The organism is Chitinispirillales bacterium (assembly GCA_031254455.1).
Taxonomy (GTDB): domain Bacteria; phylum Fibrobacterota; class Chitinivibrionia; order Chitinivibrionales; family Chitinivibrionaceae; genus WRFX01.
In genome coordinates this window covers 1-49,319 of the sequence record JAIRUI010000103.1, presented here as the reverse complement: position 1 = coordinate 49,319, position 49,319 = coordinate 1, and the positions used below count along the sequence as shown (strand labels likewise).

Here is a 49,319-nt window from a genome sequence, read left to right as displayed (position 1 = left end):
AAAAAACCGGCTTGGGATGATTTACAGAAATTTGAACGGCTGCTTAAGGAGATAAGAAATGGCTGAAAATAAGCATAATGGCATACTGAACGATTTAGTACGCGTTTTACAACGCGCCGCCGTTACTGAAATCAGACAGGGTAGCGTATTGAACGATGTCAGAATGTTGCCACAGTCAATAGAATTGGAAAAATGTATATTGGCTTCCGCTTTGCAAGACGAAGAAGTTCATAATGACGTGATGGAAGATATAAAAGAGGAATATTTTTATGATGAACGTAACAAAATAATTTTTGAAGCGTTAAAAAAACTTCAGGAAAATCATAAAGCGTTGGATCACGGATTGCTTGTCGAGCAATTGAAAGAAATGGGAAAATATGAGCATTCCGGCGGAGAAGCGTATTTGTCGGAACTTCTTACGACGGCAGCGACGGTAAGTAACGTTTTTGAGTATTCCGACGCGGTTAAAGATAAATGGATTTTGCGTACGCTTATTCGTACTGTTACGCAAATATCCGACGCTTGTTATGAAATCGGCGCAGATGCAAAAAAAACGCTTTTAGATGCAGAGCAGAAAATTTTTGATATAGCAAAAGGCGAAAGCGAGAAAAACGCTCCTATCCTTTTGAAAAAAATCATGAAAAAAGTTTATGATAATTTTAAGGTAAATACGAGTTCGGATGGGGTAACCGGCGTAAGAACTGGTTTTGAAGAACTTGACAAAACAACGACCGGATTTCATGAAGGCGATTTTATTGTAGCCGGAGGAAGACCTGGAATGGGAAAAACCGCTTTTGGAATTTCAATGGCGCTCAATATGGCAAAAGCCGAAATGGAAAAATTTGAAAAGAAAGAAATCAAAAATGTTAAACCCATAGTGATTTTTTCTCTTGAAATGCCGTCAGAACAAGTGGTTCATAGATTTTTGTCTATAGAATCGGGCATAAATCTAAAAAATATACGCGGCGGAATCAGCGGGGGAGAATATAACCGTGTTTTTGAAGCGGGCGGCAGAATAAGTAATTTAGAGATATTCATTAACGATTCCGCTGTCGGAGTTTCCGACGTAAATAGCAAATGTCGAAGAATTGCCAAAGAATACGGCGGACTCGGATGTGTTATGATAGACTATTTGCAGTTAATGCTTCCCAAAGACAGCAGAAATTATAATCGAGAGCAAGAGGTCGCGTTAATTTCACGTTCTTTGAAATATTTGGCGAAAGAATTAAGTGTTCCGATTGTTGCTTTGGCGCAGGTAAATCGTGATGTTGAAAAACATAAGTCTATCTGGAAAAGCGGTGACGGCGGGGATGATTTCGGTTCAAAACCGAATTTGTCGGATTTGAGAGAATCCGGGGCTATTGAACAAGACGCTGACATGGTTTTGTTTATTCACCGTCCGAGTTACTATTTTGATAAAGTTAACGAAAAGGATATGAATGATGATCAGCGTAAAAAATACAAAAGTATTAAAAATAAAGCGGAAATAATTATTGCCAAACAAAGAAACGGTCCTACCGGAACTATAAATTTGGGTTATATTCCAGAATGCGCCAAATTTGACAATTTTATAACTAAGGATGATTTTTCCCAAGAAAGAGAAGATGTTTTTTGATGGTAAAGAGCGTTGTGAATATTATATATAAGTTTTTGTATTCGTTAAGCCAAATAGTAAAGCTTACGGGAAGTGTTATTTATCGCTTTCCTCTTATTTTTAAAAATCCCGATTTAACTATTCGACAGATACAAATTATAGGAATAGGTTCAATCCCTCTCGTTTTGATAACTGGAGCGTTCATAGGCGCTGAAACAATTATGCAAGCGAATTTTCAAATGCGCGGACTCGCTCCAATGAGGTATTTGGGATATGCGGTCAGCAAGGCGCTTATTACCGAACTTGCGCCGGTGATTACCTGTTTTGTAGTTTCAAGCAGAATTTCTACGGCGATTGCCGCCGAAATAGGGAGTATGAAAACTACGGAACAATTAGACGCTATGTATTGTTTGTCGCTTGACCATATACGATACGTTATTCTTCCGAAAGTTGCCGCGGCTGCCGTTATGATGCCGGTTTTGGTTATATTCTCCGAACTTGTAGGATATTTAGCTTCCGTTTTTATAGCGTATGCTTTTATTGATATTACAATGTTTACTTATCTTGAAGGACTTCGACTGTTTTTTTATGCGCCCGACATGCTTATAGGTATTTTTAAAACGTCGGTTTTCGGGGTTATAATAGCGATTTCCGGTTCATATTTTGGGCTTGAATGTGTGAAGGGAGCTGAGGGTATAGGGGCTGCGACTACGCTTTCCGTTATGCTTTCGGCAATTTTAATTTTAGTGTTTGATTTTATCATGGCGTTAATTTTTCTTTAATAAAAGGAGTAAAGATGACACAAGTAGAGGATACGCCTATTTTGGAAATAAAGCATTTGGTAAAAAATTTCGGATCGAATAGGGTGTTGAAAAATGTAAATTTCAAAATTTGTGCAGGGCAGATAGTATGCGTTATAGGTCAATCAGGACACGGGAAAAGCGTTTTGATGAAAAATATCATGGGGCTTATGAGACCTGACGGAGGAAGTATTTTATTCAAAGGTGATGTTATCACGTCACCTCAAACACCTATTTCAAAATATGACGATGTTCGTCATAAATTCGGTTTTTTGTTTCAAGGAGCGGCGTTATTTGACTCTATGACAATTGAAGAGAATATTGCGTTTGCGCTTAGAGAAAGAACTGATTTTTCTCAAGAAGAAATTCATAAAAAAGTTCTAAAAAGTATTGCTATGGTAGGGCTTGATCGTGTTGAACATCTTATGCCTGCAGATTTGTCGGGCGGTATGCGCAGTAGGGTAGGGCTTGCAAGAGCGGTGGTTATGGAACCGGAAATCATGATTTATGACGAGCCGACTTCAGCGCTTGATCCTATTATGACCGATATGATTAACAATTTGATTTTGGATTTACGTAACCGTTTAAATATGACTTCTATTATAATAACTCACGATATTTCTTCTGCATATCAAATTGCCGACAAGATTGTGATGATTTATGAAGGGAATGTGATTTTTGAAGGCACTCCGGCGGAAATTCGCTCTAGCCGCGATAACTACGTTCAGAAATTTATAAGAGGGAACAGAAAGATATATTATGCTTTAGACAAAGACAATGAAAGCGAGAAAAGTATTGATATGAACGAGTTGCTAAATGCGAGAAAAGATAAAAAATTCGGAAGTGTAAAAGAGTTAAATGTTGTTTCCAAGATGCAATTCATTCCCAAAACATAAAATTAGAAGCGATGAGGATTATAACCAGGAAAGTTAAAGTGAAAAGGAAAATAAGCATAATAGGCGCCGGTATAAGCGGAATCGGAGCGGCAAAATCGGCTCTGTTTATGGGATATAAAGTGTTTTTATCGGATACCTGTCCAAAAGAAAAGTTGGAAGAAGAATTGAAAACAGCAGGAATTTTTGGCAAAATTGATTTTGAAGCCGAAAAAAACGGCGATGAAATTTATAATGCGGATTTAATAGTTGTTTCACCTTCAGTGCCAAAATTTTCTCCGATATTTTTCGAAGCGCAAAAACATAATGTGGAAGTTGTAGGAGAATTGGAATTCGCGTATCAATATAGCAAATGCAGATGGATCGCAATCACTGGAAGTACCGGAAAAAGCACTACAACCGCTCTGATAAATGCAATTTTCGATAGAACAAATATTCCGCATTATTTGTGCGGGAACATAGGAATTTCTGCGGCGGAATTCGCCGTAAAACTTCCGAAAGATGGCGTGGCGATTTGTGAAGTCAGCAGCTTTCAATTGGAAACTATAAAAAAATTTAAACCGGATGCGGCAATTCTTTTGAATTTATATCCCAATCACTTGGACAGGCATTCGTCGCTTGAAGAATATTATTCAATGAAAATGCGAATTTTTGAAAATATGAAAAACGGACTGATTATTATTAACGGCGACGATGAAAATGTTGAAAAATATAGCAAAGAAGTCGCGAATTTATCGCAAAACTCGGTCGTAAAATTCACACAAGATTTAAATTTGACAGGTATTGATTTTGAAAACATGAAACTTGTCGGAAATCACAATAAATTGAACGCGGCGGCGGCCGTAATTACTGCGGAATTTTTCGGAATTGACAAAAAAATTATTCAAAATGCGGTGAATGGTTTTTGCGGACTTGAGCATAGAATGGAGTTTTGCGGCGATGTTAACGGCGTAAAATTTTACAACGACAGTAAATCCACGACTGGTGAATCTATGCTTGCCGCTGTTAGAGGATTTAACGAGAAATCCGTTCATTTGATTGTCGGTGGAAAAGATAAAGGCGTTCCGTTCGGCGATTACGGAGGTACGATAAAAGAATACTGTAAAAATGTGTATGCAATCGGCGAAGCGGCAAAAAGAATCGGCGATTGTTGGGGAGAAATCGTTATTCAATGTCATACATTGCAAAATGCTGTAAAATCCGTACTGGAAACCGCAAAATTCGGCGATGTAGTTGTTTTGTCTCCGGCGTGCGCTTCGTTTGATCAATTTAAGAATTTTGAAGATAGAGGCGAACAGTTTAAAAAAATAGTGAAAAACGCGGGGACGGCATGAAAACGGAACAAAGCGCTTTTTTTAATGCGGACGGGTTTAACAAGTGTAATAAAATTATGCTGTCATGCGCTATTGTACTTATCGTCGTCGGCATAGTTTTTGTTTTTTCTGCGGACAATTCAAATATTTCATTTTCAAGTAAAGGTATAAAACAGATAATTTTTTCATTATTAGCCGTAATTCCCGCGGTATTTTTTACAATACTTGATCATCGCAAAACCGCTTCCGAAAATTTTTTGAAAGCGGCGCTTATTTTTTTTCTGGTTTTACTTATCCCTCTTGCATTTTGCGGAGCGTACTATAAAATTACCGAAAAATTTCGTCCGACGTATGTTACTTTAAAAAACGGTACACAAAAAGCGGTCGGCAAAGAAATACCGCTTAAGGTAAAAATCGCCGGACAAAATTTTGGTATATGGAGAATTAACGGTGCATACAGATGGATAATTTTAGGTCCTGTAAATTTTCAGCCTTCGGTCTTTATAAAAATCATTTTGATTCTTTTTACGGCATTAAAATTATCACAATCCGCCGGACGAGAAAGAACTGTTGACAAGTTACGCAGAATAAAAACGGAATCTGTAGGCGTTGTTTCACCATTTGCAGGCGTTGTATCAAAAAATAAAGATATTATAATATTTTCGCTTCTTACGATTATTTTGATTGTTGCGCAGCCAAGTAATTCTGTTGCGGTTTCAATCCTTTTGGTACTAATCGCAATGTTTGCACTGAAAAGTACAAAAAAGTTGACTAAAGCGCTTCCTTTGCTTTTACTCGGTACAATACTTTTATTTGTTGCAGTTTGGGGAATAAATTCTAATTTCCGAGAAAGAATAATAAAGCGCGGAGATAATTATCAAAGCCGCCAAGCCTTATTGGCAATAGGGAGCGGGGGAGTTTTCGGGTTAGGTATAGGGAACGGTGAGGCGAAATATAATCGTCTTCCTGAAATTGAAAACGATTATATTTTTGCGATTATTGCAGAGGAAACAGGATTTGTCGGCGCATTAATTTTCTTGTTGGTTTATATAAGTTTTATATTAGCGGGATTTAAAACGGCGATTGAAGCTGATGATGGCTTTTCAAAATTAACGGCGTTTGGGTTTACGATAAATTATGCATTTTCTTTCTTGTTTCATCTTTTCGTAAATCTCGGATTTGTAAGTACGGGCGCATCTCTTCCGTTTGTTAGTTACGGTGGAACGGCGGTAATAGCCGACGCTGTCGCTTTAGGGATTTTACTTAATATTTCTTCTTCAAAATACGGAAGGATTAAGGTTTGAAAATTTTTTTGGTCGCCGGCGGCACTGGCGGGCATATTTTTCCGGCTATGGCGGTCGCGCAAGAGATAAAAGTGAGAAATCCCAATTGTCGATTGCTGTGGATTACAACCGACCGTGCAAACGAAAAAGAAATAGCCGAACGTTTTGATATAGAAATGTTTTCGCTTGAAGTTGAAGGAATTCAACGGAAAGTTTCATTACAGTTGATTAGAGCGGTTATAAAACTTTTGAAATCTGTAATATTTATGAACAAGTATTTAAAAAAAAATAGACCGGACGCTGTTGTAGCTTTTGGGGGATATGTATGTGCGGCGGTTTTATTTGCGGCGAAATCGAATAAGATTCCTTATTTTATTCAAGAACAAAACACTGTTGCCGGTGCGGTTAATACTTTTTTTGCTAAAAAAGCAAACAAAATATTTTTGGGTATGCCGTTGATAAAAAATTTTAATGCGGACAAAAACTTAATGCAAATTACTGGAACACCGACAAGAAAAAGACAAAATTATAATAATTTTACCTTTCATGTTTCCGTTAATAAAAATAAGCGAACAATTTTAATTTGCGGTGGAAGCCAAGGGGCGATGTCGATGAATAAATTGTTGGTTAAAGCGGTAAAATGGTTCTCGCAAAATGATTTTCAGGTAATATGGCAAACCGGAACTGCAGGAGAAGACGAAATTAAGAAGTTATTTTCCGGCGACAAAAATGTAGCGGTATTCGCTTCGATTCAAGATTTGTATCCGTATTATTCGATAGCGTATCTTCTTATTGGGCGGGCGGGCGCATCTACAATAAGCGAAGCGCAATTATTCGCCTTGCCGTCAATTTTAATTCCGTTACCCTGGTCGGCAGAAAACCATCAATGGCACAATGCGCAATTCGCACAAAATTCCGGATGGGCGCTTTGCTTGGAGCAAAATGAAAAAACTTCTGAAAAAATTATTGATTTTGTGAAAAGTTACGAAAAAGACGGTGAAATTCACATAAAAATGAAAAATAATGCTTCAAAAAATATGATAAATGCCGCTGAAATTATTGCTGAAACCGTGTTGAATGTAGAATAATAATTTTTTATTTTCGGCATTTATTATATTTCAAAAAAGTAAAAAGGTGATTTGTTATGAAAAACAGTATAAGAATTGGTCTCGCAGGAGCCGGGACGGTTGGCGGCGGAGTGATTAAAATTTTGGCTCAGGAGATGTCGTTTTTTAGAAATAAACTGCAACTTCCGCTTGAACTAAAAAAAATTGCGACTCTTGAGCCGTCACGGTTGAAAAATTTTCCTGTCGGTACCGCCGAAATAGTCGGCGACGGGCTTGAAGTAGCGTCCGACCCCGAAATAGATATTGTTATAGAGCTTATCGGCGGAACGACTGTCGCAAAAGAAATAGTTTTAACAGCCATCGAAAACGGAAAACACGTTATTACGGCAAACAAAAAACTTATTGCGGAATGTGGTCCTGAAATATTTTCGGCGGCGGATAAAAAAAACGTATCTGTTTATTTTGAGGCGGCTGTAGGCGGCGGAATGCCTACAATCAAAACCGCGCGCGAGTCGCTTATAGGCAATAATACGGTGTCGTTTTACGGAATTATTAACGGAACTTGCAATTATATTCTCACAAAAATGACGGAAGAGGGGAGCGATTTTTCCGAAACGTTGAAAAACGCGCAAAAATTAGGATACGCAGAAGCTGACCCTACGCTTGATATCGACGGCGGCGATACCGGACATAAAATAGCTATTATGGCGTCGCTTTTGTTTGACGGATTTGTAGATGTTAATAAGATGCAAATCGACGGTATCCGAAATATTACTTCAGACGATATTAAATTTGCAAAAGATTTGGGTTACACGATAAAACTTTTGGGAATCGCCAAGAAAAACGCGAAAGATAAATCAATTATCGTGCGTGTAAATCCTGTTATGCTGCCGCAAAATCACATTTTGGCAAACGTTCGCGACGTATTTAACGCGGCGTTATTTACGGGAGACGCTGTCGGCGATATTATGCTTTATGGAAAAGGCGCGGGAGAACTTCCTACGGCAAGCGCTGTAATAAGCGACGTCGTCGATGTTGCGCGAAACATAGTGTCTGGAGATACTAAAAGAATTCCAATGCGGCTTTATTCTCGTGAAAACGAAATTGTATTGAAAACCGCTGCCGAAATAGCCAGCAGGTTTTATCTTCGTTTTACGGTTAAAGATCAGCCCGGCGTAATCGGCGTCATTGCGACAACGTTCGGGAAAAACAATATTTCTATCGCTTCGGTTGACCAAAGTGAAAGTCATGACGATGACTTTGTTCCGATAATTTTTACCACTGACGAGGCGAACGAGGCGGATGTTATAAATTCCGTGAGGGAAATTGAAAAAAATTCGTTTATTAAGGCGGCAACGCAGTATATTAGAATAGAAGAAAAGTAAAGTTTTAAAAATTTGGAGGTGTCAAGATGAGTAATGACGAACTTGAATTTGATGTTGGTATTTCAACGGCGGCAGGTAACAAGCCGACTGCAGCCCAGAAAAAAAATGAAGTAACAAAGACAAAAGAAAGCGGCTCAGAAGCGGCAAAAGAACCTAAGCCGGAATCTGTTAAACGTGAAGAAAAAGCAGAAACGGTTGATTTGTCGGCTAAACCTAAGCCGGAATCTGTTAAACGTGAAGAAAAAATAGAAATGTCTTCGTTAAATTTAGATGACGATTGTAAAGTTCGTTCCGTAAATGTGATTGATAAATTGGAAAAATGGCTTAAAGACAGCAACGGTATAAGATTTTGGTTAAAAGTTAAGGCTATTTGTATTCTTCCGTTTTTGCTGATTTTGATTGTTTTCATAATCGTTTACTCGACTTCTTTATCGGCGGCTAACAAGAAAACGGAAGAAGCGATAATAGCTAAAGAAGCGATAGAAACACAATTGGCGGAAAGTAATGGAAAAATTGAAGCATTGGATAAAACTATTGAAAAATTGCAAGGTCAAAATAGAAGGTTGACAAATGAAAATAATAAACTGAAGAAGCAGATAAAACCTGCGGCAAAACCGGTTACAAAACCTGCCGCTAACACAAAAAACAAAAAGTAAAAAATGGGAATTATACGTGCGTTTGCGTACGTATAATTCCCCTGATATTTAATTGCAATTATGTACTACTTGACATCCTTCTATAATGTAATTATGAGTGTCTTTGACTTCTATGTCGTAAACTTCTTTCAAACCGACTTTTGTAAGTTCGCATTCGAACGTATAACCTTTTCCTTTATGCTCTCTTATCAGTATTTCCTGTCCAGAGTTGTAAATTGCTTGTATATCAATAATTTTATTCAATTCTTTTTGAGTCACTGAAATCACGTATATATATTGAAAACGGTAAATTCGGCACGAAATACCAGCCAATGATGCCGCAAAATAAGCATATTCCGCATCTTCTTTCTTATAAAATTCAAAATAGACTTTGTCTTCTTTACTGACATAATTTGAACGTAACGCTGTTGAAATCAAACCGGCTAAAAACGACTTGGCGTTTTCTGGATTTAATATACTGTAATTATTGGATAACGCTACAATTCTTAAACGTTTTGTCTCTCTGTACGTTGACATGTTAAACGATGAATCCCTTAATGGAATACTGTAAAGTTCTAATCTTAGCGATTGAATTTCTAAAGCGTCTTTCATACCTTCCGTAGTAAGAAATTTGTGATCGGGTGTACATGTGTATATCATTCCGTCCGTTCTAAGAAATTCATACACGTCTTTTTTACCGTTTTTCAAAACTTTCAATACGTTTTTGAAAACAATTTTATTGTCTTGTAAAGAAGCGATTTCTTCACCTACTCTTAAATTTCCTATAGATTTATAACCGTTTCTTGTCATAACCCTTGTATCGGATGTAAAACAATTTCGTTTATCGTTATCGTAATTTTTCAAAATATCGTCCGTATAATGATTAATTAAATAATGTCCATAATATACCATAATTTGCGGCAAATACGGGTTTGTTCTTATAAATTTTCACAAAGATTTTTCGTTTAAAATCGGCTTGTGTTTTGCGATAAGTTTTCGTTCGATTTCAAGTGCTGTTTTCTCGTCGGTGCAGGTAGAAACAATATAAGAAACCGCCGATTTGCGGAGTTTTTTAATGTCTTCGCAAATGTTATCGCCGTACTCGCAAAAAGAGAGCAATTTTTCCCGTACGTTTGTTGCGTTTCCCACAAAAATTATCTTTTTATTTTCATCGTAAAATCCGAAAACGCCGAAAGTTTGCGGTTCTTTTCCAAAGTTTTCAGCGCTAAATTCCGCCTTTTCCCAATTTGCCGAAAATTCTTTTATGCACCACTTTTCATCGTCGAAATAAAATTCTTGATAATTCTTAAAAATTTTTTCAACAATTTTTTGATTTAACGGCGACGCGTTTTTTACGCCCAAAAATTTACCCGCTATTTCGTTTGTCGTTTGTCCACCGTTAAGCAGAATTTCATCTTTTATTTTGTCTATTAGCGTTTTATTTTCATTTTCCACCATAATTCTCCGAAAAATAAACGTTTCAATAATAAAAATACCATTAAATTGATTATCACAGTCGAGAATAAATTATTTTTGCGATGAAAATTAAATAATTAACAAAATGAAAGGTTATTTTTATGGCAAAGTCATACAATATTGCGTTGCTTCCCGGTGACGGAACAGGTCCTGAAGTCGCAACTGAAGCGAAAAAAGTGCTTGATGCGGCATGTGCCAAACACGGAGTAAAAATCAATTATCAATCGTTTGATTTCGGCGGCGAACGCTATATGAGAACCGGTGAAACACTGCCCGACAGCGCAATTGAGGAATTTAAAAAATTTGATGCGATTTTTCTGGGGGCGATCGGACATCCTGACGTAAAACCTGGTATTTTGGAACTGGGAATTTTACTCAAAGCCAGATTTTCTCTCGACCAATACATTAATCTGCGTCCCGTGAAACTTTACGACGGTGTTGAGACGCCGCTTCGCGACAAAGGTCCAAACGATATCGACTTTGTCGTTGTTCGCGAAAACACTGGTGGAATTTATACCGGAATGGGTGGAGTTGTGCGCGAAAACACTTCCGAAGAAACAGCGACTCAACTTATGCTTTACGATCGCAGAACGGTTGACAGATGCCTGAAATATGCGTTTGAATATAAGCGCCGCCGTAATAAGAAAAATATGAAATACGCCGAAAAACCGCTTACTCTTATCCACAAAAGAAATGTACTTACCTACACGGGCGATTTATGGTGGCGCGCTTTCAACGAGATGGGTGATGCGCAGTTTACAGACATCAAGCGTGATTATAATCACATTGATGCGGCTAATATGTGGTTTGTGAAGAATCCGGAATGGTTCGATGTTTGCGTGACCGAAAATTTGTTCGGCGACATTATTACGGATTTGGGCGCTATGATTCAAGGCGGACTTGGAATTGCGGCTGGCGGGAATATAAATCCGCAGGGGGTTTCAATGTTTGAACCGATGGGAGGTTCCGCTCCGAAATATACGGGTAAAAACGTGATAAATCCTCTTGCGGCGATTTGCGCCGCAGGGCTTATGATGGACACTGTAGGTGAGACGGCGCTTGCCGAAAATATCGAAAAAGCGGTTTCTGACGTGCTTGCTTCGGGAAAAGTTAAATCGCTTGCGGCTGGGAAAATGGGAATGGGGACGAAAGAACTTGGCGACTTGATTGCAAATTCTCTGTAAGGTTTGATAAAAAAAGAGCCGTAGAAATGCGGCTTTTTTATTCTTTTACGCTATTGTGTCGTTTCATCGTCATTATCTTTATCCAAACTTACCATGCCGATTGATTGCAGTTCGATTCCACTCACGATTTCATTGTAAGAAAGTACTGTCATGCCGGGTATATCGCTTTCGGTTAGGCGTTTCATTTGCAATCTGATTACCGGGGAAGTAACCATAATAGGCATTTCGCCAATTTGTTTCACGTCTTGCGCCGTCTTTTTAACTGTATCAATTATCGCACCGGCGTCGCTTGGAGACAAATTAAGTTTTACAGTCCCGTCGTATTCGGTAAGAGAGCCTTCCAATTTCGCTTCCAAATTAGGGTCAAGCGTTATTACACGAATTGTGTTGTCGGCATTTTTTATTCTTTCACAAATTTGTGCGGAAAGTCCGTTTCTGGTGTATTCCGTAAGCACGTCAATGTTTTTGTTTTGACGCCCGACTTCTCCTAAAATTTCCAAAATTCGCGGCAAGTCACGAATTGAGACTTGTTCATGAACAAGATTTTGCAGAACCTTATGTACTTCTCCAAGCGATAAAATAGATGGAATAACTTCATCTACAACCGCTTTATGACTGTCTTTAATATTGTTGATGAGTTCTTGCGTATCCTGACGAGTCAGCAAATCTTCGGCGTTGTTTTTAATCACTTCGGTTAAATGCGTCGCCAAAACCGCAGGAAGTTCCACAACAGTATATCCCGACATTTCGGCAAAATCTTTTTGGCTTTCGGTAATCCATACCGCAGGCAGCCCAAACGCCGGCTCAATCGTTTGTATTCCTCTTATCGCTTCTAAATTTCCGGTAGGATTCATAGCCAAATAACTTCCGCTCATCAATTCTCCGGACGCTACTTTAACTGTTCTGATTTTAATTACATATTGATTAGGTTCAAGCTGCATGTTGTCACGAATTCTCACGGGAGGAATAACAATTCCAAGTTGCGACGCCAATTGATTACGGATTTGTTTTATTCTGTCAAGCAAATCGCCGCCCTGCGAAACATCCACAAGCATAATAAGCGCGTAGCCAATTTCAATTTCAAGCGGATCTACTATTAAATAATCCTCGACTTTTTCTTCGGCGTCCGCCGCAAGATTTTTTTTCATCGTTCCGGCTTTGGCGACAATCTGTTCTTCTTGTTCCCTTACTTTGTTGGAATGCCAGACCATAAACCCTATTCCGCCCAAAAACAAAGCGATAAAAACAAATAAATGAGTGGGAAGCCCTGGAATAAATCCGAGGAAAAACATTGTTGCGCCCGCTACGAACAGCGCTCTAAAATTTGAAAATAACTGCGAAGCGATTTCGCCGCCTAAACTGTCTTCGCTTCCGGCGCGGCTTACCAAAATACCGGTTCCGACTGAAATCATAAGGGCGGGCATCTGCGAAACCAAACCGTCGCCGATTGTGAGCGTAGTAAATTTTACGAGCGATGCTTCAAACGTAAGCCCCATCTGTGTCATTCCAATAATGAAACCGCCTATAATGTCTATGATTGTTATTAAAATTCCTGCTATGGCGTCGCCTTTTACGAATTTTGACGCACCGTCCATCGCACCGTAAAAATCCGCTTCTCTGGAAACGTCAGTTCGGCGCTGTTTTGCGATGTCCTCGGTAATAAGTCCGGCGTTCAAATCAGCGTCGATCGCCATTTGTTTACCGGGCATGGCGTCCAAAGTGAATCTTGCCGCAACTTCAGCGATTCTTCCTGCGCCTTTTGTTATTACCAAAAAATTTATTAAAACTATGATTACGAATATTATGAAACCGACGATCATATTTCCGCCGGTCACAAAATTTCCGAATACGTTTATGACTTCACCGGCGTATCCCCGTGACAAAATCAGACGCGTCGTAGCTACGTTAAGCGAAAGTCGAAACATTGTCACCGCAAGAAGAAGAGCGGGAAATACCGAAAAATCAAGCGGGCGGCGATTATACATAGAAATCAAAAGTATCATCAACGCAAGGGCTATGTTTGCCGCTAAAAATAAGTCCATAAACGCGGTAGGAAGCGGAATTACCATAAGAATTATGACGAAAACGACAGACGCGACGATAAGTAATTCTCGTTGCTTTGCAAACGAATTCATCAATTTATTGTTTTGAAGCGACGCTCCTATGTTTGCAATATTCATCATTTCTCCGCTATAGTTTTGCTAAAAATAATATTTGCACAATAAAAATATTTTTTTTAATTTTCCAATTCCGCTTGAGCTTTTCTAAACATTTCTTCCATAATCAATTTGTATTCAACGTCTTGTTTTTCACCGATTTTGCCGTCGAGGCATTCAAGCGGGATATCATTCAAAAAACGACAGGGTTTGACTTCCATTGCTCTTTTTCGAACTTGCTTAAATCTCGGGAATGACAAAAAAAGCTGTTTTTTCGCCCGCGTCATCGAAACGTAAAAAAGCCGCCGTTCTTCTTCGATTTTTCCTTCTTCTATCGACTTTTTACTTGGCATAATCACATCGTCTAAAACCGGAATGAAAACAACCGGAAATTCCAAACCTTTAGATTTGTGCATAGTCATCATAACCACCGCTTTTACATTGAAATCCGAGTTGTTTTCACCGGAATTAAGCGAAATATTTTGCAAAAAATCTCCCAAATTCATATCGTTGGGATGTCTGCTTTCATATTTCTCAAGCATATTCAAAATTTCGTTTACGTTTTCAATTCTATTTTCTAATTTTTTTTCATCTTCTTCAATTTTTTTCAATATTTCAATATATTTCAATTCCTCAAGTAATTCCCGTAAAACTTTGCTGGGAAATTCGTCACCCGCAAATTTTTGTATATATTTTTGCATAAACAGAACAAATTTTTTCAAAATTGCGTATTGCGAATCGCTTATTTCTCCTTCAAGGTTTTCATATAGTTCATAGCTGTCCCAAAGTGAAATTTTTTTGAGTCCGGCCTGCTCATCGACCGCAGAAATCGCAGATGCCGTAAATCCTTTATTCGGCACGTCCAAAATTCGCGATAAACTCAATTCGTCAAATTTATTTGCAAAAAAATTAAGATACGCAAACACGTCTTTCACTTCCCGCTTGTCGTAAAAACTCATACCGCCATGAATAATGTAAGGTATTTTTTTCTTGCGAAACGCGTCTTCAAATTCCCGCATAAGTAAATTCGTTCTCAAAAGCAGCGCAAAATCGTTGTAATCGTATGTTTTTTTATCGACAAAATCGCAAATTTTATCGACGATAAACCTAATTTCGTCTTCTTCGTCGTGTCCTTTGTATGTCGAAATCGGTTCGCCAGCGTCCAAAACCGAAACGATATCTTTGGCTTTTCGGCGAGTATTCTTTGAAATAACGGCGTTTGCCGCTTCTACGATTTGCCGAGCCGAGCGGTAATTTCTGTTCAAAATAACGGTTTTTGCGTTAGCGAATAAATGGAAATTAAGAATATTTTGAATTTGAGCGCCGCGCCATGAATAAATTCCTTGATCGTCATCGCCTACAACCATTAAATTATTATGCGGACTGCTAATGAGCCGTACAAATTTTAACTGTGCGGAATTAGTGTCCTGAAATTCGTCAACCGACACAAATTTGTATTTTTCACGAAATTCTTCAAGAATTTTCGGTTTTTCCTGAAATAATTTTAACGGCAGCAAAAGCAAATCGTCAAAATCGACACTTTGGCGTTTATTCAAAATTTTGCAATATTGCTCATATATTTTGCCTATCGCTCTTTTTTCGACGTTATTTTTCAGATCTTCAGGGAAAATTCCCGCATTTTTAGTAAGAGAAATTTCATTTAACAAATCTTGCGGCGGAATTTGTGCAATTTTTTTACTTCCCAAGTCGCGGATCGCCGTTTTCACTGTAGAAATCTGGTCGTTTTCCGACAAAATCGTAAAATTAGTGTGTAAATTCAGATATTGCCCGTAATTTCGCAGGATTTTTACTCCCAGCGAGTGAAAAGTTCCTATGGTCATCCTGTTTGCAAGTCCGCTTCCAACGGCGTTTGCGATTCGTTTCCGCATTTCTTTTGCGGCTTTGTTGGTAAAAGTCAAGGCAAGAATTTCTTCCGGTTTTGCGATATTCTCGCAAATTAAACGCTGTGTTCTTGCCGTCAAAACGCGCGTTTTCCCAGAACCTGCCCCTGCAAGAATAAGCAGTGCTCCGTTTGTATGATTTACCGCTTCCGTTTGTCTATCGTCAAGATGAATTTTTGACATTTCTATTTTCCGTATTAAAATGACAACAATATTATTGAATTTACTGTGTGTTTTATTATGTAAGTCCTGTAAAATGAAAATAATTTATAGCGACAAATGATGTCAAGAATTGTACGAAAAGAATGTAATTAGATTTCGTTCAGACAAACTTTCTTAATCGATTTGAATTTCCCATTAATTGAAATTTCTATAAAATTTACAAATATCGCAAAAAATTATGAAAACTGCGCTTATTTACTATATATTTCTTAGTGAGAATATATTGATATTAATTTTGAAAAGCAATTACTATATTTAAGGAGGAAGTATTATGTTACAAAAATTGCAAAATAAATTAGAATTTGCTGGGGGGGGGGGCCTTACTCTTACTCTTATTATCTTTTGCGCTTTTGCGGCTAATGTTTGGGCTGTGTCTTGCGGAGAAGCGCCAAAAGAGCCCGGCGCTGCATTAATTATATACAATGGCGCGGGTATGGGTTTAGAATTTTCCAACCCGGCAATGCAGACGTTTAGAGCGGCTCTTTCTGGTGACGAGAGGCACATCACTTATTCTACTCACGAAAATGGTAACCTTGTTTATGACAAAACAGACGGGATACCAAAAATAGATCCGCCGTTGACGTTAGTCGATACCCTCAATGTCACGGTGCAGGGAATGGACAGCGACTTAAAAAAAACTTTCTACGGGAAAGATCCTTTGTTTGATTCTTTATACGATGCAGGTAATCCGCTCACTTATTGGTCTCAAGTATATGATTTAAGGTTTAGAAACATACTTGCCGGCGGCGCAGAAGCTTCTATTACCACTAACCTAAATCAGAAGACAAGCGACGCTTCCTATTTTAGGGTGTTTTTGCAGTCCGGCGGCGCCTTATACCTGCAAACGGTTCGTGGAGAATTTACAACCAGAAATGCCGGTGTCGAATTTGTTATAAAGAATTTCACTTTGGATAAGAATTATACGAATACTAAAAATCCAATATCTTCTCCTGACGGCGGCAATTTTTCTTTCACGGATAATTATGATTTCAAATGTAATTTTAACGATTTAAAAGACGAAAACGATAAACACCCTATGAATTGGGCTATGCCGGGGGGGTATCCGAGCGGTGAGATAGTTCATGGAAAGCCTTTAGCGAAAAATCTAACGGCAAATTCGGACGTAATCGTAGCATGGAAAACCGGTGAGATGGATCCGATAATAGGCAATGGAATTTTAATCGTGGGCTGGGCTATAACTGCGTGGGGACCACAATCCAGCGGAGGAAATTCAAGCGTAATCTCCAGAGCTACTTTCGCCACGATTCAAAATATTTACGCCTTAATGACTCAAACGGCTATGTATTCAATAAACAAATCGTTCAGTCAGGATGGGTCCATTATTGAAAAAGAAGACGGAGAAACCGGAACTTGTTATATTACGCTTAAAAATAATGCGATTTACAAGGTTGGGCCTATAGTAGTTAGAGATACGTTGTCAAAATGTTTGGAGTACATTGATAAAAGTGATGACAAATATGATCCTAAGCCGTATGTAACTTATTTGCCTAGTGGAAAAACCGAGCTTATATGGACAGATCTTGTACTGCCGAATAATAGGGGTGTGTTGCCACTTCAATTTGACTATAAAGTAAAATTTACGCCGCCGTGTAGCGATTAATTGCGAATGAATAGGAGGAAAATATGAAAAAGTTTTTATTATCTTTTTTGATTTTAACTGGAATATTGGCGGTTTCGGCATCGGCTGCGCAAAGTATGAGCGCCCAAATAGTTTCAGTCAGTCCGGGAAGAATAACAAAACCCGGAACAGATGTGACCGTGACTGTTTCGTTCAGCGCTACGGGAACCAATCAATGGGAAAAAGAATTATTTTATTATACCGCTTATCTCTCGACAAATCCTGTTTGGGGGGGGGGCAATGAAGGCGTACAAGTCAAATCTGTGACTAATTTTACTTCTACTCAGGGATCTAACGGTTTTTCAAACAACACCCAAACTTTTACGTTTAAGATGGCGGATATTGATATAAGCAACAACGGGAAATGGGATGGAGATTTGGGAATATGGAATAATGCATATATTATCATAATGTACAGCGGCGGGCTAGGTTACGTGAACGCCGGAATGACTAATACGAATAATTGGGATAAAAACAATATTATCACTCAACAGCTCATACTTGAACCCAAAATTATTATATACAATACCGCTTTAGTCGGCGATAAATCCTCACATACGGGGTTAATTGTCGCACAGCCGGTTCCTACTTTAAAAGTTACTGCCACTCCGTCAAATGGATATGACGCGGTTTATACGTTTACAACTAAAGAACTTAATATAACACTTGACGCATTTTTTGGAGACATTCGGATCCCAAGCGCGGATATTTATTACACAATTGATGGAACCGCTCCTACTGCGTTATCGACGGTTTGTAAACCGGGCGCAAGCGTAACTTTAGGTAAAAATTTATTTGCGAATTCTGATACAGTCAGGCTTAAAGCGTTTGCAGACGAAAGCAGCTATGAGTCGTCTCCACCCAAAGAATGGATTTATGTTCGTAAACTACCTAAACTTAATATTGAGGTTGCAAATTATTCTATAGACGCTCTAACGCAAGAAGGAGTCATACCTTTTGACACTAAAGTATTCGGAACCGGTACTTCGGAATTGGGAATTCCTGAAAGAGGGAATATTAAATTCAAAATAACCGATGAAGCGGGAAATCCGGTTAACGGAAATTACACGATTTATTATACTTTGAACGGCGGAAACCCTACAACCGGTTCCAAAGTTTACGACAGCAATAAAGGAGTCGAAATAGAATCCTCCGTTACGCTTAAGGCGATCGTCGTGTCGGAAGATTATTCAACCGGTTCGAACGAATGGACGTTCGTGCAGGAATTAAAGGGCGCATGGCTGAATCTTCTTCTTCTTCCGCAAGGAAAATCGGCTTATGAAAATCCGCAAGTCAATAAATTCGGACAAAAGCAGGCGGTTCAAATACAATACGACGCCAGCGACGGACAATTGCTTAAATATCGTATAGACGATTATCCTTATACTGTTGAGGAATTATTGAATTACGGAATTGACGGGGGAAATATAGTAATAGACACTGTTTCCAATAAATGGGATGAAAAAGATATTGTTTATGTCAGCGCTTACGTGTATAACGGCGACTACGACCCGAGTTATAAGTTCTGGAAATTTATTCAGGAACATTTGCCGAACGTCATATTAACTCCGTCGGAAAAATCGCCGAAAGAAATGAAATTTACGGGCGTTATTGAAGTTACGGCGTCAGTACCGGGAATAATTCCAAGTGAATATATGAATTTTGAAATTTGGTATACGATCGATGGAACCACTCCGAGTCCGAATAACGGACATAAAATAGACAATAACGGGAAAATTCGCATAGACAAGAATACCACTATTAAAATAGCGGCGTTTAGTGACGACCGTTTACCGTCCGATGTTGAAGAATATAAATATCGTCTAACCGCAGATGCAAAAGATGCATGGTTCTACGATACGGAAGGTAAGGGCGTTATTAATAAAGTCGTCATTAATACTACAATTCCGGTAAACGACGCTCCCGATAATGTGAGATTAGTTTCTCCGTGGGATCAAGGACATACAAATTCTGCAGGAATAACGGTTTATGACACGATTGTAGTCGAGAAAAACGGAATTATACGTTATCCTGACGGTAATACCGGAACATGTGCGGTTGACGTTATAAATAAAAATATGATTGTTATTGTCGCGGACAAATGGATATTCTCGACTTATAGCGAACTGGATACTAACAGAGAGACCGGATTTGAACCGGATCCTAAAATGCTGGGAAAACTCACGGGCGCCGAATACAGCGATACGGGTGCGGTTTGGATAGGCGATTCTATAGCGCCTGTTCCGCTTACCGCTACGTATGCACCGGGAAGTATTGTTGAAAGTGTTTATGAGCAAACCGGGAAGATTGAAAGGTATTCCGATACTTTGATAGTTAAATTCAGTGAGGCGACAAATATAATTTCAGGTAACGATGAAATATTTGAGTTTTATACTCCCAATGGTTCGTATGCTATGAAACTCAAAGTTGTTGACGGCTACAACGGCGGCAATATAGTTAAGTTTGAGGTGGTTGAGATAATCGGCGACGGTCCTTTTGACGGCGATTCTTTGCGTACGCGTCCATATACGATTCAGGATAAAAATAATTACGTAACGCAAGAAAACACTACGAATTATGTCCTTCTTAATGTTAAAGATATACCGTATAAGTTGATAATAAAGAAAGTGTCGCCGATAGTTCCCGGAGAATCGAATAATCCCGTTATCGTTGCGGATTTCTTGACTAATATAAAACAGCAAAACCGCAGCAAAATTGATATTAAAGGGAGAATTATGGACGCAACCGGAAACGTTGTTGCGAGTTTGGACGGATTGAACGGCGGGAAAGGCAATATCTCCGCAGAGATTATCGACCAAAACGGTACTACAAAAATATACGTAAAATGGAACGGTAAAAATCGTGCGGATAGAAATGTAGGAGTAGGTTCTTATTTAACGATTCTCTCAATTACCGGTCCTGATGGTGCGACGCAGAACAGTAATCATACGATTGGCGTAGGTACGAAGAAATAAGTAAACGTATTAAAGATGCGTAACATAAAGAGGCGGAAATAAATTTATTTCCGCCTCTTTATGTTAATTCGCAGATATTTTTATATTTTACACTATATTTCATGCATGAAATATAGTATTTTCCCCGCATATTCTTTGTATTTATTCAGTTGGAAGGTTGAATGTCAAAACAAATACTGCAAAAAGTCGCCGATAACGTGCGAATCTTATCACTTTCTATGGTTGAAAAAGCGAAATCCGGACATCCCGGCGGCGCAATGGGCGGTTCGGATTTCATATCGGTTTTATATTCGGAATTTCTTAATTTTGATCCCGATGATCCGGAATGGATTTTTAGAGATAGATTTTTTCTTGATCCCGGGCACATGTCGCCTATGCTGTATTCCATTTTACATTTGATAGGCAAATATTCTATTCAGGAAATACAGAATTTTCGTCAGTGGAAAAGCCCCACGCACGGGCATCCTGAAGTAGATGTTTCACGCGGGATAGAAAACACGTCAGGACCGCTTGGCTTAGGCGCGGCTATGGGCGTCGGCGCTGCAATCGCAGAAAGATTTTACGCTCATAGATTCGGCGAATGGACTTCTCATAAAACCTACGTTTTTGTTTCGGACGGCGGAATGCAGGAAGAAATCGCTTTCGGTGTCGGAAGAATTTCCGGGCTTTTAGGACTTTCAAACTTGATAATGTTTTTTGACTCAAACGATATTCAATTGTCGCACACAACCGACAAAACTACAAGTGAAGATACTCCGTCCAAGTATAAATCTTGGGGTTGGCGCGTTGAAACGGTTGACGGAAATAATGTTGATGAAATTCGCGCCGCGCTCAAGAGAGCGGTCGAAGAAAAAGAAAAACCGACATTAATTATCGGAAAAACGATTATGGGGAAAGGCGCGTTGACGGTTGACGGAAAATCGTTTGAAAGACAGGTTTCTACGCACGGACAGCCTTTATCAAACGCAGGGGTCGATATTGCAAAAACTATAAAAAACTTGGGTGGAAATCCCGACGAGCCGTTTACGGTTTTTGAGGAAGTGAAAGATTTCTTCGTAAAAACTCTTGAAGAAAAGCGCAAAATCGCAAAAAAAGCAAAAGAAATTCAGTGGAAATGGGAAAAAGAAAATGTCGAACTTGCAAAAAAATTATTCGAGATGTTTTCAAAAATTCCTCAAAATGTTGATTTCTCAAAAGTGACTTCACCTGTAAATTCTGCTACACGTAACGCAAGCGGAGCGGTTTTATCATATTTTGCACAAAACATCGGTAATATGGTTGTTTCATCGGCTGATTTGTCAAACAGCGACCAAACCGGTAAATTTTTGGAAAAAAGCAAAGAATTTTCGTATCACGATTTTTCCGGCGGTTTTTTGCAAGCCGGTGTCGCCGAACTTACGATGGCGAGCATTATGAACGGCTTGTGTTTACATGGTGGAATTGTGCCGGTTTGCGCGACGTTTTTTGTATTTTCGGATTATATGAAACCTGCGATTCGCATTGCGGCGTTACAGGAAATTCCCGTGAAATATGTATTTACGCACGATTCTTTCAGAGTCGGCGAGGACGGACCGACACACCAGCCGGTCGAGCAGGAAATTCAACTACGCCTTTTGGAAAGAGTAAAAAACTCCAAAAATGAGCCGTCGCTTTTAGTTTTACGCCCTGCGGATTGTCCCGAAACAATAGCGGCTTGGGAAATTGCGTACAATAATACAAATTCTCCGACCGCGCTTATTTTGACACGGCAAAACGTGGATGACTTACCGGCTCAAAACAGCGACCGTAGAAAGGAAGCCGAATGTGCGAAAAACGGTTGTTATATAGTGCTTAAAGAAAAATCGGAGAAACCGGATATTATTTTGCTTGCAAACGGTTCGGAAGTCAGTTTGCTTTACGGCGTAGCAAAGGAGTTGGAAAAAGAAAATATGTCTGTTCGCGTCGTTTCTGCTGTATGCGAAGGACTTTTCAGAATGCAATCTGAGGAATATCAAAATAGAATTTTACCAAAATTCGGAGTGCCGATTTTCGGACTTACTGCCGGACTTCCCGACTCGCTTTTGTCGCTTTCGGGGGTGTTTGGAAAAGTTGTAGGACACGAAAAATTCGGTGCGTCAGCCCCAGCAAAAGTACTTGACGAAAAATTCGGATACACAATTTCTACGGTTAAGGAAAAAGTGAAAGATTATCTTGAAGAATACAAAAGAATGCTTTCGGCAATTAAATAACGGTTTAAATTAGTTTTAATACAGACATTCATATCTCACGTTTTCTAAAACCAACCCTTTGGCTGGAGCGTTAATTCCTGCAAGTTTTCTGTCGTTTTTGTCGATAATTTCAAGTAATGTAGAATTTATTTTTCCACGAGAAATATCGATAAGTGTTCCGACTATTGTCCTGACCATATTGTAAAGGAATCTGTTGGCGGATATTTTTATGTAAAATAAATCTTTGCTTATGTTTATCAATTCCGCTGAGTTTACCGTGCAAAAAAAGCGGTCTAACTGATTATTTGACGAGCAAAACGCCTTAAAATAGTGTGTTCCGATTATACCTTGTAACTCTTGCTCAATTTTTCTCAAGTCTAATTTATATCCGAAAAATACGACAGAATTTGCGGAAAGCGGATTTTTTTTTAGTGAAATATAGTAATGGTAAGTTCGTTCGACAGCACTGAATCTCGCATGAAAATCATCTTTAACTTTTTGCATTTCAAAAACTGCTATTGTTTGCGGCAAAACAGAATTTATTTGATAGGAAAATTTTTTTAAATCCAAAAATTTCCCGCAAATTTCATCGGGAATATCAAAATGAATTCCTTGATTTCTCGCGTGGACGCCTGCGTCCGTTCTGCCAGATCCAGTAATCGAAATTTGTCTGCCGACAATTTGTAAAACGGCTTTTTCTAATTCACCCTGAACTGAAATATTGTTAGGCTGAATTTGCCATCCCGAAAAGTTTGTTCCGTCATATTCCACACGTGAAAAAAGGCGCATATTATTTTCCGATTCTCGCGATTTTTCGGCATAAATCTTTGATTGTTTCTTTTTGAGAATCCGATTTTATTTCACCGTTTTTAATTTCTTTATCATATCGGGTTATCGTTTTTATTATTTCGTAAAACTGCGATTTTGAGTAATTCTTCGCCTGCTCAATTAGTTGTGGCTTTATAACAATCGGGAATACCGCTTTTTTCTGTGATTCGCTCAAAATTCCGGCGGCGACGCCTATTTCAAACGCAATTTGATTTTTAGTTTCTCTATCATAACTTTTAAAATAAGCGTTTGCTTTTGTCGAGTTTTCTTCGCAGTACAGACGAATTTTTAATAAAATCCAAAATTTTCTAAACAATTCCGATATAAAAGGTATGGCAAAACTATTGTTTTTGTTTGCATAGTTTTCAAACGCTGCAAGTGCTTCTTTATTCCATTTGCGAAATCCGATAAAAGCTATCGCTTCTTCCGCCGAAACTTGTCTGTTATCTCCTACAAGTTCTTTTATATCATTTAGGGATATTTCTTTTCTCGACGGAAGCGTCGAGTCGATTTTTCGCAGTTCCCCGTTCAAAACTCCCAAATCCGCACCGCAATATTTTACAAACAATTCCGCATCTTGTTCGCTTATTTCTCTATTAAAAAGTTCATTTGTTTTTTTAACGACCCATTTAGGAATTTCATATTCTTTCATCGCCTTGTATTGCAAAAACGAACCGTTGAATTTTAGCGTCGTCTGTTTTAATTTTTCGGATAATTCGTTTATCGAAAAGCAATTTTTCACCGTTTTTTCATCGGAATTTTCGTCTAATTCTACAAAAACAAAAACTTCACCGACACAGTGTTCCATGTTTTTCTCAAAAATTTCAAAATTAGATTTTAAAAGCAGTGCATTTTTACTTTCGGCGTGGTTTATGAATAAAAATCTCGCCTCGCCAAACATTGATACGGTTATCATTTCCAACGCAAATTCATCGAATGAAATTCCATCGGCGCCGTTAAAATACTCACTTCTGTTGTTGGGATATAATTTTTCGGCTTTTGCAATGAAATTCGCTTTCGCGTTTCGCATCTCAAATTGATTGCCGCCGACAATTACGGAGATTTTGGGAATATTATCTTCCATAAAACAAAACTTTTATTTAAATTCGCTTTGAGGGTTCGCTTTATTGGTTTTTTCATCAAAATAGTAAACGCAATTTCTGCCGTTTTGTTTTGCGGCGTACATTGCAACGTCGGAATTTTTGATTAATGTCTCAGATACTTTGGAAACCGCATGCAAATTTGTCGTTGTAATATCGTTAACGTCACCGTAAAAACACGAAACACCAATACTTACTGTAAATTTTACAACACTGTCTTCAACTTTAATAGAATAGTTTTCGATGGCTTTGCGAATTTTTTCCGAAAAGTCAACTGCACCGCCTATATCGGAATCAGTATAAATAATTGTAAATTCTTCACCGCCGAATCTAGCCAGATTATCGCGTTTGCGGATTATTTTGGAAATTATTTCAGCCATCTTCTTCAGAACGTCGTCGCCGACAAGATGTCCGTAAGTATCATTAATTTTTTTGAAAAAGTCAATGTCTATCATTAAAAGCGATAATGGCATTTTATTTTGTATAGCCGCCGTAATTTCTTTTATCATAATCTCGTTAAACACTCTTCGGTTTGTAACGCCGGTAAGACCATCGGTTTGCGCTAAATATCGCGTTTTTTTCTCCAAGTATCCGCGATATAACGCCGGAGCGATAAGAGGAGTTATAATATAAAACGATGTTTCTTCGTTTTCGTCAATTTCGGCATCAATGTTATTATATACCGAAATGAATCCGATTTCTTCTCCGAAAATTGATATGGAAGAAGTAAGTGTACAAGAAATTTTATGAGGAGAAAAAGTATCATTACTATTACCGTTAAATATTACTAACGGATATGTTCCATCACGAATATGTAAAAGTGAAAGTCCGGAATTAATCATTTCCCGTCTCCAGAAACTTGTAAGAAGATTTACTACATCTTCACGTTTTAAGGCGCTTTGAGATGAATAAGCGTAAATATCTAAATAACCTAATACATTTATTCCCATTATAAGCGCTTTGGAATCGGTTATTTTGGAAATTTCTGTAAGAAGCATATTCGCCGTATCGTTGATATCTATTGCCTGATTCATTTTTTGCAGTAGTTTGTGAATGGAAATAACTTGATCTACGTGCTTCCCCAATTCTAATACTTCTTTTTTAATTGATTGTGAAAAAGTTATTGCTTTCATATTAAATTTACGCATATGAAGCGTTTTTTCTACCGTTGAAAATAATTCTCCTATATCTATCGGTTTTGTCATATATTCGACAATACCTAAATCAAGCGCTATTTTTGCATTTTCAAAAGAAGCGAATCCCGTTATAAAAATTATTTCAATGTTGGGATCATATTTTCTGGCGATTTTGGCGAGCGTAATTCCAGATTCGTCCCCTAAATTCAAGTCGGTTATAAGAATATCAACATATTTTTCTTCAAATATTTTTACTGCATCGGAGATATTATCAACTATCTCAGTGCTGTATAATCTTTTAAGTGATTTAGCGAGAAGGTTTGCGACAAATTCATCGTCATCGACTACTAAAATTTGCAGATTTTCTTTATCGTCGTCAATGTTATACAATGGTTCCTCCTAACATCATGTTTCGAAAAATACGTTATTGTAAACTGTAAAAAATTAAAAAGGTGTTTTTTCATAAACATATCTGATCCATTGAGTAAAAAATTCTAAATTTTGCGTACGCCAACGGTTTACCGGATTTTTTAGATCCACGTTTTTAGGCGCTTTAACATTTGTTTTGCCCCTTGCAACGTCTCTTTTGTATTCCATGACTAATCGGTCGGCATCATATTCAAAATGTCCTAAATGCATAAGAAATCTTTTATCGCTGGATTCAAAAATGACGTACCCTGCTTCTGCGGAACGAGCGAGTAGATTTATAATCCCATCTTCTTGTGCGGTTTCAAGTTCTTTATCGCAAATTCCTGCATGACGGCTGTTGGGGCACCAATAAATATCATCCATTTCACCGGTTATCACATGGCTTTTACATATATTTTCCGTTTCAAAAATACCAAATAATTTTTCTTTATAATCAATTTTTGGAATCCCCAAATATTTTGCGAGTGCGAGTCCACCCCAGCAAATTCCTAACGTTGAAACGATATTTTTTCTTGCATATGTGACGATTTCGAGTAATTCCTGCCAATATTTTACCTGTTCAAACGGCAAATGTTCTACGGGAGCGCCGCTTATTATCAACCCGTCTAAGTGCTTTTGTTTGACAGCATCTTTAAAAAAAACGTAATTTCTTTCTAAATGGTCTTGATCGGAACTGAAGTATTCATGATTGTTTAGTTTTATCCAAATCGGTTCAATTTGTAAAATGCTTCTTCCAAGTGAAAACAAAAGATTAAATTCGTAGTTTTCTACTTCCGGCATAATATTCAAAATCCCAATTCTTAACGGTCTGATGTCTTGCTTGCTTGCCGCCGCTTCGTGAATACAATGAATCCTGCGTTGTTCAAGCGATTCTTTGGCATGGTAATCATTTGGTATTATTATCGTCATAATTTAATTTCCTTTTTTTACGAGGAAAATACTATTTGTTCTAATTAAAAAATGCTTTCATCTTTTTCAATGCAATTTTAAGTAGATCTGTTTCGGCGGCAAAGGAAATTCTTATATATTTATCTCCGTTAATTCCAAAAGCAATACCGGGAATCGTTAAAATATCGCAAGTTTCCAGTAATTTTACCGCAACCTCTTTTGAGTTTCCAAAATATGAAACGTCAGGCATACAATAAAACGCTCCTTGCGGCTTAACTGCTGAAATCTTAGGAATGCTGTTAAGCGTTTCATAAATCAAATTTGCGTTATGCCCTAAGTCATCTCGAATTTTCTTGCAGAACTTTAAACAATCATCGCTAAATGCCTCAATCCCAATAAGTTGTGATATTGAATTTGCGCAAGTACAAGTGTATTGATTCGCTATGATCAATCGCTTTATTATTTCTTCTTTTGTAATCGCCCAACCGATTCGCAACCCTGTTGCCGCACAACGTTTAGAAATTGCATTTATGATAATGAAATTTTTCGCAAACATGGCAGGGGAGTGCGGTTTTTCACCGAAATATAATTTGTTGTAAACTTCGTCGCTGATAACACAGCAATCGTATTCATTGACAATTTCGCAAAATTCTTTGATTTTTTCTTTTTCAAAAACGCTTCCGCAAGGGTTCGACGGAGAATTTATCAAGACGAATTTTGTGTCCGGATTAAGTTTTAATTGTTTTTGTAAATCCAAGAGATCAATTTGAAAATCATCGGTTAATTTGTAAAAAATCACTGTTCCGCCGTGAATCTTTACCACAGTTTCATAGGCAGAAAAACAAATATTCGGTAAAAGTACTTTGTCGCCTAAATCTATATATGCACTGAAAACGTTCCATATAGATCCTTGTGAACCGTTTGTGATAATTACGTTATTTTCCGTGAAGTTAAGCGCGTTTTCCTCGTTGAATTCTTTAATGATCGCTTTTCGTAAATTTTCATCGCCTATGTTTGAAGTGTATCCCGCTTTGCCGTCAATAAACGCCTTGCCGCCTGCTTCACGTAGAAAATTTGGAAGTAAGTTCGGCAGTTGTCCGATCCCCAAATTTATGGTGGTTTTCTTTGCTAAAGCGTTCATTTTTCGAATTTCGGAAATCTCAATTCCGTTATATCGTTCGGCGATTTTCATAGCAGTGATTCGCAAATGTAATAAATTCCACTCTTATGAAAACCGGAAAATAGATTTTTAATCGGGGTTTTCAGAAAAAACTCTTCCATAAAATCGTATTTTTCTTTTTTGCTTTTCTCCAGAAAAACCGTTGTTTCTGGAAGTTCACAAGTCTCCAAAATATAATTTTTTGCGTCATCAAATGTCCCAAGAGTATCGATAAGTCCGTTTGAATGCGCTTGGTTTCCGGTGAATATCTGTCCTTCTGCGAGTAATTTTACATTTTCGAATTCCATACTTCGACCGTCGCAAACATCATCAATAAACTGCTTGTGCGTATCTTTTAAAAGGTTGTCGAAATATTCGCGCTCGTTCTGATTCAATTCTCGAAACGGACTTCCCGCGTCTTTGAGTTTTCCGGCGGCGAGAATCTCTATTGAAACGCCTATCTTTTCCAAAAGTTTATTATATCGTGGAAATTCCATAATGACTCCGATACTTCCGGTGAGTGTTCCGCCGTTGGCAAAAATCCGTGTTGCACCGCTTGCTATATAATATCCTCCGCTTGCGGCAACGGCTCCCATACTTACGATTGTAGGTTTTTTCACCGCACAATTTTTTACCGCCTGATAAATTTCCTGCGACGGTGCAACCGCCCCGCCCGGGCTGTCGATTCTCAAAAGAACAGCCGCTATGTTGTCGTCGTCGCGAAATCCGTTTATTTTTTTGACGATATGATTCGATTCGTTAATGATTCCTTCGATTTTTACCAAACCTACTTGTTTTGAAAAGCTGCTAGGGAACTGAAAGTTTGAACTTTCAACACCTGCCATTGAAATGCCTATTATAATCGAAAGTAACGCAAATGACGCAAACACCGCCAAAAATATTTTCGTTTTTGTTTTCATTTAACTCCTACTTCACCGGAATTTTGATAGTTTCACCTGCAATGAGTTGGCGATTTTGAGAAAAATTATTTGTCAAACAAATTTCCTGAACCGAAACATTAAATTTATTTGCTAATTTATACAAATAATCGCCGTTTTGAACCTTGTAATTGATTGTTTGAATTGAAGGAAAAGAAGTGTTTTGTTTTGATGCGATTGAAGCGTTGCCTTCGGAAATTTTTATTGTTTGCCCCGCTTTTAAATCGTTCGCTTTCATATTGTTTAATGCTTGTAATTTTTCCGTTGTGGTTGAAAACATTCTTGCTATACTGTAAAAGGTGTCGCCGCTTCTAACACGGTATGTCGTAGTTTCTTCCGACGAGGCGCTGTAATTGGATTTCGGATTAACGGAAAAGTTAGGCGTATTGTCGAGAATTTTTATTGTTTGCCCCGCTTTCAAGTTACCGGCTTTAATGTTGTTTAGCGTTTCTAATTCCGCTACCGAAGACGAAAACATTTTTGCTATACTATAAAAAGTGTCACCGTTTTTAACGAGATATTCAACAACATTGGAATTTCCGGAGACTGACGGTTTTATTACCTTTATATTACCAGATGTACCGACTGGGGAATTTTTCGACGGGTAATAAACAAGTGTTTCGCCCGGATAGATAATCGGAGAATCGTTGTCTTTTTTGTTCCAAGAAATCAAATCCGAAAGTGAAACTTTTAGTTTATTTGAAATTTGAAATAAATTATCGCCGTTTTGAACCACATATTTATGCGGATTTTCAGATTGTGGCGGCATTTTTTGTAAGTTTTCCGTATTTTTACCCATTGCAGTATTTTGTTTATTCATATAAATAACTACAATATCACCTTCACGAAGATATTTTGGTTTTATGTTAGGATTCCATTTCAAAATATTATCAACTGAAATTCCGTATAGTTTTGCAATCGAATAAAGCGTTTCGCCGGAAGCTATCACATAATTTATTTTTCCATCTTCACTTGTAGGCTTTTGTATCTGGCGGATAGGGACGTTTTTTTTCGCCGCTTCATCGGCTTTTATAATGTTTTTTGCCGTCGTTTCGTTTTCAGGTAAAGGCAACAGTATGTATCTTCCCGCGACAAGAGTATTGTTTTTCATTCTGTTCATGTCTTTAATCGCTTGAATAGTTGTTCCGAATTTATTTGCAATAGAGCCTAAATTGTCGCCGGAAGCTATTTTGTATCTATACCACTTTACTTTATCTTCCGGTTTAAGTGTTGCATAAAATGTTTTATATGCGTTCTGTTTACCTGCCGGGATATAAAGAGTTACGTTGTTAACGTCAGGAGGAGTACAGAATTGTTTTATATGCGGATTTATTTCACGTAATTCATCGACAGGCATTCCCAACCCTTTCGCTATTTTCCCCATATCTATACAATCGGAAATTTTTACGGTATCATAAGGGAAAGGTACAATGGAAGAATCTATGACATATCCGAAACATTTGGGATTTTTTGCTATAATTTGATAACCGATATAAAGAGGAACATAATTCATGGTTTCTGTAGGAAGTTTTAAGTCCCAATAATTGGCATCCGATTTTTTTTCTTTTGCTTCACGAAGCAATCTGTTGATTTTACCTTCACCGCAATTATACGACGCCAACGCTAAATACCAATCGTCAAATAACGAATAAAGCCGTTTGAAATATGCAATCGCCGCTACGGTGGATTTTATAGGATCGCGTCTTTCGTCAAGCCAATAACTGTTACGAAGTCCAAAAATTTTGCCTGTTGACGGAATAAACTGCCAAAGTCCCGATGCATGCGCTCTTGAATACGCTTTTGGATTGAACGCACTTTCCAGCAGCGGTAAATAAGTAATATCTTTTGGTAATTCAGCTTCTTCAAACATTTTTTCCATAAAAGGACGATAAAACATACTTCTGTTAAGCAAGCGTGTCATTCTATCGCTTTTTTCTGCGGATAGCAACGCTAAAAGCGCTTTTTGAACTCGTTTGTTGTAAATTATAGGAACATCATAAGACAAGCCTTTAGCGCAATTTATCGGGATTTGAAACATATCAAGATTTGCAGTGTCAATTTCCATCATTATCATTTGGAATTGGTAACGAGTAACAAACGCCGTAAATGATTGAGGAACAGAATCCAAATACGCCGGGGGCATTTTTTCCGAATAAAGCTTTGCAATCCTATTCAAAATCTTGTCGAAATCCGTACTCTCGCTTTCGTCGGACAAAGGAAGAATTTCAAACAATATTTTCACAATTCTTTGCGCACCGTCAAAATCGCCGTTTATCGAAAAATCTTCGACAATTGATAACATAGAATCCGCCAATATTGCTAATTCGAAATTGTCGTTTATTATGTGCGGGAATAGAGAAATTTCACTAAGAGCGTCCATTGTCGAATCAGCTTCTTCAAAATCTTCCTGCGGAGACAAATGTTTTTTATTATTTCCGCACGAAACAAAAAACACGACAGACAAAAAAACAATCAAATATTTACGCATTATTACACTCAAATAATTATACTCAATAATTAAAAAACTACGGTAAAATATTATTTGCCGCCGGTAAAGCGTACCGTACTTATCTCTTAACTCCAATTTTCATTGAATACTTATATGTCTTTACGCTAATTCCTCTCAGTCTCAAATGCCACATTGCCGATATTGTCATAAACGATTATATTCATATGCGAAATTTTCTCGCCATGAGGAAATGAGTTAATCGTTTTGGTGATTTTCATCTACTTGGGAATACGAAAAATTAACTTCCTCTTTTATTTTTGAAATGGAATACCTTGTCGAGAATGTGGGTAATTCTTTTGTACAAATAGTATTTTTGTAATTAAAGACAAAATTGTTGTAATTGGAGGCGATGTGGAATTAAAACGTAAAAATGGGATTTGTAAGTCTGATAAAAACACATGGCTTGCAAAAGGTAACACTACTGTATCGGAAAGTATCATTCATCCAGATTGTCCAGTTTTGGATTGCTTGGCGATAAAGTTGACCCACATAGTAAACCAACATGTATATATTTAGGTATTCACGATAAATGCGATCATAAATAGGCTTGAGGAATTAGGTTATTTATGATCTTGGTCACGGATGTATATAATTCCCAATGTTTTCAATGTATGCTTGTTTTTTAAAGGAAATTTGTAATGGCTTTTGATTTTTTGGGTAAAATGAAGAAAAAAGAACGGCTTTTAGTCGAACATCACCTATTTCTCAGTATTTTGGATTATGCTAAACAAAATTTTTTTTTAATTATATTCTCGACATTGTGTGTATTTGTTGCATTTTCGGCAAAGATATTCCTTTTTACAATAGGTCTTGATACGGAAGGATTTATTGCAAACAAGAACGAAAGTATTATCCATTGGTTAGGTATAAGCAGAACTGCTCTTGTGGCGCTCAAAACTCTTTGTAACATAAATTTATTTAATCCTTTCTATTCCACGTTTATATCTATGCTTTTTCTTGTATTTTCGGCAGTTTCATGGGCTTTTTTCTTATCATATTTTGATAAAAAAAACGACAAGAAAATACCTGTATTTGCATTTGTAAGTATCGCAGTAACGTCACCGATTTGGGCTGAGAATTTACAATTTGCACTTCAATCGGCGGAAGTATTTTTTGGCATTTTTATCACACCGTTTGTGATAATTCTATTGTTTGAAGGTTTCACGAACAGGATTAAAAAAACAATAATTTTTGCTATTATTTTGATGGCTTTTATTATATGTATTTATCAAAGTTTTGCGATTTTGTTTATTTTCGGATTTGCGGTTGCAATTTTATTCATGTGTCAAAGAAGTGATTTCGATAAAAAATTACCATTAAAAATATTTATCGCGCTTATTGTTTCTCTAACAATTTATTGGCTTGTCGGGAAATTAATTATTTTAGCCCTTGGAATTGAAAAATATTTATATTTAATGAATACTTGGAATCTTGAAACAGTAAAGAGTAATTTACTTAATGTTTTCGCTTTTATATATATCCTGACTTTCGCAAAAATAGAGTTGATCCATTCAATAATTTCATCTTTATTTATAACAAATTCACAGACTACGATAACAACGGGGTTATCAATAAGTGACAGAATTTTTGAATTATCTACGGTTTTCGGTTCAATAATTCTACTGCCGCTCTCAATTATATTTCTAATATATATTTTTCGAGAAAAAATTAAGATTAATAATTTAGTTTATTTTTCAGCGGCGATCCTTATTTTGTTGTCGGTTTTGTTGATAGGTATATTTCTTGGTAACAAACCGCCGCTTCGGACGTTGTTTACGCTCCCGTTTGTATTTGGCTTCCTTTTTTATTTTATAATTTCTAGAAGTGAAAAGATATATGCCTGTATTTTTACGGTTTTAGCGTTTGTGGTTGCCTTAAATTCATCACAAATTTCATCGGCTTTATTTTATAGCGATAGTGAAAGATTTCGACAGGATGTTTTCTTAGCGCAACAAATACATTTTAAAATCCAAAAAATCGCCAACCAAAACGAAATCAATGCAATCGCCTTTATAGGAAAGCGTGAGCCGCAGAAAACTGCAAATTACATTCGTGGTGAAGTGATAGGTTTTTCGCAGTTTGAGTTTGGCGCAGACGGTTATTTTGAAAGTTCCATACGTGCGATAATGTTTATGAAAATGCTTGGAATGACTTATGAATTTCCCGACAGCAGTCAAATGACGCGTGCGAGAATTATTTCGGAAGAAATGCCGGTTTTCCCCCAAGAAAATTCCGTAAAAGATTGCGTGAGTTTTATCCTTGTAAAACTATCCGAAAGTAGTTTTTACGAATGAAAAAATATAATTCTTTTTATTATTGATCACAAAGTTTTGTCAATAGAAAATTTATAGAAAATCAGTAATTGCCGAATTTATCGTCGTCAAACGAAATCAATGTTCGTGAATCCGAAAATTTCTCCGGTAAATTACGATCGGTTGATATTTTCTTTATATGCCGCGTTTTTCTTTCCATTACCATTGTATTATGACGTTTCAACCTTTCGGTTTTCGCCGTTTCACCGCCGACGACACCAACCAAATCGCCCACCAAGCCGTTCATCGTAAGCGACTGTGAATTTAATTCCTGCGAACCTTCGGCCAATTCCTGTGAACCCGAAGTGTTTGACTGCGTTATCTGGTCCATACTTCTAATAGCGGAATTAACTTGCGAAACTCCACGCGCCTGCTCTTGAGCGGAGATTGTAATATCATTAACTATCATGGCGATTTTGTTTGACGCTTCCGTAATTTTACCAATCGCCTCCGTCGTTTCTTTTGCCAAATTTACTCCGTGTGAACTGCTTGCCTGCGAACCTTCAATAAGCTGCGCTGTTCTTTTCGCACTTTCCGCACTTCGTTGAGCAAGATTTCTAACTTCTTCGGCGACAACCGCAAATCCTTTCCCGAATTCGCCGGCTCGAGCCGCTTCAACCGCAGCATTCAGCGCCAAAAGATTTGTCTGGAAAGCAATTTCGTCAATATCTTTTAGTATTTTAGCCGTTTCGTTGCTTGAGCGCTGAATTTCCACTACCGCGTTTTGAAGGCGATTCATTACGTCTTGACTCGCTTTTGCTTTATCGACACTATCCTTAACCAAAATGTCCACATTTTTGACGTTGTCGGCGGTTTGCTTGGTCGTAGATGTAATTTCGTTAAGCGATGATGAAATTTCTTCTAAATTCGCTGCCTGCTCGTTCGCTCCGTTTGCCATTTCCTGCGATGTATTTGAAATTTCCCCTGCCGCCAGCGTAAGGTAACTTGAACTTTCCGAAAGTCCGTTGATAGCCGCCTTTATAGGTTTAACGATCGAACTGGTAATAATAATGCACAAAACGGTTCCTAAAACAATTGATAGTATCGCACCTGTCAGTAAAATTAAAATTGAAATATGCAACGAATCCGAAACAAATTTTGCGTTTTCTCCGCCGGTTTCGCTGTCTGCATAATATATGTCGTTAAGTTCTTCCAAAACTGATTGGCTTAATAAAAAATCCTGAAAAAGCGTTTCCGATTTCAGATGTTCGACAGTCAGTAAATCCATTTCCGAAGTATAACTATCTACAATTTTGAATATATTTACCAAGTTAATTTTTGAATCGGAAGGAATATTATAATTTTCGAGAGTTTTCAAATTTTCAAGCAACAGAGCCTTGTATTCCGCAGCTTTTTTGCCTGCTTCCCGATTAGTTTTGAAAATCAAATGGTTAAACTGCATTGAAACGGCGCAATTTTCGGCATTTGAAACAGCAGTCCATTCTTTCGTTTCCGTTTGGAATTTTGATTTCAAAACTTTAATCCGCTCAATCATACTTTCTCCGTTATTTGTCAATGACTCATTGAGTCGTTTCTTTTCATTCAAACTTTCGTTAAGAGAATGAAAGTATTTTTTTGAAGCGTTAATTCCTTTGTAAAGTCCGTCAACGCCGTCTTGCAATAGTACTAAATGTTTTGACGTTTTAAGCAATTCGTAAATTTTTACAAATATATCGTCCATAGTTTTCTCAAGTTGTACCGATTCAAGATAAAAACTGTCTTCCTGCGATATATAGTAGTAATTTCCGCAATAAAAGAATTCTGACAGTCCATCGTACATCTCACTCAAAACTTCGACGCCCGGGTTAAACTCTTTCGCCACAATGTCTGAATTATCGGCTACATTTTTGAGAGAAATTGAAACGGCGAACGACAACAGAACCATAACCGATATTACAAAAAGATAACCAAGGGCGATCTTTTTGCTTAAACTGAGTTTACCAAACACAGAAACCTCCAAATTTTAATATAAAAACAATCAATAATTTTGACTATTTATCTCCGGTTATGGAGTAATCAAATAAGCAAAATTGTTAATTGTTTCTTTTTTTATTTGAACGATAATCTGACATTGAAGTGTGTAAGTTCTTGAGAAATAATGATTTATAACGTGTATATGCGGGGATGAAAAGAGTAAATTCCAATTCGGTGCAATCATCGCGTCTAACCCTATTCTGAAATCTGTAGTCATTTTTTCAATGAGAAAATAATATTTGGCTTCGTACGGTTGTCAACGGGGCTATGTAATTTCTTCATTTTCTTATGTATTTTCTTTTGTAGGTTTTGTTTTGACTATATTCTTGCTGCAATAAATCCATAACCGACCAATAATAAATTAAGTGAAATACAGCTCAAAATTCCCGCCGCAACATCGTCCGTCATAATTCCGACGCCATCGTCCAATTGTTCGAAAAGATGAACGGGGTATGGCTTTACTATGTCGAAAAAACGAAATAAAATAAACCCGGTCAAAAGTACGGGCGCTGAAAGCGGTGTAAATAAAAACGTTATGATTTGTCCTGCGACTTCGTCAACAATAACGACTTTCGGATCGTCTTTCCCAAAATTGTTTAACGTGTCGGCGCAAAGCCAAAACCCTGCGAAAACAAAAATTGTAAATCCCAAAAGAAACAGATGCGCATTCTGATTTATGAACCAAAATTGCGTTATATCTATAAAATGATACAATAAAGCGACAGTCAAAAACGAACCGTACGTTCCCGCAGGACCGGGAATATAACCGACGTAAAAGCATGTCGAGAAAATTCTTCGTACAATAGAAATAAATTTTTCTTTCATAATTAACCTCTTGAAATGATTTTTCTGTTATCGATCGCCTGAACGAGCGTGTTTTGATCGGCGTGAACTATTTCAAGTCCCGACGACAAACCCTGTGCAAGTTTTGAGACGGTAATCGGCAACCCAGTCAGTGTTTTTTGTATGTAAAAAGTCGTCGTTTCCGCCTCGCCGGTGAATCCTAATGCGATAATTATTTCGGAGATTCCGCCGCTTTCAATACGTTTTTTGAGTAGATTTAACGATAATTTATCCGGCGTAATTCCGGCAATTGGAGAAATCAACCCGCCCAAAACATGATATACTCCTTTAAATCGCCTATTTTTTTCTATTGCAAACATATCGGAAGGGCGCTCAACGACGCAAATAATGGAACTATTGCGGTCAGGGTCGCTGCAAATCGGACAAATAGACGTTTCGCAAAGTCCGTTACAAATTTCGCAGTGAATAACGTTCTTTTTCGCATTTATTATTGCATTCGCCAATTTCAGCGGATTTTCATTTTGCAATTCCAATAAATACAAAGCCATCCTAAACGCACTTTTTTCACCTACCGAGGGCAAAATCCGTATAGCGTCCACCAATTCCTGCAAATGTTTGGGAATCATCAAAAACCCGACAATCCAAGTCCGCCGGTAATTGCTCCGAGCGAATCGTCGGATAATTTTTTAATTTGATCGTTTGCGTTTTTGAACGCCGCCGCTACCAAATCCTCAAGCATTTCGACATCATTCGGGTCAACCGCTTCCTTGTTGATTTTTACCGACTGCAAAACCCCGTTTCCGTCCATAGTGATTTTTACCATACCGCCGCCTGCGGTTCCTTCAATCTGTTTTTGCGCCAATTCTTCCTGCGTTTTTTGAAACTCCGCTTGCATTTTTTGCGCCTGCTTCATCATTTTTTGCATTACACCGGACATCTTTAACCTCTCAATCTATAAATTTCCCATCAAATTTCTCAATAATACGACCTATAATAGGTTGTTTTTGCATAATCGTTTCAATGTTTTCGTTTACTTTCGGTTCCAAATTTTTTACAATTTCTTTTGTTTCGGTTTTTTTTATATGAAAATCCCGCTCGTTTGTAACTATTTGCGGTTGTTTTTCAACAATCTTAGATTCTATGGGTTTAACGTCGTTTTCAAATTTTGCCGTTTCAAGCCTTTCAGGTTGTTGAACGCCGCTGTTTTCACTTTTCTTAAAAAAATCCAGCAGTTGAGAAATAGTAACGGTTTTATCGATATTTGCTATTTTTACAAGAAGCCGCTCAGCCGCGAACCGCCGAAAAGATGAATAATACAATTCCTTTTGAGTCATAGCCGCCATTTCACTTATTCGTATAATATCGCCTTCTGAGTATTTTTCCAAAAGCGATTTGCAGGAATTTGCCAAATCGTCTTCGGGCATATTTCCCTTTATCGAAAAAAACAAAAGCGAACGTAAAAATTCCGTGAGTCCGTCTATAAACTCCGAAATGTCATAACCGTCGTTAAGCGAATTGTCAAAAATTTCCAAAATTTCGGGAATTTTGCGTTGGTCGGCAAATTCTAAAATTTTTACATATGTATCAACAGAAATAAGCCCGAGAACTTCACGGGCTTGCCGCTCTTTTAAATCGCCTTCGCAGTAGGAACGCACTTGTTCCAAAAGCGAAAGAGAATCCCGCATGCTTCCGTTCGCTTTTCGCGCTATCAAACGCAACGTATTTTCTTCAAATTTAATAAGTTCCGTGTCGCATATTTTTGCCAGCTGCTTAAAAATCGCCTCTTCGCCAATCGGGCGAAAATCAAATCTTATTGAGCGTGAAAGAATTGTTTGCGGTATTTTCTCCGGCTCGGTTGTCGCAAAAATGAAAACGACGTTTGACGGCGGTTCTTCAAGCGTTTTCAATAACGAATTCCATGCCTGTTTGGACAGAGAGTGCGCTTCGTCAATCAAAAAAACGCGGGAATTCCCTGTGTTTCCTACTGGAACGTAATTTACGGATTCCATCAATTCTTTGACATCGTTTACGCCGCTGTTCGACGCTGCGTCAAATTCTACGACATTAAAATTTGAGCCGCTTATAGCCGCTTTGCAGCTGCCGCATTCTCCGCAAGGTTCTGGAGTCGGACCTTTTTCACAATTAAGCGCTCTCGCTAAAATTCGCGCCGTAGTGGTCTTTCCGACTCCGCGTGTTCCGGTGAAAATGTAAGAGTGCGCTACTTTATCCGCCGAAATAGACCTTTTTATCGTATTCGTAATGTGTTCTTGTCCGACGACATCGTCAAACGACATTGGTCGCCATTTTCTTGCAAAAACAAGATAAGCCATAATTTATTGCCGTCCGTTTCTGTTTTTTTTTGAAAAAATAATTTATTTTGCGGTGTTTTGCGGCAAAAATTATATTCGGTTTATGAAAAAAGTTATAATAATAACTATGATTACGATTTTTTGCTTGGCGATGTTTGCGGCAGGCGGATATTTTTTAGGACAAATTTTTGCTTATCGTTACGTTAGTAAGTGGGCGGATAAACTTATAGATTTGGATAACCGCGGATTACTTTCAAATTCGTTTGGTGCGGCATGGAAAGATATTTTAACGGACGACGAAATGCAAAAGCAGGTAAACAAAGTCGCCGGAGCGAATCAAAACAATTCAATAAAAGTTGAGATAATCAACGGGATTGCACTTGAAAATTATCCGTCGCTGAAAATTGTCGAGGAACTCAACAAGATTCCCGCATATTCAAACAAAATTGAAATAAGAGACAGAAACGGATTGGAAATAGCCAAAATTTTAACCGACCATAGCAGGGTTTCGTTTGATTCGTTTCCGAACAACTTAATTACGGCGGTAGTTGCGGCGGAAGATAAAACATTTTTTACCAACAACTATGGATTTGATTACAGCAGTTTCATAAGAGCGCTTTTGAAAGCGGGGGTGGATTTTGTAAAAACAAGAAAATTCCGTCCAGCCGGAACGTCCACGATTACGCAGCAAGTCGCGAAAATGTTCGTGTCACAATTAGACAACGGCGGGCAAAGGTTTGTTTCGCGCAGCGCCGACAGAAAATTACAGGAAGTCCGTATCGCCGGCGCGCTTAGAAAAAAGTATTCTCCAAAAGAGATTATGGAAGTTTATTTTAATCACTGCATAACCTCGTCGTACGGACTTGTGGGGATTCAAGATATTACGACGCAACTTTGGGGAAAATCGGTAAACGATTTGTCTGACGCTGAAGCTGTTTACATTTCACGGATGGTGAAATGGGGAATGAATTATCCGAACAAAATAATAAATCAATGCAGAATCGACATGCCCAGAATTAAAAAAGCGTTTGGCTGGGATGATGAAAAAGCGGCGCAAGTTCTTAAAGAAATTGATGTGTTGTCGTTTGCAAAAACGAAACAAATTGTATCCCAAAACGAACATTTGATAGATTTAGCTAATATTTATTGGTTAAAATTTTTACATCAAATAGGGTATTCAAAAGACTCGCTTTCGCATTTTGACATATTAAATTCAAATTCACTTATTCGTCAAAAAGGAAATTTGACTATTACGATGACGATAGATTTGCCGCTTCAAAGAGCGCTTGACAGTTTGGTTTCAACGCGCGGTTTCGGAAAAGACACAGTAAACGGCGTTGAAAAAAAACAATATTATGCTTATGGGATTATCGATAGCAAAACCGGAAAATTGCTTGCATATTCATCTCATGATGAAATAGGTTCACGGGCGGTTTCTTTGCTTTCTCGACCGATTCCTAACGGTTCGTCCACGGCAAAACCTATACTAAACGCGCTTATGTTTGATTTGGATATATTTATGCCGAACGAAATGTTTGACGATACTAAAGACGTTTCGGACGATGTCGCATGGGCGCGAGAAGTTAAAGATAATTTTGCATATTTCAAAAATTCGGCGGTCAAAAATGTGCCGTATAAAATAAAAAATTCCGGCGGGAAACTGGCGGGAGAAAATTTCGTATTTGATTTATTGACGTCGTCAAATAACGTATTGGCTCTTGAAACGCTTTATCGGCTGAATTCACGGGAAGTTTTTGATAAAAACGGGAATGTTACCGAAAACGGTTTTTTGTTAGGGCAGTTGTTTTATCGTTTGGGAATTTTGGATAGAATGAAAACCGAATTTGCCGGAAAAACTATTACGGGGGTACGCGTTTACAAAGAAATCGCCGGAGTTGTCGGAGCAAATACGGGCAATTTCTCAGATTTGACATATTCGGTCGCATTGGGAACTTTAGAACTTACACTATTGGAACAAATACACTTATATAACATCTTCCAAAATAACGAGATAATTCAAAATCCAAAAGAACATCCGTCGCTTTTTATTGATGAGATTATTATGTATGACGAGGTTTTGAAGCTCAAAAATTTTGACACTGTTACGAAAGTTCGTCCTTTTTCGGATTTGAGCAAAATTACTCCGTCCGCTTTAGGAATGCACAATCGACTTTGCGGACTTTATGACGGACTTTCTGATTTTGACATTTTGGAAACTGATGAAACGACGTTTTCAAATATTGCCAAAAGCGGTACAAGCGACGATATTTTACATCCGTTTGACGCGGGAAACGATTTCGAGAAAACAAATTATTGCCTTTGGAACGCTATTCTGCGGATAGATTTGAAGAAATTCGGATCTTCAAATGGAATTACCGACGTTACTATCGCTTGCGTAGGCGAAGGAAGTAAAAAATATACCGGCGCGGCAGATGGAAAATCAATGCACAAATATATCACTTCAGGGCTTTTGAAAAAAGCCGGGATTGCCGTTAAAGAAAACGGCTTTTATAAAAACTATGAGAATTATATTACGTCAGACCGGTTTGAAACACGTTCTTTGGAAGATTTGTTTAACGAAAACGATTAAATTTTTAATTATAAATACGAAAACTCAAAATGTACGTCTTTAAAAAAACTATTTTTGAAATAATTGCCTTATAGCGTTTCCGGTATTTGGTTCTACAAACATAGAGGACGATGAAACGATATACAAACATAGAGGACGATGAAACGATAATTGAAATAATAAAAGGCGCAAAAGGGCGTTCGCATTAAGAAAATAATTAGTATTGACAAATGATGCGTATGAAGAATAATTCAGGAGAAGGAAAAATGGATAAACAAAATTCAAAAATGATAAATATAACTCCCTTAATAATAATTGCAGTTATTTTATTTTGTTTTTCTGCGGCGTTTTTTATAATGACAATCGCGGCAGTTTTATTAAATACATACAAAATGCTGCCGGAACCGCATGAATTGGCGGATATTCAACCGGCGCTTGTGAGCAAAGTTTATGCTAACGACGGTTCATTAATTAACGAATTCAGCATTGAGCGTAGATTCTGGGTTTCTTTAGACAGTATTCCCGATGTATTAAAAAATGCGATTATATCAATTGAAGACAAAAGATTTAATTCACATTGGGGTGTCGATTCGAAACGAATTATTTCCGCCGCCTTAGTTAACCTGGTAAAACATGATTACGGACAGGGCGCGTCAACGCTTACGCAGCAGTTGGTGCGAAATATTTATTTTACGCAAGAAAAAAAAATTGTACGCAAAATCCGCGAAATTTTGACCTCAGTTCAAATAGAAAAATATTACACTAAAGATGAAATTATCGAATTGTATATTAATACTATATATTTGGGCGGCGGAACGTACGGCTTTTCCGCCGCGGCTCAAAAATATTTCAGTAAAAGCGTTTATACCCTTAACTTAAACGAAGCGTCTGTTTTGGCCGGTATAATACAACTTCCGGAATATTATCGTCCGGACAAAGAAAAAAATATTGAAAGAATAACCGTACGTCGGCGTTCCGTTTTGAAAGGAATGCTTAAAAAAGGATATATTGACAAAAGTGAATTTACCGAAACGGACGCAATGCCTATTCCTTCCAATCCGTTTTCTACCGTTACCGGGAAAGCTCCGTACTTTATAGAACAAGTTCGCAGGGAATTGGAAAATAAATTCGGCGCGGATATGCTTTACAATAGCGGTCTCTCAATATATACTACGTTGGATCCGTTAGCGCAATTTGCCTCGGAAGTCGCCGTAGAAGAGCATTTAAACGGGTTTCAACAAATGCAAAACGATCGTTTTTTGTTAAATAACGCCGCGTTGTTTAAATCGATAGGCGTAAACAGGAACGATACTGTAAGTAATTTTGATTCGCTTTATTCGGAAAATGAAAAATTATTTGACGAACTTCCTGATTCTTTACGGCTTCGTAAAATTGAAGCGAGCGTTTTGGCTATGGACGTAAATACGGGAGCGGTAAGAGTTATGATAGGAGGACGAGATTTTGAGAAATCGAAATTTAACCGAGCGTTACAGGGAGTTCGGCATCCCGGTTCGGCGTTTAAGCCGTTTGTTTATGCTGCGGCGATGAATAACGGTTATACTCCGGCGAGCGTAATTGCCGACAGACCGATCACAATTATTGACGAAACTCGCGGCGATGTTTGGCGTCCGGAAAATATTGATAAAAAATTTTACGGCGATATGACAATCCGCGAAGCGCTGCGAAGATCTGTAAATTTGGTAGCGGTTCAAGTAATTCAGGACGTAGGACCGAAAAAAGTCGTAGAATTGGCAAAAAACATGGGATTTTCGCATAATCTTCCGGCTGTTCCGGCATTAGCTTTGGGAACTTGCGAGGCGACTAATTTTGAGATTACACGCGCGTATTGCGCTTTTGCAAATCAAGGGCTTATGCCTGATCCGTATTTTGTGGAAAAGGTTGTCGATAAGAACGGAAAAATTATAAGCCGACACGAGAATTCCGCACAACAGGTTATTGAGCCGATACTCGCAGAACTTATGACGATTTTAATGCAGGACGTTATTCTACGTGGGACGGGAGCAAGCATTCGTGATAACGGGTTTACACGTCCCGCCGCCGGAAAAACGGGGACAACGAACAACTACACAGATGCATGGTTTGTAGGATATACTCCTCAAATTGCTTGCGGGGTTTGGATTGGGACCGACCGAAACCTGCCGATGGGAATGGGAATCACGGGTTCCCGCGGTGCAATTCCGATTTGGACTCCGGTAATGAAATCGTTGCATAGGGATTTGCAAGTTAAAAATTTTGAATCCGATAGTTTGGAAATCCAAGAAATTTGTCCGATTTCTCACGAATTGGCAAATAATTATTGCCCTAATCCTTACAAGGAAGTTTTCTTACCGGGAATTTTTCCTAATAAGTGCAGCATACATACTGTCGGCGAAAACCGCGACACTTCAAACGCTTTGAAATATTTTGGAACGCCGCCGCCTCAAAATACTCCTGCAAACACGGGACTAATATTTTAACAAAAAGGGTAAAATGAGAGAACATAAACATTCTGAGAGTTACGGATGCAAACATTACAAAAGTAATAAGTTGACAAAAAAATCTTTGTTTAACTTATCCAAATGGATGAACTGCGAAATAGGAGACGCCGATGGAATTTTAGAGTTTAACAATGTTTGGATGGATAGCAGAAAATTGCAAAAAGGCGATATCTTTATAGCGCTTAAAGGTGAAAATCAAGACGGACACGATTATATAAATTCCGCATTTGAAAACGGGGCTGTCGCCGCCGTAGTAGAAAAAGAATGGTTTTGTAAAAATCGTAGAAATTTTGGAGATTTTAATTTATTGCTTGTCGATAACGTCCTTTCGTCAATTCAAAAAGCGGCGAAAGAGTATCGTAAAATTTTAGGAATTCCTATAGTTGCCGTAACCGGTTCTAACGGCAAAACCACTACCGCCGACATGCTGAAAGAATTGTTGAGTAAAGGACTAAAAATCGGCGGGACGAAAGGAAATTTCAATAACCACATAGGGGTTCCGTTATCTATTTTGTCGCTTGAAGGCGACGAAGAAATCGCCGTTTTTGAAATCGGTGCGAATCATGCCGGGGAAATTGCCGATTTGGCGCAGATAATTAAGCCTGATATGGGAATTATCACAAATATCGGATACGCTCACGTAGGACTATTCGGCAGCATTGAAAAAACCGCTGAAGCGAAATTTGAACTGGCAAGGGTTATTTCAATTCATGATGGAATTTTGCTTCTAAACGGCGATGACGAAAGAAGCGTTAAACAAAACGAAATCGACAAAATTCCTGCGTTTTATTTTGGTTTGAAAGAAGGAAATCAAATTCGCGGCGAAAATACGATTTGTGACGAAAACGGCTGTTATTCGTTTGAATTCAATCAAAACAAATATGAACTTTCAATGCCTGGAATACATGCGGTTTACAGCGTCTTACCGGCAATTTATTTAGCGCTTTCCATGGGAATAGAAAGACAAATCGTGCAAAAAGCGGTAAAGGAATTAAAACCTTCAAATATGCGCGGGGAAATTAAGGTTATCGGCAATAGAAAAATAATAGTCGATTGTTACAATGCAAATCCGAGTTCAATGCAGACGTCTCTTAAAATGTTCAACGATATTCCCGCTTGCGCCAAACGGATAGCTGTTTTGGGAAGTATGGGCGAGTTGGGAGATTATGAAAAAGAACTTCATGAAAAATTAGGTAAGTCGCTTGTAAATTACAATATAGACTGTCTTATTACTGTCGGAAAATGTGCAAAAATAATAGCAGACGCAGCGCTGCGGGCAGGATTTGACGATAAAAGCGTTTTTGTGGCGGAAAATGCCGAATCTGCAGGTGATATTCTGCAGAAAATATCAAAAAACGACGACGTTATTCTTCTTAAAGGTTCACGAAGCGTCGGCTTGGAAAACGCTATAGAAATTTTAAAGAATTAGAAAGTAAACGTAAAAAACAACTTACTCTTTCATTATTATTTCCAAATATACGCTTCCTACAGCGCCGCCTTTACCCGGTTCAAGACGGTTTTGCGACGTCAACGTATTTGACGACGTAAGTGTCAATATGTTTCTTTTGTCGTTAACAAAATCCGTTATATCAACTCTATACGGAGGAAAAATCATCATATGCGACAAAGGCGTTTTTTTAACGCTTTCTTCAGGCAAGTCTTCTTCTTCGCCGTAATCTTTATCATTAAGCGTAATATTGGTAGCGCCCGACAAATCGTCAAACGCTAAAACGATCCGGCGATAATTTTTCGGCGCTTCAAAGTAATACACAGAAGAACCGCGTCCTATCAAATATGGGTATCCTTTTGTATCCCATGCGCATTGTTTGGCCGCCGCAACGTCAAGAATTTTCCAATTGTTTTGTCCTTTTTCAACCGCGGACGAAACCAGGACAAACGGCGGATACTTTATCGGATCCGGCAAATCCGCATCGCTTGATTTCCGTATTGAAACGAAATTTGTCTTATCTTTTATTATCGCATAAGAAATATCGTACGCCAAAAGATTCGGATCTTCAACGTACTGCGGATAAGAATTCGGATTCATCCTTTGAACTTCAATGCCGTTAATTTTTACTTTGAATCTGTCGTCAAGTATTTTTTCCCAGTCGGGAATATTATCATAAAATACCAATATTGCGGTTTCGGGATTGCAATCGGACTCAAACACCGCTTCATAATTGTAATGTATGATATTTCTGTCTCTATTTACGCTTACCATAGATTTCCATCGGGAAAGCGGAAATCTGTTCAGCGATTCTGTTTCAAAAATTCCACGTTCTTTTCCGATATTAGAAGAATATTCCGGTAATATCACGTCAAGTTTTTGAACCGTAAGAGATTCTAAAGTTTTAACGTTAGTTATAGTTGTTTCCAAAAGAATAATCTGCTCTCTGGGGTGAATCAAAAAATTAAAAAAACTTCCTTTATCTTCTGCGCTGTCAACATTAACGAACTGTCCGTTCTCAACGTCTACTTTCAAAAAATGTTTATTTTCCGTACGAGTGATTTCAATAGGTACGTTTTCGTTTGAAGTATTGAATATAGTAGTTACAAAATCTTTATCGATAGGGTAGTGGTTAACTAAAACTCCGCAGTTTCCTTTTTCAATATGGACGCGCTTGACGATATTTTCGTTTGATTTGATAATTAAGTCAACGATGTCGGGAACGTTTCCGACAATACAATGATGAATATTTGAATTAAGCATTCTATTGATTCGCACTTCAAAAATTTCACTTTGTCCTTCGTCAAAAGTGCCCGCAGGTTTTTTTTCCGTAAATAAAACTATTCCTTTTTTTATTACCATTCTTTCGATTTGCGCAAAAAAAGAATTATTCAAAAGCCGTACATACGGTAAAATGACGGCTGAATACAAGCCGCAAGCGGTTTTAACATATCCTTCGGCGGTGATTTCCGTACTTTCGTTTTTTACAAAATCCTCTTCGGTAATGATAGTGTACGGAATTTGATAAGTTCGTAAATCGTATATAATGTGTAAGAACGTTTCAATCGCTTCGTCTATAACGGCGTTGTCTCCCAGCGTATAATCCGCAATAAGCGACTGAGACGGCGAGATTATAGCGACGCCGAATTCGCTCGTTTTTCTTGCATAATTAATGGAAAGCGCCCTTTTACATTGAACTACCAAATCTTTTAGGTATCGGTAATCCGGGTGATTGAACGAGATTCCGGGCGGCGCATAATCTTCGTAGCGGTGAATGGGATTAAGATAAAATCCGTCTATAACTATTTTATCCGCGCCGAACAGTATTTGCCAATCGATTATCGACTTTAATTCGCCTATGGAATAAGATTTCATAGTGCTGTCGCGTCCGACGATTCCTATTGTCTCTATTCCGTTTGAACGGCTGATTTCGGATTGTATAATAAACGCCGTTTGGCTCGCATGACTTTCCGACCTGAACGCTGTTCCGCAGGCGTTTTGTCCTATGGAAGGCAAAACCGTATGCACGCCGTCGCATTTTACGTTTCTCATGTCGCTGTCTTGACTTATTAACCACATTTGAACGCTTTCTTGCTCACACCATTTTTGAATAATCGCGGGAAACCTGTCGCAAACCGATTCCCACAAAAAATTATATATGTGCGGACGGCATTTTAACAAAGCGTCGTCAATTCCGTCGAGGAAAAGCGCCGGAAGCAGCGCCGTTATATCTTTTTTAAAACGCGACAAATATTTTGACGCTATAACTTCTCTGTCCCATGGAATACCGTGTTCGCAAGGTATTATAGCCGGCATTTCAAACATAAACCCTTTAAACGTAGTTTTATCGACGCTTCTCGCCGTTTCAAGGATTTTTTGCAAAACGCCGCCGCAGTATGTTTGTGCGAGTTTGATATTATACATGTTCGGAATGTATTTCGAATCGCGGTTTTTTTCGTACTCCGCCGTAAACTTCAAAATAAGCCAATCGTTTCCCGCAGGAGCGGTCCAAGAAATCGATTTGTCAAAATGTTTCCCGTCAAAAATAACCGTAGAACCCGCAAGAGATATTTTTCGGCTTTCGGCTGGAACAGCCGCTATATAATTTTGAGAAAAAATATCCGGTTCAAATTCAAATTTGGCGCCGCCTTTACAAAATATTTTTTTAGACAGAACTAAGCGCTCGCTTCTGTAATTTTTTTCTTTTGCGACCGTTGAGTAAAACAAAGAATCGGCGGGTCTGTTAAAATCGTCGGCTAACATTACGTGTATTTTTTCTTTTTTAGCCAAAATAAGCGCTATCGTGAAAAATTCAAGAAATTCGTCGGTCATAAACCCGCAGGAAATATTTGAACAGGGACGAATAATTATTCCGTTAAATCCGTCTTTTACAAAAGAAGCGAGTTGTTTTTTTATACTTTCGACGCAAACGTTCCCGTTCCAATTCCATAACGCCCATGTCAAATCGCTATTTGTTTTTGAAAATAACTTGTCTGCGCTAATCATTTAGAGTTTAACCTTTCCGTAAATCGTGGGAGTAATCATAAAATTCAATTGAAAAAAGTAAAAAATGGAAATAATTTTGTCAAGAGTAAAAAAACTTTTACAAACTTTTTTTGTAATTTTCTCAAAAAATACGGCGGTCTGTTAAACTATTTATTATATTACTCTACCGATACGGATTTCCTTGTGTGTTTTAATTAATTTTATTTAAGGAGTTTTATTATGAACGTTTTTTCAAAGAAAAGTATTCTCGCCATTATCGCCATGTTTATCGCGAGCGTAATTTTTGTTGGTTGCGGAAGCGATAATAATGGAGGCGGTGGTGATGATCCCGTAGAACCAGCTGAAGGATTGGACCTTTTATCAAGTTCTGGAGAAACCCCATGGGTAAATCCGAATTTTACATTTACAGATGATGGCGAAGGCCTCACATGCGGCGCGTGGTATTATCATTCCGAATTTGCTACGATGACAAACGTACAAATAAAAGACGGAGAAATATCTTGGACAGCTACACTTGAAAAAAGTGATGGAAAAAATGATAAATGGCCTTATGCGGAAATGTGCGTGGCTTTTGACGCGGGCGCTCTTAACGCGGACGCGGTAATTCATTTGATTTATACGTCCGATAGAGACATAGAACTTGTTTTGAATGATAATACCGTGCTTGATAACGGACTTAAAGT

At 38.0% G+C, this 49,319-nt stretch carries 34 protein-coding genes; 17 read left to right on the top strand and 17 right to left on the bottom strand.

Annotated features, from left to right (window positions below):
• The first annotated feature begins 58 nt into the window (after window positions 1-58).
• Genes dnaB through LBH98_08155 form a run of 8 tightly spaced genes read left to right on the top strand, consistent with a single transcriptional unit; the run spans window position 59 to window position 8,991 of the window.
• A complete protein-coding gene (dnaB, locus tag LBH98_08190) occupies window positions 59-1,615 on the top strand; it encodes a replicative DNA helicase (protein MDR0304726.1) in 1,557 nt (518 codons plus the stop codon).
• A complete protein-coding gene (locus LBH98_08185; GenBank protein ID MDR0304725.1) occupies window positions 1,615-2,376 on the top strand; it encodes an ABC transporter permease in 762 nt (253 codons plus the stop codon). The genes dnaB and LBH98_08185 overlap by 1 nt, the downstream gene beginning before the upstream one ends.
• Window positions 2,377-2,390: 14 nt before the next feature.
• Complete coding sequence (locus LBH98_08180; GenBank protein MDR0304724.1) at window positions 2,391-3,290, top strand: ATP-binding cassette domain-containing protein; 900 nt, start codon at window positions 2,391-2,393, stop codon at window positions 3,288-3,290.
• Between the two features lie 11 nt (window positions 3,291-3,301).
• Entirely contained in the window at window positions 3,302-4,621 is a 1,320-nt protein-coding gene (murD, locus tag LBH98_08175) for a UDP-N-acetylmuramoyl-L-alanine--D-glutamate ligase (GenBank protein ID MDR0304723.1), read from the top strand.
• Entirely contained in the window at window positions 4,618-5,904 is a 1,287-nt protein-coding gene (locus LBH98_08170; GenBank protein ID MDR0304722.1) for an FtsW/RodA/SpoVE family cell cycle protein, read from the top strand. The genes murD and LBH98_08170 overlap by 4 nt, the downstream gene beginning before the upstream one ends.
• Window positions 5,901-6,971, top strand: coding sequence for an undecaprenyldiphospho-muramoylpentapeptide beta-N-acetylglucosaminyltransferase (gene murG, locus LBH98_08165; protein ID MDR0304721.1), 1,071 nt, complete (start codon window positions 5,901-5,903; stop codon window positions 6,969-6,971). The genes LBH98_08170 and murG overlap by 4 nt, the downstream gene beginning before the upstream one ends.
• Before the next feature lie 56 nt (window positions 6,972-7,027).
• Window positions 7,028-8,335 carry a homoserine dehydrogenase gene (locus LBH98_08160; GenBank protein ID MDR0304720.1) on the top strand — a complete coding sequence of 436 codons (1,308 nt, stop codon included), beginning with the start codon at window positions 7,028-7,030 and terminating at the stop codon, window positions 8,333-8,335.
• 26 nt (window positions 8,336-8,361) lie between these two features.
• Window positions 8,362-8,991, top strand: a complete 630-nt coding sequence (locus LBH98_08155) for a hypothetical protein (GenBank protein MDR0304719.1) — start codon at window positions 8,362-8,364, stop codon at window positions 8,989-8,991.
• Window positions 8,992-9,039: 48 nt separating this feature from the next.
• Here LBH98_08155 and LBH98_08150 read toward each other — a convergent pair whose 3' ends face one another.
• Window positions 9,040-9,834: a hypothetical protein gene (locus LBH98_08150; protein ID MDR0304718.1), complete on the bottom strand. Its 795-nt coding sequence runs from the start codon at window positions 9,832-9,834 to the stop codon at window positions 9,040-9,042.
• An 84-nt stretch (window positions 9,835-9,918) separates the two neighbouring features.
• Window positions 9,919-10,428: a GIY-YIG nuclease family protein gene (locus LBH98_08145; GenBank protein MDR0304717.1), complete on the bottom strand. Its 510-nt coding sequence runs from the start codon at window positions 10,426-10,428 to the stop codon at window positions 9,919-9,921.
• Between the two features lie 119 nt (window positions 10,429-10,547).
• Between LBH98_08145 and LBH98_08140 the strand changes: the two genes are divergently transcribed.
• Window positions 10,548-11,630, top strand: coding sequence for a 3-isopropylmalate dehydrogenase (locus tag LBH98_08140; protein MDR0304716.1), 1,083 nt, complete (start codon window positions 10,548-10,550; stop codon window positions 11,628-11,630).
• A gap of 50 nt (window positions 11,631-11,680) precedes the next feature.
• Here LBH98_08140 and flhA read toward each other — a convergent pair whose 3' ends face one another.
• Window positions 11,681-13,813, bottom strand: a complete 2,133-nt coding sequence (gene flhA, locus LBH98_08135) for a flagellar biosynthesis protein FlhA (GenBank protein MDR0304715.1) — start codon at window positions 13,811-13,813, stop codon at window positions 11,681-11,683.
• A 53-nt stretch (window positions 13,814-13,866) separates the two neighbouring features.
• Window positions 13,867-15,870, bottom strand: a complete 2,004-nt coding sequence (locus LBH98_08130) for an ATP-dependent helicase (protein ID MDR0304714.1) — start codon at window positions 15,868-15,870, stop codon at window positions 13,867-13,869.
• Window positions 15,871-16,180: 310 nt separating this feature from the next.
• Between LBH98_08130 and LBH98_08125 the strand changes: the two genes are divergently transcribed.
• From LBH98_08125 to LBH98_08115, 3 genes are all read left to right on the top strand, one after another.
• Window positions 16,181-17,530, top strand: a complete 1,350-nt coding sequence (locus LBH98_08125) for a hypothetical protein (protein ID MDR0304713.1) — start codon at window positions 16,181-16,183, stop codon at window positions 17,528-17,530.
• A gap of 23 nt (window positions 17,531-17,553) precedes the next feature.
• Window positions 17,554-20,523 (top strand): chitobiase/beta-hexosaminidase C-terminal domain-containing protein, encoded by a 2,970-nt coding sequence (locus LBH98_08120; GenBank protein ID MDR0304712.1) that lies wholly within the window; start codon window positions 17,554-17,556, stop codon window positions 20,521-20,523.
• A gap of 161 nt (window positions 20,524-20,684) precedes the next feature.
• Window positions 20,685-22,751 (top strand): transketolase, encoded by a 2,067-nt coding sequence (locus LBH98_08115; protein MDR0304711.1) that lies wholly within the window; start codon window positions 20,685-20,687, stop codon window positions 22,749-22,751.
• A 15-nt stretch (window positions 22,752-22,766) separates the two neighbouring features.
• Here the strand turns inward: LBH98_08115 and truA are convergent, their stop codons facing one another.
• From truA to LBH98_08080, 7 genes are read right to left on the bottom strand one after another with little or no spacing between them, the layout of a single operon-like run.
• Complete coding sequence (gene truA, locus LBH98_08110) at window positions 22,767-23,519, bottom strand: tRNA pseudouridine(38-40) synthase TruA (protein ID MDR0304710.1); 753 nt, start codon at window positions 23,517-23,519, stop codon at window positions 22,767-22,769.
• A gap of 1 nt (window position 23,520) precedes the next feature.
• On the bottom strand, window positions 23,521-24,642 hold the full coding sequence (locus LBH98_08105) for a hypothetical protein (GenBank protein MDR0304709.1): 1,122 nt from the start codon (window positions 24,640-24,642) through the stop codon (window positions 23,521-23,523).
• A 12-nt stretch (window positions 24,643-24,654) separates the two neighbouring features.
• The gene (locus LBH98_08100; protein ID MDR0304708.1) at window positions 24,655-26,184 is read right to left on the bottom strand and encodes a diguanylate cyclase; all 1,530 of its coding nucleotides are present in this window, start codon (window positions 26,182-26,184) and stop codon (window positions 24,655-24,657) included.
• Between the two features lie 54 nt (window positions 26,185-26,238).
• On the bottom strand, window positions 26,239-27,132 hold the full coding sequence (locus LBH98_08095) for a homoserine O-succinyltransferase (GenBank protein ID MDR0304707.1): 894 nt from the start codon (window positions 27,130-27,132) through the stop codon (window positions 26,239-26,241).
• A gap of 40 nt (window positions 27,133-27,172) precedes the next feature.
• Window positions 27,173-28,303 (bottom strand): aminotransferase class I/II-fold pyridoxal phosphate-dependent enzyme, encoded by a 1,131-nt coding sequence (locus LBH98_08090; GenBank protein MDR0304706.1) that lies wholly within the window; start codon window positions 28,301-28,303, stop codon window positions 27,173-27,175.
• Entirely contained in the window at window positions 28,300-29,190 is an 891-nt protein-coding gene (sppA, locus tag LBH98_08085) for a signal peptide peptidase SppA (GenBank protein ID MDR0304705.1), read from the bottom strand. Before sppA ends, LBH98_08090 begins: the two co-directional genes overlap by 4 nt.
• Window positions 29,191-29,197: 7 nt before the next feature.
• On the bottom strand, window positions 29,198-31,696 hold the full coding sequence (locus tag LBH98_08080) for a LysM peptidoglycan-binding domain-containing protein (GenBank protein ID MDR0304704.1): 2,499 nt from the start codon (window positions 31,694-31,696) through the stop codon (window positions 29,198-29,200).
• Window positions 31,697-32,355: 659 nt separating this feature from the next.
• Between LBH98_08080 and LBH98_08075 the strand changes: the two genes are divergently transcribed.
• A complete protein-coding gene (locus tag LBH98_08075) occupies window positions 32,356-34,011 on the top strand; it encodes a glucosyltransferase domain-containing protein (protein MDR0304703.1) in 1,656 nt (551 codons plus the stop codon).
• Window positions 34,012-34,072: 61 nt separating this feature from the next.
• Here LBH98_08075 and LBH98_08070 read toward each other — a convergent pair whose 3' ends face one another.
• From LBH98_08070 to dnaX, 5 genes are all read right to left on the bottom strand, one after another.
• Window positions 34,073-35,977, bottom strand: a complete 1,905-nt coding sequence (locus tag LBH98_08070) for a methyl-accepting chemotaxis protein (protein MDR0304702.1) — start codon at window positions 35,975-35,977, stop codon at window positions 34,073-34,075.
• A gap of 344 nt (window positions 35,978-36,321) precedes the next feature.
• Window positions 36,322-36,828 carry a phosphatidylglycerophosphatase A gene (locus tag LBH98_08065; GenBank protein ID MDR0304701.1) on the bottom strand — a complete coding sequence of 169 codons (507 nt, stop codon included), beginning with the start codon at window positions 36,826-36,828 and terminating at the stop codon, window positions 36,322-36,324.
• A 2-nt stretch (window positions 36,829-36,830) separates the two neighbouring features.
• On the bottom strand, window positions 36,831-37,433 hold the full coding sequence (gene recR / locus LBH98_08060; GenBank protein ID MDR0304700.1) for a recombination mediator RecR: 603 nt from the start codon (window positions 37,431-37,433) through the stop codon (window positions 36,831-36,833).
• Window positions 37,433-37,744, bottom strand: a complete 312-nt coding sequence (locus LBH98_08055) for a YbaB/EbfC family nucleoid-associated protein (GenBank protein ID MDR0304699.1) — start codon at window positions 37,742-37,744, stop codon at window positions 37,433-37,435. Before LBH98_08055 ends, recR begins: the two co-directional genes overlap by 1 nt.
• A gap of 10 nt (window positions 37,745-37,754) precedes the next feature.
• Window positions 37,755-39,137 carry a DNA polymerase III subunit gamma/tau gene (gene dnaX, locus LBH98_08050; GenBank protein ID MDR0304698.1) on the bottom strand — a complete coding sequence of 461 codons (1,383 nt, stop codon included), beginning with the start codon at window positions 39,135-39,137 and terminating at the stop codon, window positions 37,755-37,757.
• A gap of 82 nt (window positions 39,138-39,219) precedes the next feature.
• On the opposite strand from dnaX, the gene LBH98_08045 reads away from it, so the two are divergent.
• The 3 genes from LBH98_08045 (at window position 39,220) to LBH98_08035 (ending at window position 45,612) form a co-directional block, all read left to right on the top strand.
• Window positions 39,220-41,706, top strand: coding sequence for a transglycosylase domain-containing protein (locus LBH98_08045; GenBank protein ID MDR0304697.1), 2,487 nt, complete (start codon window positions 39,220-39,222; stop codon window positions 41,704-41,706).
• 245 nt (window positions 41,707-41,951) lie between these two features.
• Window positions 41,952-44,162: a PBP1A family penicillin-binding protein gene (locus LBH98_08040; GenBank protein MDR0304696.1), complete on the top strand. Its 2,211-nt coding sequence runs from the start codon at window positions 41,952-41,954 to the stop codon at window positions 44,160-44,162.
• A 13-nt stretch (window positions 44,163-44,175) separates the two neighbouring features.
• Window positions 44,176-45,612 (top strand): UDP-N-acetylmuramoyl-tripeptide--D-alanyl-D-alanine ligase, encoded by a 1,437-nt coding sequence (locus LBH98_08035; GenBank protein ID MDR0304695.1) that lies wholly within the window; start codon window positions 44,176-44,178, stop codon window positions 45,610-45,612.
• Window positions 45,613-45,633: 21 nt separating this feature from the next.
• Here the strand turns inward: LBH98_08035 and LBH98_08030 are convergent, their stop codons facing one another.
• On the bottom strand, window positions 45,634-48,636 hold the full coding sequence (locus LBH98_08030; GenBank protein MDR0304694.1) for a hypothetical protein: 3,003 nt from the start codon (window positions 48,634-48,636) through the stop codon (window positions 45,634-45,636).
• A 219-nt stretch (window positions 48,637-48,855) separates the two neighbouring features.
• Between LBH98_08030 and LBH98_08025 the strand changes: the two genes are divergently transcribed.
• On the top strand, window positions 48,856-49,319 hold a 464-nt coding region (locus LBH98_08025), incomplete at its 3' end, for a hypothetical protein (GenBank protein ID MDR0304693.1).

Bases quoted from the DNA above. Each gene is read 5' to 3' on its own strand.
- sppA (MDR0304705.1), bottom strand. From the start codon at position 29,190: ATGAAAACAAAAACGAAAATATTTTTGGCGGTGTTTGCGTCATTTGCG.
- recR (MDR0304700.1), bottom strand. From the start codon at position 37,433: ATGATTCCCAAACATTTGCAGGAATTGGTGGACGCTATACGGATTTTG.
- dnaB (MDR0304726.1), top strand. From the start codon at position 59: ATGGCTGAAAATAAGCATAATGGCATACTGAACGATTTAGTACGCGTT.
- LBH98_08065 (MDR0304701.1), bottom strand. From the start codon at position 36,828: ATGAAAGAAAAATTTATTTCTATTGTACGAAGAATTTTCTCGACATGC.
- LBH98_08095 (MDR0304707.1), bottom strand. From the start codon at position 27,132: ATGACGATAATAATACCAAATGATTACCATGCCAAAGAATCGCTTGAA.
- LBH98_08080 (MDR0304704.1), bottom strand. From the start codon at position 31,696: ATGCGTAAATATTTGATTGTTTTTTTGTCTGTCGTGTTTTTTGTTTCG.
- LBH98_08145 (MDR0304717.1), bottom strand. From the start codon at position 10,428: ATGGTGGAAAATGAAAATAAAACGCTAATAGACAAAATAAAAGATGAA.
- flhA (MDR0304715.1), bottom strand. From the start codon at position 13,813: ATGATGAATATTGCAAACATAGGAGCGTCGCTTCAAAACAATAAATTG.
- LBH98_08035 (MDR0304695.1), top strand. From the start codon at position 44,176: ATGAGAGAACATAAACATTCTGAGAGTTACGGATGCAAACATTACAAA.
- LBH98_08170 (MDR0304722.1), top strand. From the start codon at position 4,618: ATGAAAACGGAACAAAGCGCTTTTTTTAATGCGGACGGGTTTAACAAG.
- truA (MDR0304710.1), bottom strand. From the start codon at position 23,519: ATGCGCCTTTTTTCACGTGTGGAATATGACGGAACAAACTTTTCGGGA.
- LBH98_08030 (MDR0304694.1), bottom strand. From the start codon at position 48,636: ATGATTAGCGCAGACAAGTTATTTTCAAAAACAAATAGCGATTTGACA.
- LBH98_08075 (MDR0304703.1), top strand. From the start codon at position 32,356: ATGGCTTTTGATTTTTTGGGTAAAATGAAGAAAAAAGAACGGCTTTTA.
- LBH98_08160 (MDR0304720.1), top strand. From the start codon at position 7,028: ATGAAAAACAGTATAAGAATTGGTCTCGCAGGAGCCGGGACGGTTGGC.
- LBH98_08045 (MDR0304697.1), top strand. From the start codon at position 39,220: ATGAAAAAAGTTATAATAATAACTATGATTACGATTTTTTGCTTGGCG.
- LBH98_08130 (MDR0304714.1), bottom strand. From the start codon at position 15,870: ATGTCAAAAATTCATCTTGACGATAGACAAACGGAAGCGGTAAATCAT.
- LBH98_08155 (MDR0304719.1), top strand. From the start codon at position 8,362: ATGAGTAATGACGAACTTGAATTTGATGTTGGTATTTCAACGGCGGCA.
- LBH98_08055 (MDR0304699.1), bottom strand. From the start codon at position 37,744: ATGTCCGGTGTAATGCAAAAAATGATGAAGCAGGCGCAAAAAATGCAA.
- LBH98_08180 (MDR0304724.1), top strand. From the start codon at position 2,391: ATGACACAAGTAGAGGATACGCCTATTTTGGAAATAAAGCATTTGGTA.
- LBH98_08125 (MDR0304713.1), top strand. From the start codon at position 16,181: ATGTTACAAAAATTGCAAAATAAATTAGAATTTGCTGGGGGGGGGGGC.
- LBH98_08105 (MDR0304709.1), bottom strand. From the start codon at position 24,642: ATGGAAGATAATATTCCCAAAATCTCCGTAATTGTCGGCGGCAATCAA.
- LBH98_08185 (MDR0304725.1), top strand. From the start codon at position 1,615: ATGGTAAAGAGCGTTGTGAATATTATATATAAGTTTTTGTATTCGTTA.
- LBH98_08120 (MDR0304712.1), top strand. From the start codon at position 17,554: ATGAAAAAGTTTTTATTATCTTTTTTGATTTTAACTGGAATATTGGCG.
- LBH98_08115 (MDR0304711.1), top strand. From the start codon at position 20,685: ATGTCAAAACAAATACTGCAAAAAGTCGCCGATAACGTGCGAATCTTA.
- murD (MDR0304723.1), top strand. From the start codon at position 3,302: ATGAGGATTATAACCAGGAAAGTTAAAGTGAAAAGGAAAATAAGCATA.
- LBH98_08040 (MDR0304696.1), top strand. From the start codon at position 41,952: ATGGATAAACAAAATTCAAAAATGATAAATATAACTCCCTTAATAATA.
- LBH98_08090 (MDR0304706.1), bottom strand. From the start codon at position 28,303: ATGAAAATCGCCGAACGATATAACGGAATTGAGATTTCCGAAATTCGA.
- dnaX (MDR0304698.1), bottom strand. From the start codon at position 39,137: ATGGCTTATCTTGTTTTTGCAAGAAAATGGCGACCAATGTCGTTTGAC.
- LBH98_08140 (MDR0304716.1), top strand. From the start codon at position 10,548: ATGGCAAAGTCATACAATATTGCGTTGCTTCCCGGTGACGGAACAGGT.